Origin of the sequence: Litchfieldia stipae, from assembly GCF_014837155.1 — a bacterium.
Taxonomy (GTDB): Bacteria; Bacillota; Bacilli; order Bacillales; family Bacillaceae_L; genus Litchfieldia.
Genome location: NZ_JACYHA010000003.1, coordinates 57,672 through 115,342, shown reverse-complemented (window position 1 = coordinate 115,342; position 57,671 = coordinate 57,672). Strand labels below are relative to the sequence as shown.

General features: G+C 36.5%; 56 protein-coding genes (2 of these 56 cut by a window edge). All 56 read left to right on the top strand.

Going from position 1 to position 57,671, the window contains the following annotated elements; all coding sequences use genetic code 11:
* Positions 1-255: the 3' portion of a chemotaxis protein CheW gene (locus tag F7888_RS04695; RefSeq protein WP_191777699.1), read on the top strand. It extends 210 nt beyond the left edge of the window; only the last 255 of its 465 coding nucleotides appear in the window; the start codon falls outside the window, past its left edge; it ends in the stop codon at positions 253-255.
* Between the two features lie 4 nt (positions 256-259).
* The gene (locus tag F7888_RS04690; protein WP_191777697.1) at positions 260-901 is read left to right on the top strand and encodes a chemotaxis protein CheC; all 642 of its coding nucleotides are present in this window, start codon (positions 260-262) and stop codon (positions 899-901) included.
* Complete coding sequence (locus F7888_RS04685; protein WP_191778204.1) at positions 888-1,385, top strand: chemotaxis protein CheD; 498 nt, start codon at positions 888-890, stop codon at positions 1,383-1,385. The genes F7888_RS04690 and F7888_RS04685 overlap by 14 nt, the downstream gene beginning before the upstream one ends.
* 37 nt (positions 1,386-1,422) lie before the next feature.
* The gene (locus F7888_RS04680) at positions 1,423-2,184 is read left to right on the top strand and encodes a FliA/WhiG family RNA polymerase sigma factor (protein ID WP_191777695.1); all 762 of its coding nucleotides are present in this window, start codon (positions 1,423-1,425) and stop codon (positions 2,182-2,184) included.
* A gap of 114 nt (positions 2,185-2,298) precedes the next feature.
* On the top strand, positions 2,299-2,565 hold the full coding sequence (locus F7888_RS04675; protein ID WP_191777692.1) for a hypothetical protein: 267 nt from the start codon (positions 2,299-2,301) through the stop codon (positions 2,563-2,565).
* Between the two features lie 19 nt (positions 2,566-2,584).
* On the top strand, positions 2,585-3,136 hold the full coding sequence (locus F7888_RS04670; RefSeq protein WP_191777690.1) for a hypothetical protein: 552 nt from the start codon (positions 2,585-2,587) through the stop codon (positions 3,134-3,136).
* Between the two features lie 154 nt (positions 3,137-3,290).
* Entirely contained in the window at positions 3,291-3,989 is a 699-nt protein-coding gene (gene rpsB / locus F7888_RS04665) for a 30S ribosomal protein S2 (RefSeq protein WP_191777688.1), read from the top strand.
* A 173-nt stretch (positions 3,990-4,162) separates the two neighbouring features.
* A complete protein-coding gene (gene tsf / locus F7888_RS04660; protein ID WP_191777686.1) occupies positions 4,163-5,044 on the top strand; it encodes a translation elongation factor Ts in 882 nt (293 codons plus the stop codon).
* 98 nt (positions 5,045-5,142) lie between these two features.
* Entirely contained in the window at positions 5,143-5,865 is a 723-nt protein-coding gene (gene pyrH, locus F7888_RS04655) for a UMP kinase (protein WP_191777684.1), read from the top strand.
* Positions 5,866-5,867: 2 nt separating this feature from the next.
* Complete coding sequence (gene frr / locus F7888_RS04650; RefSeq protein WP_191777681.1) at positions 5,868-6,425, top strand: ribosome recycling factor; 558 nt, start codon at positions 5,868-5,870, stop codon at positions 6,423-6,425.
* A 148-nt stretch (positions 6,426-6,573) separates the two neighbouring features.
* Positions 6,574-7,335, top strand: coding sequence for an isoprenyl transferase (locus tag F7888_RS04645; protein ID WP_191777679.1), 762 nt, complete (start codon positions 6,574-6,576; stop codon positions 7,333-7,335).
* Positions 7,336-7,351: 16 nt separating this feature from the next.
* Positions 7,352-8,149 (top strand): phosphatidate cytidylyltransferase, encoded by a 798-nt coding sequence (locus F7888_RS04640; protein ID WP_191777677.1) that lies wholly within the window; start codon positions 7,352-7,354, stop codon positions 8,147-8,149.
* A 30-nt stretch (positions 8,150-8,179) separates the two neighbouring features.
* A complete protein-coding gene (locus F7888_RS04635; protein WP_191777675.1) occupies positions 8,180-9,346 on the top strand; it encodes a 1-deoxy-D-xylulose-5-phosphate reductoisomerase in 1,167 nt (388 codons plus the stop codon).
* Between the two features lie 121 nt (positions 9,347-9,467).
* Positions 9,468-10,727, top strand: coding sequence for an RIP metalloprotease RseP (rseP, locus tag F7888_RS04630; RefSeq protein ID WP_191777673.1), 1,260 nt, complete (start codon positions 9,468-9,470; stop codon positions 10,725-10,727).
* Positions 10,728-10,907: 180 nt separating this feature from the next.
* The gene (locus F7888_RS04625; RefSeq protein WP_191777670.1) at positions 10,908-15,221 is read left to right on the top strand and encodes a PolC-type DNA polymerase III; all 4,314 of its coding nucleotides are present in this window, start codon (positions 10,908-10,910) and stop codon (positions 15,219-15,221) included.
* A gap of 346 nt (positions 15,222-15,567) precedes the next feature.
* Positions 15,568-16,041, top strand: coding sequence for a ribosome maturation factor RimP (gene rimP, locus F7888_RS04620; protein WP_191777668.1), 474 nt, complete (start codon positions 15,568-15,570; stop codon positions 16,039-16,041).
* A 36-nt stretch (positions 16,042-16,077) separates the two neighbouring features.
* Entirely contained in the window at positions 16,078-17,205 is a 1,128-nt protein-coding gene (gene nusA / locus F7888_RS04615) for a transcription termination factor NusA (protein ID WP_191777666.1), read from the top strand.
* A 12-nt stretch (positions 17,206-17,217) separates the two neighbouring features.
* A complete protein-coding gene (gene rnpM / locus F7888_RS04610) occupies positions 17,218-17,496 on the top strand; it encodes an RNase P modulator RnpM (RefSeq protein ID WP_191777664.1) in 279 nt (92 codons plus the stop codon).
* Positions 17,493-17,798 carry a YlxQ family RNA-binding protein gene (locus tag F7888_RS04605; RefSeq protein WP_191777662.1) on the top strand — a complete coding sequence of 102 codons (306 nt, stop codon included), beginning with the start codon at positions 17,493-17,495 and terminating at the stop codon, positions 17,796-17,798. Before rnpM ends, F7888_RS04605 begins: the two co-directional genes overlap by 4 nt.
* Before the next feature lie 19 nt (positions 17,799-17,817).
* Positions 17,818-19,992 (top strand): translation initiation factor IF-2, encoded by a 2,175-nt coding sequence (gene infB / locus F7888_RS04600; RefSeq protein ID WP_191777660.1) that lies wholly within the window; start codon positions 17,818-17,820, stop codon positions 19,990-19,992.
* Positions 19,989-20,267: a DUF503 domain-containing protein gene (locus tag F7888_RS04595; protein ID WP_191777658.1), complete on the top strand. Its 279-nt coding sequence runs from the start codon at positions 19,989-19,991 to the stop codon at positions 20,265-20,267. The genes infB and F7888_RS04595 overlap by 4 nt, the downstream gene beginning before the upstream one ends.
* Positions 20,268-20,282: 15 nt before the next feature.
* Complete coding sequence (gene rbfA, locus F7888_RS04590) at positions 20,283-20,636, top strand: 30S ribosome-binding factor RbfA (protein WP_191777656.1); 354 nt, start codon at positions 20,283-20,285, stop codon at positions 20,634-20,636.
* 69 nt (positions 20,637-20,705) lie between these two features.
* The gene (gene truB, locus F7888_RS04585) at positions 20,706-21,635 is read left to right on the top strand and encodes a tRNA pseudouridine(55) synthase TruB (RefSeq protein ID WP_191777654.1); all 930 of its coding nucleotides are present in this window, start codon (positions 20,706-20,708) and stop codon (positions 21,633-21,635) included.
* Positions 21,636-21,668: 33 nt separating this feature from the next.
* Positions 21,669-22,637, top strand: a complete 969-nt coding sequence (gene ribF / locus F7888_RS04580; protein ID WP_191777652.1) for a bifunctional riboflavin kinase/FAD synthetase — start codon at positions 21,669-21,671, stop codon at positions 22,635-22,637.
* A gap of 105 nt (positions 22,638-22,742) precedes the next feature.
* Positions 22,743-23,012: a 30S ribosomal protein S15 gene (rpsO, locus tag F7888_RS04575; RefSeq protein ID WP_191777650.1), complete on the top strand. Its 270-nt coding sequence runs from the start codon at positions 22,743-22,745 to the stop codon at positions 23,010-23,012.
* A 188-nt stretch (positions 23,013-23,200) separates the two neighbouring features.
* Complete coding sequence (pnp, locus tag F7888_RS04570; RefSeq protein WP_191777648.1) at positions 23,201-25,318, top strand: polyribonucleotide nucleotidyltransferase; 2,118 nt, start codon at positions 23,201-23,203, stop codon at positions 25,316-25,318.
* A gap of 298 nt (positions 25,319-25,616) precedes the next feature.
* Entirely contained in the window at positions 25,617-26,576 is a 960-nt protein-coding gene (locus F7888_RS04565) for a polysaccharide deacetylase family protein (RefSeq protein WP_191777645.1), read from the top strand.
* 57 nt (positions 26,577-26,633) lie between these two features.
* Complete coding sequence (locus tag F7888_RS04560) at positions 26,634-27,875, top strand: M16 family metallopeptidase (RefSeq protein WP_191777643.1); 1,242 nt, start codon at positions 26,634-26,636, stop codon at positions 27,873-27,875.
* Positions 27,876-27,944: 69 nt separating this feature from the next.
* Positions 27,945-28,208 (top strand): YlmC/YmxH family sporulation protein, encoded by a 264-nt coding sequence (locus F7888_RS04555; RefSeq protein ID WP_191777641.1) that lies wholly within the window; start codon positions 27,945-27,947, stop codon positions 28,206-28,208.
* A 147-nt stretch (positions 28,209-28,355) separates the two neighbouring features.
* Positions 28,356-29,255, top strand: a complete 900-nt coding sequence (dpaA, locus tag F7888_RS04550) for a dipicolinic acid synthetase subunit A (RefSeq protein WP_191777639.1) — start codon at positions 28,356-28,358, stop codon at positions 29,253-29,255.
* Entirely contained in the window at positions 29,255-29,851 is a 597-nt protein-coding gene (locus F7888_RS04545) for a dipicolinate synthase subunit B (RefSeq protein WP_191777637.1), read from the top strand. Before dpaA ends, F7888_RS04545 begins: the two co-directional genes overlap by 1 nt.
* Positions 29,852-30,061: 210 nt before the next feature.
* On the top strand, positions 30,062-31,111 hold the full coding sequence (gene asd, locus F7888_RS04540) for an aspartate-semialdehyde dehydrogenase (RefSeq protein ID WP_191777635.1): 1,050 nt from the start codon (positions 30,062-30,064) through the stop codon (positions 31,109-31,111).
* 102 nt (positions 31,112-31,213) lie between these two features.
* On the top strand, positions 31,214-32,452 hold the full coding sequence (gene dapG, locus F7888_RS04535) for an aspartate kinase (protein WP_191777633.1): 1,239 nt from the start codon (positions 31,214-31,216) through the stop codon (positions 32,450-32,452).
* Between the two features lie 26 nt (positions 32,453-32,478).
* Entirely contained in the window at positions 32,479-33,351 is an 873-nt protein-coding gene (dapA, locus tag F7888_RS04530) for a 4-hydroxy-tetrahydrodipicolinate synthase (protein ID WP_191777631.1), read from the top strand.
* 120 nt (positions 33,352-33,471) lie between these two features.
* Positions 33,472-34,227 carry a ClpP family protease gene (locus tag F7888_RS04525; protein ID WP_191777629.1) on the top strand — a complete coding sequence of 252 codons (756 nt, stop codon included), beginning with the start codon at positions 33,472-33,474 and terminating at the stop codon, positions 34,225-34,227.
* Positions 34,224-34,442 (top strand): YlzJ-like family protein, encoded by a 219-nt coding sequence (locus F7888_RS04520; RefSeq protein ID WP_191777627.1) that lies wholly within the window; start codon positions 34,224-34,226, stop codon positions 34,440-34,442. The genes F7888_RS04525 and F7888_RS04520 overlap by 4 nt, the downstream gene beginning before the upstream one ends.
* A 130-nt stretch (positions 34,443-34,572) precedes the next feature.
* The gene (locus F7888_RS04515) at positions 34,573-36,924 is read left to right on the top strand and encodes a DNA translocase FtsK (RefSeq protein WP_191777625.1); all 2,352 of its coding nucleotides are present in this window, start codon (positions 34,573-34,575) and stop codon (positions 36,922-36,924) included.
* A gap of 219 nt (positions 36,925-37,143) precedes the next feature.
* Positions 37,144-37,869 carry a GntR family transcriptional regulator gene (locus F7888_RS04510; protein ID WP_191777623.1) on the top strand — a complete coding sequence of 242 codons (726 nt, stop codon included), beginning with the start codon at positions 37,144-37,146 and terminating at the stop codon, positions 37,867-37,869.
* A gap of 153 nt (positions 37,870-38,022) precedes the next feature.
* Complete coding sequence (locus F7888_RS04505) at positions 38,023-39,120, top strand: BMP family lipoprotein (protein WP_191777621.1); 1,098 nt, start codon at positions 38,023-38,025, stop codon at positions 39,118-39,120.
* 296 nt (positions 39,121-39,416) lie between these two features.
* Positions 39,417-40,940: an ABC transporter ATP-binding protein gene (locus F7888_RS04500; RefSeq protein WP_191777620.1), complete on the top strand. Its 1,524-nt coding sequence runs from the start codon at positions 39,417-39,419 to the stop codon at positions 40,938-40,940.
* On the top strand, positions 40,937-42,016 hold the full coding sequence (locus F7888_RS04495; protein WP_191777618.1) for an ABC transporter permease: 1,080 nt from the start codon (positions 40,937-40,939) through the stop codon (positions 42,014-42,016). Before F7888_RS04500 ends, F7888_RS04495 begins: the two co-directional genes overlap by 4 nt.
* Before the next feature lies 1 nt (position 42,017).
* Positions 42,018-42,971 (top strand): ABC transporter permease, encoded by a 954-nt coding sequence (locus F7888_RS04490; protein ID WP_191777616.1) that lies wholly within the window; start codon positions 42,018-42,020, stop codon positions 42,969-42,971.
* Between the two features lie 412 nt (positions 42,972-43,383).
* Positions 43,384-44,661: an EF-P 5-aminopentanol modification-associated protein YfmF gene (gene yfmF / locus F7888_RS04485; RefSeq protein ID WP_191777614.1), complete on the top strand. Its 1,278-nt coding sequence runs from the start codon at positions 43,384-43,386 to the stop codon at positions 44,659-44,661.
* Between the two features lies 1 nt (position 44,662).
* Entirely contained in the window at positions 44,663-45,949 is a 1,287-nt protein-coding gene (yfmH, locus tag F7888_RS04480; RefSeq protein WP_191777612.1) for an EF-P 5-aminopentanol modification-associated protein YfmH, read from the top strand.
* An 81-nt stretch (positions 45,950-46,030) separates the two neighbouring features.
* Complete coding sequence (gene ymfI, locus F7888_RS04475) at positions 46,031-46,750, top strand: elongation factor P 5-aminopentanone reductase (RefSeq protein ID WP_191777610.1); 720 nt, start codon at positions 46,031-46,033, stop codon at positions 46,748-46,750.
* A gap of 89 nt (positions 46,751-46,839) precedes the next feature.
* Complete coding sequence (locus F7888_RS04470) at positions 46,840-47,100, top strand: DUF3243 domain-containing protein (protein ID WP_191777608.1); 261 nt, start codon at positions 46,840-46,842, stop codon at positions 47,098-47,100.
* A 163-nt stretch (positions 47,101-47,263) separates the two neighbouring features.
* On the top strand, positions 47,264-48,055 hold the full coding sequence (locus tag F7888_RS04465; protein WP_191777606.1) for a DUF3388 domain-containing protein: 792 nt from the start codon (positions 47,264-47,266) through the stop codon (positions 48,053-48,055).
* Positions 48,056-48,066: 11 nt separating this feature from the next.
* The gene (locus tag F7888_RS04460) at positions 48,067-48,981 is read left to right on the top strand and encodes a helix-turn-helix domain-containing protein (RefSeq protein WP_191777604.1); all 915 of its coding nucleotides are present in this window, start codon (positions 48,067-48,069) and stop codon (positions 48,979-48,981) included.
* A 105-nt stretch (positions 48,982-49,086) separates the two neighbouring features.
* Entirely contained in the window at positions 49,087-49,665 is a 579-nt protein-coding gene (pgsA, locus tag F7888_RS04455; RefSeq protein WP_225228603.1) for a CDP-diacylglycerol--glycerol-3-phosphate 3-phosphatidyltransferase, read from the top strand.
* Between the two features lie 17 nt (positions 49,666-49,682).
* Positions 49,683-50,924 (top strand): competence/damage-inducible protein A, encoded by a 1,242-nt coding sequence (locus tag F7888_RS04450; protein WP_191777599.1) that lies wholly within the window; start codon positions 49,683-49,685, stop codon positions 50,922-50,924.
* Between the two features lie 224 nt (positions 50,925-51,148).
* Complete coding sequence (recA, locus tag F7888_RS04445) at positions 51,149-52,189, top strand: recombinase RecA (RefSeq protein WP_191777597.1); 1,041 nt, start codon at positions 51,149-51,151, stop codon at positions 52,187-52,189.
* Positions 52,190-52,564: 375 nt separating this feature from the next.
* A complete protein-coding gene (gene rny / locus F7888_RS04440) occupies positions 52,565-54,127 on the top strand; it encodes a ribonuclease Y (RefSeq protein ID WP_412095978.1) in 1,563 nt (520 codons plus the stop codon).
* An 86-nt stretch (positions 54,128-54,213) separates the two neighbouring features.
* A complete protein-coding gene (locus tag F7888_RS04435; protein ID WP_191777593.1) occupies positions 54,214-55,008 on the top strand; it encodes a TIGR00282 family metallophosphoesterase in 795 nt (264 codons plus the stop codon).
* 156 nt (positions 55,009-55,164) lie between these two features.
* The gene (gene spoVS / locus F7888_RS04430; protein ID WP_003181955.1) at positions 55,165-55,425 is read left to right on the top strand and encodes a stage V sporulation protein SpoVS; all 261 of its coding nucleotides are present in this window, start codon (positions 55,165-55,167) and stop codon (positions 55,423-55,425) included.
* A gap of 402 nt (positions 55,426-55,827) precedes the next feature.
* Positions 55,828-57,567 carry a 2-oxoacid:acceptor oxidoreductase subunit alpha gene (locus F7888_RS04425; protein ID WP_191777592.1) on the top strand — a complete coding sequence of 580 codons (1,740 nt, stop codon included), beginning with the start codon at positions 55,828-55,830 and terminating at the stop codon, positions 57,565-57,567.
* 1 nt (position 57,568) lies between these two features.
* Positions 57,569-57,671: the 5' end (the start) of a 2-oxoacid:ferredoxin oxidoreductase subunit beta gene (locus F7888_RS04420; RefSeq protein ID WP_191777591.1), read on the top strand. The gene runs 764 nt beyond the window's last position; 103 of the gene's 867 nt are visible here — the first part of the coding sequence; the start codon lies at positions 57,569-57,571; its stop codon lies off the right edge, out of view.

Genomic DNA, 57,671 nt, shown 5'->3' with positions numbered 1-57,671 from the left:
GAGCGTCCGTATTCTGACCATACTAGGATTATTATCATTACCCAGGAAGATTATGAAGTAGGTCTAATCGTAGATGCTGCTAATGATGTATTAGACTTACCAAGTGACTCTATTGAACCACAGCCAGACGTTGTTGGCGCAGTAAAGGTGGATTATATTGATGGTGTTGCAATGATTGATGATCGTTTACTTATTCTTTTGAATCTTGAACAGGTGTTAGAAGTAAATCATCAATCGGAAATGGTTATCGGGTAGAAATATGTCTTATTTCAATGGTATTAAGCCTAAACACATTGATATCTTAAAAGAAATCGGTAATATAGGTGCTGGTCATTCGGCTACAGCACTTTCTACATTATTGAATAAAAAAATTGATATGAAGGTGCCAGTTGTACGAGTACTCTCCTTCGATGAGATGATGGATTTAGTTGGAGGTCCTGATCATATTGTAGCAAGTGTATTTCTTCGAATTGAAGGAGACGCACCTGGGAGTATGTTTTTTGTCCTTTCACTTCATCAAGCTTCAAGATTTATTCAATATTTAACTGGGGAAGAGCATGTTTCCTATGAAGAACTTATATCTTCTGAACTTGGTTTATCTGCATTACAGGAATTAGGTAACATATTGTCTGGCTCATATTTGTCATCACTTTCAGACTTCACTAATTTAAATCTGTATCCTACTGTACCAGCAGTCTCAATTGACATGGTTGGTGCAATCCTTGGATATGGTCTAATTGAGTTGTCTCAAGTGAGTGATTACGCCATCATTATAGATGCTGCAATTAATGAATTTGATGATGAGGATTATGTGAAAGGCCATTTTTTCCTATTACCTGACCCAGATTCGTTTGAGAAGCTTTTTCATTCTCTAGGGGTAAATAATGATGGGACAAGTTGACCAAATTATTAAAGTGGGTATTGCAGATATGAACGTGGTTACTTCTCCCCAAACGATCAGAACTTCTGGTTTAGGCTCATGTGTTGGGGTCGTCATATTTGACTCAAGACAAGCAATAGCTGGACTTGCACATGTGATGCTTCCGGACTCTTCACTAGCAAGGACCGGGACGCTAAATCTTGCGAAATATGCTGATACAGCGATTGAGGAACTGATTAAGCAAATCGTTAGTAGAGGCGGACGAAGTTATGGCTTACAAGCAAAAATAGCCGGTGGAGCACAAATGTTCCCCAATCTATCAGGCAGTGATATGATGAGAATCGGTCCGCGAAATGTAGAAGCAGTTCTACAAGAATTAACTCGATTTAAGGTGACTCTGCTTTCATCTGATGTTGGGGGAAATCTTGGAAGAACTATTGAATTTGATCCCGTCACTACTTCTTTAACAATTCGTACTGTCAACCAAGGGGTTAAATCCATATAACTGGAACGTGTCTATGGGCATGATGAGGAGGAATACAATGTCACAGATGGTAGCAGATGATCAAGTATATTGGCAGCAATGGATTGACACACGTGACTCTCATGCGGGTGATGTCCTGATTAGAAAGTACATGCCACTTGTGGCCTACCATGTTCAACGAATCGCTGTAGGTTTGCCCAAAAGTGTAAGTGTCGATGATTTAAAGAGCTTTGGTATGATCGGATTGTATGATGCCCTTGAGAAATTTGATCCTTCCAGAGATTTGAAATTTGACACCTATGCTTCGTTCAGAGTCCGTGGAGCGATTCTTGATGGCTTAAGAAAAGAAGATTGGTTACCAAGAAGCATGCGTGATAAGGCGAAAAAAATTGAAGTAGCTGCACAAAAATTAGAGCAAAAACTAATGAGAAATATCACGACAAAAGAAATTGCTAATGAACTTGGTCTAAGTGAGCAAGATGTATTAAATACAATTAATGAGGGATTTTTCGCTAATGTTTTATCAATGGATGAACAACATTCAAATGGTGATGGTAATGAAGGAATTGAGTTTTCAATTAAGGATCATACTTCATTAACACCAGAAGAAGACTTAATGAAAAAAGAGCAAATGTCTCAACTAGTAGATGTTATTAAACAATTAAATGAGAATGAGCAAATGGTCGTAAGTTTATTTTATCATGAAGAACTTACACTAACTGAAATTGGTCAGGTTATGAACTTATCTACTTCTAGAATTTCGCAAATCCATTCAAAGGCTTTATTCAAATTAAAGCAATATCTAACCAATACCCATTAAAATATCAGCTTGGGAGAATAGACAAGAACACCGTGGAGCGGTCTTTTTTGATCTATCTCCCTATTCTTGTATGATAAAATGGCTATAGATATAATTGGAAGGGAGTGTGAGACTGTGAGTTTGAAGTTACTTGAATTACAAATAGCTCTTCCACGTACTCATGACTTTGGGAAAATAACAGAACAGCTTAATCAGAGCGGTCAGATTGTTCAGCATCAATTAGCTGAACAACAGAAAAAACAAATACATAAAGAATCAAAGCAAGTCAATAAAAAAGCAGATAGTTCTAAAGTAAGTCTTCAACTAGATGAGAGGTCAAATCAAGAAACTCAGCAAGCACACCACCCAACAAAAGGAAAAATAATAGATATTTCCGGATAAACTTTCAGGAGCGTATAATATGATTACCTTTCTATTTTTATTATGCTTTATTTTAATTGGTATTTTGTTTTTTTGCCTATTATTAATTTCACAAAAAATCAATCATTTAAAAGAGATGGAAAAGACTCAAGGGAAAATACTTAGGGACATTGAGGAAGCATTTGCAGGATTTATCATGCAAATAAAAGAAGAAAATGAACAATTAGTAAAAAAAGCTCAAGATGATCAAGAAATTCAAAATAATCAAGTTAATCAAGGAAATCAAGGAAATCAAGTTAATTCAGATAGCCCATCAGTATCAGAGAAACGCTCATTTTCACTTGTCGAGCAACAACTGACAGACGATGATTTTAAAGATTTATTGCCACTATATACAGAAATTGAGCATACTCCACAAAAACAAGCAGCAGAAAAAGAGGTAGTTGTTATACCACCACCTACATCAGAGCAGCAATTGTTAGATAAGGTGATTTCAATGAAAGAACAAGGAGCAGGTATTGAAGAGATTGCCAAAAAACTGAATCGAGGAAAGACTGAAATCGAGCTATTATTAAAATTTCGTCAAAAATAGATAATTTTTTCTTGATTGTAAAATTTAATTATGGTATATTATTTTTTGGTGTTAATACACACGCTTATTGATTTGAGTAATGGTGCTATCTAAGATAGTTTTACTCGAACATGATATAAGCGGAGGAAGAAAAACCATTAGGAGGAACAAAATAATGTCAGTAATTTCAATGAAGCAATTGCTTGAAGCTGGTGTTCACTTCGGTCATCAAACTCGCCGTTGGAACCCAAAAATGAAGCGTTACATCTTCACGGAGCGTAACGGAATTTACATCATCGATCTTCAAAAAACAGTTAAGAAGGTTGAAGAAGCTTATAACTTCGTTAAAGAACTTGGTGCTAACGGTGGTACTATGCTATTTGTTGGTACTAAAAAGCAAGCACAAGATTCTGTTAAAGAAGAAGCTGAACGTTCAGGTATGTACTATGTTAACCAACGTTGGTTAGGTGGTACATTAACTAACTTTGAAACAATCCAAAAGCGTATTAAGCGTTTAAAAGATATCGAAAGAATGCGTGAAGACGGTACTTTTGAAGTATTACCTAAGAAAGAGGTAGTACAACTTAATAAAGAGCTTGACCGTTTAGAGAAATTCCTAGGCGGAATTAAAGACATGAAGCAATTACCAGATGCTTTATTCATCATTGATCCTCGTAAAGAGCGTATTGCTGTTGCAGAAGCACATAAATTAAACATTCCGATCGTAGGTATCGTTGATACTAACTGTGATCCGGATGAAATTGATTATGTAATCCCTGCTAACGATGATGCAATTCGTGCTGTTAAACTTCTAACTGCTAAAATTGCAGATGCAATTCTAGAAGCTAAACAAGGTGAAGAAACTTCTGCTTAATGAGCGAAAGGTGATAAGAGGGATATGCCTTTTATCACCTTTTTTTAAAGAGTATGGTATGAAAGCTCGGGTAATTTTCGAAAGGTAATGTCATACTATAAATAGAATTTTAATGGATTCGTATACGAGACATTATTAATTTACATAATTGGACACTTAAGGAGGAAATAAAAATGGCAGTAACTGCACAAATGGTTAAAGAACTACGTGAAAAAACTGGTGCTGGAATGATGGATTGTAAGAAAGCACTAACTGAAACAAACGGTGATATGGAAAAAGCAATTGATTTTCTACGTGAAAAAGGGATTGCGAAGGCTGCTAAGAAATCTGATCGTATTGCAGCAGAAGGAACTACTTTCATTCAAGTTGAAGGAAACGATGCAGTACTACTTGAAGTTAACTCTGAAACTGACTTTGTTGCTAAAAATGAAGGCTTCCAAGTGTTAGTTAAAGATCTTGCTACATTCTTACTAAAGAGCAAGCCTGCAACTGTTGAAGAAGCGCTTGAGCAAAAAATGGAAAACGGTTCTACTGTTTCTGAATATATCAATGCAGCAATCGCAAAAATTGGAGAAAAATTAACTCTTCGTCGTTTTGTTGTTGCATCTAAAGGTGATAATGCAGCATTTGGTGCTTACCTTCACATGGGTGGACGCATTGGTGTTCTAACTGTATTAGAAGGAACTACTGATGAAGCAACGGCAAAAGACGTTGCTATGCACATTGCAGCAGTTAACCCTAAATACATTAGCCGTGACGAAGTTTCTGCTGAAGAAACTGAGCGTGAGCGTGAAGTGTTAACTCAACAAGCATTAAACGAAGGTAAACCAGAAAAGATCGTTGCAAAAATGGTTGAAGGTCGCTTAAGCAAATTCTTCGAAGATATTTGTTTATTAGATCAAACATTCGTTAAGAATCCTGATCTAAAGGTTCGTCAATTTGTTGAATCTAAAGGAGCTACAGTAGTTAGCTTTGTTCGTTACGGAGTAGGAGAAGGTATTGAAAAGCGTCAAGATAACTTCGCTGAAGAAGTAATGAGTCAAGTTAAGAAATAAGTAGAAGCTTCGATCAATATATAGCTTGTTATCTTATTTGATACAAAAGATAGGGAACACATCCAAGTGTTCCCTATCTTTAAAATATGGAGGTAATCATGAGCATCGCTAAATATAAACGTGTAGTTCTGAAACTTAGTGGAGAAGCACTTGCAGGAGAAGCAGGCTTTGGTATTAATCCTGCAGTCATTCAATCGGTAGCTGAACAGGTGAAAGAAATAGCTGAACTTGATGTTGAGGTTGCAGTTGTTGTTGGTGGCGGGAATATTTGGCGCGGGAAAATTGGAAGCGAAATGGGTATGGATCGTGCAAATGCAGATTATATGGGGATGCTTGCAACGGTCATGAACTCTTTAGCTTTACAGGATAGTCTTGAGAATATAGGGATTCAAACGAGAGTCCAAACGTCAATTGAAATGCGTCAAGTAGCAGAACCATACATAAGAAGAAAAGCAATTCGTCACCTTGAGAAGAAGCGAGTTGTCATTTTTGCAGCAGGAACAGGTAACCCATACTTCTCAACTGATACAACGGCTGCACTTAGAGCTGCTGAAATTGAAGCAGATGTGATTCTTATGGCGAAAAATAATGTTGATGGTGTTTACAGTGCAGACCCATCTAAGGATTCAACAGCAGTTAAGTACGAAACATTATCTTATCTAGATGTACTAAAAGAGGGGTTAGCGGTAATGGATTCAACAGCTTCTTCTTTATGTATGGATAATGATATACCGTTAATCGTATTTTCTATTATGGAAAAAGGAAATATTAAGCGTGCCATAACTGGTGAAAATATTGGAACAATTGTGAGGGGGAAATAGCAATGGCAAAAGCTACATTAAACCAAGTGAAGGATAAAATGGAAAAAGCAATCCAAGCTTTTTCACGCGAGCTTGCAAGCGTTCGTGCAGGAAGAGCAAATCCAGCTCTTCTTGATAAAGTAACAGTTGAATATTATGGAGCTCCAACTCCAGTGAATCAACTTGCTTCAATTAATGTTCCTGAAGCACGTATGCTTGTTATTCAACCATATGACAAGAGTTCACTAGGTGATATTGAAAAAGCAATTTTAAAGGCAGATTTAGGATTAAATCCATCTAATGACGGTTCAGTTATTAGAATCAGCATCCCTGCACTAACTGAAGAAAGACGTCGTGAGTTAGTGAAAATTGTGAAAAAGTATGCTGAAGATGCTAAAGTTGCAATCAGAAATGTTCGTAGAGATGGCAATGATGATTTGAAAAAATTAGAAAAGAATGGTGAAATCACTGAAGACGAACTAAGAGGTTATTCAGAAGATGTTCAAAAATTGACAGATGATTTCATCGCTAAAGTAGATCAAGTAGCAAAAGAAAAAGAAAAAGAAATCATGGAAGTCTAATCCATTTCACTGTACAATATATTGTAAAAAGACCCTCTAACGTTTACAGGGGGTTTTTTTGTTAATACTGTCTACTAGCTGATAGTGGGGACAAAAAAAATCAAACATTACTAGTTAGTTGATATTAGTGTGATGGAGGACTAGCTTTATGTTAAAACTACTAAAAAACTGGATGGTAAAGTCTAAATCCACAAATAACTTAGATATTAAGGGTGGACCAATTCCTCACCACATTGCTATTATCATGGATGGTAATGGTAGGTGGGCAAAGAAGCGTGCACTCCCTAGATCAGCTGGTCATCATGAAGGTATGAAGGTTGTCAAAAAAGTAACAAAATTGGCAAGTCAGCTTGGAGTTGGGGTCTTAACTGTTTATGCTTTTTCAACTGAAAATTGGAAAAGACCAAAAGATGAAGTGAATTATTTAATGAAGCTCCCTGAGGAGTTCCTAAATACATTTCTACCAGAATTAATTGAAGAAAATGTTCAAGTGAGAATCATGGGTGATAAAAGCCAATTACCAGAACATACGTTAAAAGCAGTTGAGAAGGCTGTGATAGAGACTCAACATAATACAGGACTTATTTTGAATTTTGCTCTTAATTATGGCAGTCGTTATGAAATTCTTCAAGCTGTTGAGAACATCATCAAGGATTATAAAAATAATGAAATTGATGGTAATATAAATGAAGAGTTATTTTCAAACTATTTAATGACTCAAGATTTAAAAGATCCTGACTTACTCATTAGAACAAGTGGTGAAATGAGACTAAGTAATTTCATGCTATGGCAATTAGCCTATTCAGAATTTTGGTTTGCTGATGTCTTATGGCCTGATTTTAATGAAGACCACCTAATTGAAGCAATAGCTGAGTATCAAAAACGAGGACGTCGATTCGGAGGAATATAAAGGTGATGATAATTTAATGAAGCAACGAATAATTACAGGAGTAGCTGCAGCAGCTGTTTTCTTACCGATTGTATATATAGGTGGATTACCGTTAACAATCTTAACTTTCCTGATGGCTACAATTGCAATTTTAGAATTACTACGAATGAAGAGTATACCAATCTTTTCATTTCCGGCCATTTTATCAACGCTATTACTATGGATCTTCCTTCTTCCAAAGGAATATTCATATATAATTGATGATTTTGGCGTATCGAAGATTGAGATGGCTTTACTTGCGATATTACTGTATTTATCATATACAGTAGTAACAAAGAATAAATTTACTTTTGATGATGTTGGTTTTGTGATATTGACGACTATCTATATCGGACTAGGCTTTTATTATTTAATTGAAACTAGATTAGATTTAGGTTTAAATTACATATTCTTTGTGTTAATTGTCGTTTGGACAACTGATTCAGGGGCATATTTTATTGGACGAGCAATTGGAAAACGCAAGTTATGGCCAGACATTAGTCCAAACAAAACAATAGAAGGTTCAATTGGTGGAATCATCGTTGCAATTATTATTGCAATTGTTTATGTGACCTTTATTCCACTAGGGTTATCTATTATCAATATCGTTATTCTTACCATTTTCTTATCGATTTTCGGCCAATTAGGGGATTTGGTAGAGTCAGCGTTAAAACGTCATTATAATGTGAAGGATTCAGGTAACATACTCCCGGGGCACGGTGGTATATTAGATCGCGTAGACAGCTGGCTATTCGCATTACCAATTCTACACTTTTTACTACTATTCATATCATAATAAAGTGGATTGCATTCAAGGAGTGAGTTTGTGAAAAAAGTTAGTTTATTAGGGGCAACAGGCTCAATTGGTCAACAGACACTAGATGTAATAAGAAACCACCAAGCAGAGTTTGAGCTTGTTGCGATGTCAGTAGGCGATAACCTTGAGAAAACAAGAGAAATAATCGCTCAATTCTCACCCAAGTTAGTATCCGTACGTACAAAAGAGGCATGTGAACTGCTTAAATCAGAATTTACAGGAAATATTAAGTTTGCCTATGGTAAGGAAGGCTTAATCGAAGTTGCAACATACAAGGATAGCTCAATCCTATTGAATGCTGTAGTCGGAAGTGTTGGGCTAGCACCGACACTAAAGGCGATTGAATCTGGGAAAACCATTGCTTTAGCAAATAAAGAAACATTAGTAACAGCTGGACATCTTGTAATGGAGGCTGCTAGAAAGCACAACGTTGAGATCTTACCCGTTGATAGTGAGCATTCTGCTATTTTTCAATGCTTACAAGGAGAGAATCCAAAAACAATCGAAAAAATTATCCTAACTGCTTCAGGTGGGAGCTTTCGAGATAAAACGAGAGAAGATTTAAAAAACGTAACAGTAGAACAAGCATTAAACCATCCGAATTGGAGTATGGGAGCAAAAATAACCATTGATTCTGCAACGATGATGAATAAAGGGCTAGAAGTAATTGAAGCTCACTGGTTATTTAATATCCCCTATGATAAGATAGATGTTCTATTACATAAGGAAAGTATTATTCATTCACTTGTGGAATTTCATGATAGTAGTGTCATTGCCCAATTAGGGACTCCTGATATGAGAGTGCCAATTCAATTTGCATTGACCTATCCAGATCGATTCAAATTACCAACATCGACAAGGCTGAACTTAGCAGAGATTGGGTTGCTACATTTTAGTAAAGTTGATTTTAATCGTTACCGTAGCTTAGACTTTGCTTTCTCTGCAGGGAAAATAGGTGGAACACTTCCGACTGTATTAAATGCAGCAAATGAAGAGGCTGTTTCTGTCTTCTTGAATGGGTCAATTCCATTCTTAACGATTGAAGAGTTAGTGGAGGAGGCATTGGAGCTTCATTCTCCAGTAATGAATCCATCACTTGACGTAATTGAACAAGTTGATCGTGAAACAAGAATCCATGTGAGAAAGTTAGTGGATAAATATTTGAATAAAGTGTAATAGCAGGCTTTCTTCTATAAAGTTTTGAAAAAAAGCGTACTAGTTTGTTAAGGATTTAAATATGGTTTAAAAGACAAACAGTTATAGTTGAAAGTTAAATAAACAAAAGGTGGTTAGACATTTGGAAACTGTTATAGCCTTTATTATTATTTTTGGAGCGCTTGTTTTTTTTCATGAATTAGGTCATTTAATCTTTGCTAAAAGAGCAGGTATTCTATGCCGTGAATTTGCCATTGGCTTTGGTCCAAAGGTATTCTCATTTAAAAGAAATGAGACAGTATACACCATTCGATTATTACCACTTGGTGGATTTGTGAGAATGGCTGGGGAAGATCCAGAAATGATTGAAGTGAAACCAGGCTATAATATTGGATTATTATTTAATTCAGCTGGTAAAGTAAATAAAATCATTATCAATAATAAAGATAAATATCCAGATGCGAGAATTATTGAAGTAGAAAGTGCTGATATTGAGCACAAAATGGTCCTTACTGGCTATGAAGTGGACAACGATGAAGTGATCCAACATTTTGAAGTCAGTGATGAAGCGTATTTTGTTGTGGATCAACAAGAAACACAAATTGCTCCGTATAATCGTCAATTTGCTTCAAAAACATTAGGTCAGCGTACATTAGCCATTGCAGCTGGACCATTTATGAACTTTGTATTAGCTTTCTTTGTTTTCATCATAATTGGGTTATTACAAGGAACTCCAATTAATGAACCGATTCTAGGTAAATTAACTGAAGACGGTGCTGCTATCCAATCGGGACTAATGGAAGGGGATCTTGTCCGTCAAATAGAAGGACAAGAGGTGCATACTTGGGAAGATATTGTTGAGATCATCAGAGCAAATCCAGAGACTGAACTAGAATTTACAGTTGAACGAAATGCAACCACACAGGAAATTGCAGTTACCCCTAAATCACAGCAAGTAGCTGAAGAAACAATTGGAATCATTGGAGTCTATGGTCCAGTAGAAAAGTCGGTTGTGGCTTCAATTAAGAGTGGATTTACTGAAACATATATGTGGACTAAGGAAATAATATTAGGTTTGGGTAAACTCATTACTGGTCAATTTTCAATTGATATGCTATCAGGACCTGTAGGGATTTACGTATCTACAGATACAGTAGCACAATCAGGTGTATATTACTTGATGAGATGGGCAGCGATCTTAAGTATTAATCTTGGAATCGTCAATTTATTACCAATTCCAGCGCTTGACGGTGGACGGTTAATGTTCTTTGCCATTGAAGCGGTTCGAGGAAAACCAATTGATCGACACAAAGAAGGAATGGTACACTTTATTGGTTTTGCATTATTAATGCTATTGATGCTAGTTGTTACATGGAATGATATCCAGAAATTCTTCCTCTAAGTGGATTGGGGAAACATTGGAAGTGAATTTTAATAAACTTCTTAGGGACAATCTTCACTTTTGAGAGTAAAATAGAGTTAGATGAAACAAAAAAGAAAAGACATAAAAATCGTAAAGGGCTAATTATTGAGAGTGTAATCTCCGTGGTTAGCCCTTCAATATGTTGAAAGGGGGAAAAATATGAGTGAACTAAAACAAGAGCAGAAACAACGATTGCAAATTCTATTGCAGCAGATCGAAATAACTGATGATGCGATGGTCAAGTACTTTGAAGGTGCAGGAATTGAAAAACTTCAAATTAATCGCGAGCAAAAATCTTGGCATTTTATTTTTCTACTACCTAAAATTATTCCATCTAATGTGTTTCAGTTATTTGCTGCACAGTTAATAAGAAAATTTTCTCATATTGCTTCAGTTACTTTTACCATTAACACGATCGATAAACAAGTTACTGAAGAATTAGTCCAGGGGTATTGGTCACTTTGTTTACAAGAAATGCAAGGAATTTCACCGTTATTATTATCTTTACTAAATAATCAAAAGCCAAGCCTGCAAGGATTAAAGCTTCAAATTTCTGCCCGAAATGATACAGAAGCAACAGCCTTAAAGCGGAAATATTCACAAACATTGACTGATATTTATCAACAATTTGGATTTCCAGCTTTTCAACTAGAAGCTACAGTTGATTCAAATCCGCAAGAGTATGAGAACTTCTTAGCTCAAAAACAACAAGAAGATCAACAAAAAGGACAACAAGCTGCTGTTGAGATGATGATGAGCGAAACGAAGAAGGATCCAGACAAAGTTCAAACAGGTCCTCTTACCATTGGTTATACAATTAAAGATGACGATGATTTTAGAGAAATTAAATCAATTAATGATGAAGAGAAGCGAGTTGCTCTTCAAGGTTACATCTTTGATGCTGAAACCAAAGAGTTAAGAAGTGGACGAACACTATTAACTTTTAAAATAACTGATTATACGGATTCTCTATTAGTGAAAATGTTCTCAAGAGATAAAGAAGATGTTAATCTTCTTCAATCTGTGAAAAAAGGTATGTGGGTAAAAGTTAGAGGTGGGATTCAAAACGATACATTTGTTCGAGATTTAGTAATGATTGCAAATGATATTAATGAAATTAAGCCAGTCGAACGTTTAGACCGTGCACCTGAGGATGAAAAGCGAGTAGAATTACATCTTCATTCACCAATGAGTCAAATGGATGCAGTCACTTCAGTAAGTAGATTAGTAGAACAAGCTAAGAAATGGGGGCACCCAGCGATCGCTCTTACTGATCATGGTGTTGTTCAATCATTCCCTGAAGCTTATTCTGCCGGAAAAAAACATGGCGTGAAAATATTATATGGTGTCGAGGCTAACTTAGTTGATGATGGAGTACCGATTGCATATAATGAACAAAATCGCCTGCTTTCTGAAGATACATTTGTTGTATTTGATGTTGAAACAACTGGACTATCAGCTGTCTATGATAAAATTATTGAGCTTGCAGCGGTAAAGATGAAAAATGGTGAAATTATCGATCGCTTTGAAGCTTTCGCAAATCCTCATCACCGTCTTTCTGCTACAACAATTGAATTAACAGGTATTACTGATGACATGGTAAGAAATGCGCCAGACATTGAAGAAGTGCTTCAGAGGTTTTCCGATTGGGCTGAGGATGCGATCCTCGTCGCTCATAATGCAAGCTTTGATATGGGATTTTTAAATGTAGGTTACAAACAGATTGGACAAGAGAAAGCATCCAATCCAGTCATTGATACACTTGAGTTGGCTCGATTTTTATATCCAGAATTTAAAAATCATCGATTAAATACCCTTTGTAAGAAATTTGACATAAATTTAACCCAGCATCACCGTGCAATTTATGATGCGGAGGCAACTGGTTATTTACTGGCCAAGCTACTAAAGGATGCCTTAGAACAAAATATAGAATATCATGATCAGCTAAATGATAATATGGGAGCTGGTAATGCGTATCAGAGATCTAGACCATCACATGTAACCTTACTTGCAAAAAATGATATTGGTTTAAAGAATTTATTTAAGCTTGTATCAATTTCTCATATGAATTATTTTTACCGAGTACCACGTATCCCAAGATCAGTATTGCAAAAACATCGTGAGGGGATTTTAGTAGGATCGGCTTGTGATAAAGGTGAAGTATTTGAAGGAATGATGCAAAAATCACCTGAAGAGGTTGAAGACATTGCTCGTTTTTATGATTATCTGGAGGTTCAACCACCTGAAAATTATCAGCATTTAATCGAATTAGAGCTTGTTAGAAATCAATCGGATTTACGTGAGATTATTGGAAATATCATTTCATTAGGTGAGAAGCTAGAATTACCAGTAGTGGCAACAGGCAATGTTCATTACTTAGATCCAAATGATTATATGTTCAGAAAGATTTTGATAGGTTCTCAAGGTGGGGCCAATCCGTTAAATCGTCATAATCTTCCACAGGTTCATTTTAGATCAACAGACGAAATGCTTGAGTGTTTCTCATTCTTAGATAAAGATGTAGCAAAGAAAATTGTTGTTACCAATACTCAGCATATCGCAAATATCATTGATGAAATTAAACCAATTAAGGATGATTTATATACACCGAAAATTGAGGGTGCAGATGATGAAGTCCGAGAATTAAGTTATCAGATGGCACGTCGAATTTATGGAGATACTCTACCAGAGATTGTTGAAAAAAGATTAGAGAAAGAATTAAAGAGTATTATTGGACATGGATTTGCTGTTATTTACTTGATCTCACATAAACTAGTTAAGAAATCCTTAGACGATGGATACCTTGTTGGTTCCCGTGGGTCGGTTGGTTCGTCATTAGTTGCAACAATGACTGAAATCACAGAGGTTAATCCTCTACCGCCACATTATGTTTGTCCTGATTGTCAGCATTCTGAGTTCTTTAATGATGGATCAGTTGGTTCAGGTTTTGATTTACCAGACAAAGAATGTGTTAATTGTGGAGCAGCCTATAAGAAAGATGGGCATGATATCCCCTTTGAAACCTTCTTAGGATTCAAGGGAGATAAAGTACCAGATATCGACTTAAACTTCTCTGGTGAATATCAGCCTCGCGCCCATAATTATACAAAGGTACTCTTTGGTGAGGACTATGTATATAGAGCGGGTACAATTGGAACGGTTGCAGAAAAAACCGCGTATGGTTATGTGAAAGGTTATGCCAATGATCATAATCTTCAACTTCGTAATGCAGAAGTAGATCGTTTAGTTTCAGGATGTACTGGTGTAAAGAGAACAACTGGGCAGCATCCAGGTGGAATTATCGTAGTTCCAGATTATATGGATATCTATGATTTTTCTCCAATTCAATTTCCTGCGGATGATTCAAGTTCTGAATGGAAAACAACACATTTTGACTTCCATTCGATTCATGATAATTTATTGAAGCTTGATATACTTGGCCACGATGATCCGACAGTAATCCGTATGTTACAGGATTTAAGTGGAATAGACCCTAAGACCATTCCTACAGATGATCCAGAAGTAATGAAAATCTTTAGTGGAACAGAGTCATTAGGTGTAACACCTGAACAAATTATGTGTAAAACAGGGACACTTGGGATTCCTGAATTTGGGACAAGGTTCGTTAGACAGATGCTAGAGGATACAAAACCGACAACATTCTCAGAGCTTGTTCAAATCTCAGGGCTGTCACATGGCACGGATGTTTGGTTAGGAAATGCGCAAGAACTTATTCATAATAAGACATGTACACTTAGTGAAGTAATCGGATGTCGTGATGATATTATGGTGTACTTAATCTATAAGGGCCTTGATCCTTCACTTGCATTCAAAATCATGGAATCAGTACGTAAGGGTAAGGGACTATCTGATGAGTTTATTGAGGAAATGAAGAAAAACGAAGTTCCAGATTGGTATATTAATTCTTGCTTGAAGATCAAATACATGTTCCCAAAAGCCCATGCGGCAGCATATGTATTGATGGCAGTTCGTATCGCTTATTTCAAAGTACATCATGCACTGTTGTATTATGCAGCTTACTTCTCTGTAAGGGCAGATGATTTTGACGTTGATGCGATGTCACGTGGATCAGCAACGATTAAATCAAGAGTCGAAGAAATTAATGCTAAAGGGCTGGATGCATCAACCAAGGAGAAAAACCTATTGACTGTATTAGAGCTTGCTTTAGAAATGTGTGAAAGAGGTTATTCTTTCCAAAAGGTTGACCTATATCGATCTGATGCTTCACAATTTATTATTGATGGAGATACATTAATACCACCATTTAATGCAATACCAGGACTTGGAACAAATGCAGCAATTAATATAGTCAAAGCAAGAGCTGAAGGTGAGTTCTTATCGAAAGAAGACTTACAGCAAAGAGGAAAGGTGTCAAAAACCATTATTGAATTCCTTGAAAATCATGGCTGCTTAGAATCACTGCCAGAAAAAAATCAGCTTTCATTGTTCTAAGTCATAAAACTAGTCTTTAATTTCTTTTTATTTGCATAAAAATATTGGTTATGATATAGTTTTTATGGAAATGATATGTATAATTGTTGGTAGAAGAGTGGGGAAACCCACTCTTTCGTTTTGATTCGGGGTCATTTGTATCGTTTGTTTAAGCTATTTATTCATACATACTTAGGTTAACTAGTAAACAACCTGACCCTGCTATCTTAAGCAGGGTGTTTTCGCCTAAAAGGGTTTTTTTCTAATCCCTTTAAGCTTATGGATTTATTCTCTAGCTTAAGTGCTAATACTATGAGTAAGATTAAGGATGTATGTCAATTAGTCCTTAAATGTAAGGAGGTATAGTATGAGTAAGAAGGTCACAGAAATTGTAGAAGAGATGGTTCAGCCTATTTTAGAACCACTCAATTTGGAATTAGTCGATATAGAGTATGCAAAAGAAGGAAAAGATTGGTTTCTTCGAGTGTTTATCGATTCTGAAACAGGAGTTGATATTGAAGACTGCGGAACGGTTAGTGAAAAGTTAAGTGAAAAGCTTGATGAAGTAGACCCTATCCCGTACAACTATTTTCTTGAAGTTTCTTCACCTGGTGCAGAACGTCCTTTGAAAAAAGATAAAGACTTCGAAAAGTCAATAGGTAAGCAAGTGTATCTAAAAACATATGAACCAATTGATGGAGAAAAAGAATTTGAAGGTGAGTTAACAGGTTTTGATGGTATGACTGTCACTATCTCAATCATGATAAAGACAAGAAAAAGAATAGTTGAAATTCCGTATGAGAAGGTTGCAAGTGCAAGATTGGCTGTAACTTTTAATTAATGAATATTGTCACCATAAAGGGGGATTAGAAATCAAATGAGTAGTGAATTATTTGATGCCTTAACACTGCTTGAAAAAGAGAAAGGAATAAGCAAAGATATTATTATTGAAGCGATTGAAGCTGCTTTAATCTCTGCTTATAAACGTAATTTTAATCAAGCACAGAATGTTAGGGTTGACTTAAACCTTGCTACAGGAACAATGCGTGTATTCGCAAGAAAAGATGTAGTGCAAGAAGTGTATGATCCAAGACTTGAAGTATCAATTGAAGAAGCACGATCAATTAATCCGAATTATCAAGTAGATGATGTCATAGAAATTGAAGTGACTCCGAAAGATTTTGGAAGAATTGCTGCACAGACGGCTAAGCAGGTTGTAACACAAAGAGTGAGAGAAGCCGAAAGAGGCGTGATTTACTCAGAGTTTATTGATCGAGAAGAAGACATTATGACAGGGATCGTTCAACGTTTAGATTCGAAATTTATCTATGTAAGTTTAGGTAAAATCGAAGCACTACTTCCTGCAAACGAACAAATGCCTAATGAAAGATATAAACCTCATGATAGAATCAAGGTTTACATAACAAAGGTAGAAAAAACAACAAAAGGTCCACAGATTTTTGTTTCTAGAACACATCCAGGATTACTTAAGAGATTATTTGAAATCGAAGTTCCTGAAATTTATGATGGAACAGTTGAAATCAAGTCAGTTGCTAGAGAAGCTGGAGATCGTTCGAAAATCTCGGTTCACTCTGATAACGAAGAAGTAGATCCTGTAGGTTCTTGTGTTGGACCAAAAGGGCAGAGAGTCCAAGCCATTGTTAATGAACTTAAGGGTGAGAAGATTGACATTGTTGAATGGTCGGAGGATCCTATTGTTTTTGTGGCAAATGCACTAAGTCCTTCTAAAGTTCTTGATGTAACAGTAAATGAAGAAGATAAAGCAACAACTGTTATTGTACCTGATTATCAACTGTCACTTGCCATTGGTAAAAGAGGACAAAATGCTAGATTAGCTGCTAAGTTAACAGGATGGAAGATAGACATTAAAAGTCAAACAGAGGCTGAGCAACTAGGTATTTATCCTAGAGAAGGTTCTTCCTTTTTTGATGAAGATTATGAAGAAGAAGAGTCATTCAATTTGAATCTTGAAGAAATTGAGTGAGAGGTGAGTTAAATGGTTGGTCAAAAGAAAATACCGTTGCGAAAATGTATTGCTAGTGGTGAAATGAGGCCTAAAAAAGAACTCGTTCGCATTGTTCGATCAAAAGAAGGCGAAGTATCAATTGATCCAACAGGGAAAAAAGCAGGACGTGGTGCATATTTAAGCCTAGACAAAGAATTAATCGAACTAGCTAAGAAGAAAAACATTCTAGCAAACCATTTAAAAGTAAAAATTGAGGATTCTTTATATGAAGAATTACTTAAGATTGTCGAACAAGAGCGTAAAGTATGAATAAAAACGAGAAATGGGTTTCGTTTTTAGGTCTTGCCAATCGAGCACGAAAAGTCATCTCAGGTGAAGAGCTCGTTATAAAGGGTATTCGAAATGAGCAAGTAAAACTTGTTCTTTTAGCTGAAGATGCATCAACCAATACTGCAAAAAAAGTAAAAGATAAAAGCAGCTATTATCATATTCCGCTGCGCACTGTAAATGACCGATATACTCTTGGGTCTGCAATTGGGAAGGATGCAAGAGTGGTTGTTGCTATTACAGATATCGGTTTTGCAAATAAATTGATGTTACTGCTCGATTAATTTATTTGGGGGTGAACATATGAGTAAAATGCGCGTTTATGAATTCGCTAAAAAACATAATATCTCTAGTAAGGACGTTATTACGAAATTAAAAGAGATGGACATCGAGGTTTCAAATCATATGGCAACGTTAGAGGATGATGTTGTGGCTAAACTAGACAATAGCTATAAACAAGGGAATAGTTCTGTTAAAACTGAAGCAAAAGCTAATGTTCAAACAGAAAAGAAAGTAACAAAAGAAGTAAAGAAAAACAATGATGGAAAAAAAGCTACTACGGATAACCAAGCCAGAAAGCCATCAAATAATAATAACTTTAACAACAATAATAACAATAACAACAGAAATAGAAATAATAAGAAAAATAAACAACAAAAGAACGGGCAAAATAATAATAATAGACAGCAACAGCAATTTTCACAGCCTAAGCCTGAGAAAAAGTTGCCTGAAAAAATCACTTTTAGTGGTTCATTAACTGTTGGTGAGTTAGCGAAGGAGCTTGGTAAAGAGCCTTCGGAAATCATTAAAAAATTATTTATGCTCGGTGTAATGGCTACAATCAATCAAGAATTGGATAAAGATTCAATTGAGTTGATTGCTGGTGAATACGGAGTAGAAGTTGAAGAAGAAATTGTATTCGAATTAACTGAATTTGAAGGCTATATGTCTGAAGATAATCCAGAAGACTTAGTTGAGCGTCCATCAGTTGTTACAATTATGGGTCACGTTGACCATGGTAAAACAACTTTGCTTGATTCAATTCGTCACACTAAGGTTACTGCTGGTGAAGCTGGTGGAATTACACAGCATATTGGTGCATACCAAATCGTTGACAATGGCAAGAAAATTACCTTCCTTGATACGCCAGGACATGCTGCGTTCACAACAATGAGAGCTCGTGGGGCACAGGTAACAGACATTACTGTACTTGTAGTTGCAGCAGATGACGGTGTAATGCCTCAAACAGTTGAAGCAATCAATCATGCGAAAGCAGCAGAAGTACCAATTATTGTTGCTGTGAATAAGATGGATAAACCATCGGCGAATCCTGACCGCGTAATGCAGGAGTTAACTGAACATGGTTTAGTTCCTGAAGCATGGGGTGGAGACACAATCTTTGTTCCACTTTCAGCATTAACAGGTGAAGGAATCGACTCATTGCTTGAAATGATTCTTCTAGTTAGTGAAGTTGAAGAATATAAGGCAAATCCAAATAGAAATGCAACAGGTACTGTTATTGAAGCACAGCTTGACAAAGGTAGAGGTTCAGTAGCAACCCTACTTGTTCAAAACGGTACATTACGAGTGGGAGATCCAATCGTAGTTGGAAATACATTTGGCCGCGTACGTGCGATGGTTAATGATTTAGGTCGTCGTGTTAAGGAAGCTGGTCCATCTACACCAGTTGAAATCACTGGTTTAAATGATGTACCACTTGCTGGTGATCACTTCATGGTATTTGACGATGAGAAGAAAGCTCGTCAAGTTGGTGAGGCACGTGCTTCTAAACAACAAGTAGAGCAACGTGGAGAAAAAGTGAAGGTAAGCCTTGATGATCTATTTGAACATATTAAACAAGGTGAAATGAAAGAGATTAATTTAATTGTTAAAGCTGACGTACAAGGATCTGTTGAAGCTTTAGCTGCATCTTTGCAAAAAATTGATGTTGAAGGTGTAAAAGTTAAAATAATTCATACAGGTGTAGGCGCAATTACTGAGTCAGACATTATTTTAGCATCTGCTTCAAATGCAATCGTTATTGGATTCAATGTTCGTCCAGATGTAAATGCGAAGCGTACTGCAGAAGCAGAAGATGTAGATATCAGATTACACCGTATTATTTATAAAGTAATTGAAGAAATCGAAGCAGCAATGAAGGGAATGCTTGATCCTGAATACCAAGAAAAAGTAATCGGGCAAGCAGAAGTACGTACGACCTTCAAAGTATCTAAAATCGGTACGATTGCTGGATCATATGTAACAGATGGAAAGATTACTCGTGATAGCGGGATTCGTATCATTAGAGACGGCGTAGTCATTTTCGAAGGTGAAATTGATACTCTAAAACGTTTCAAGGATGATGTGAAAGAAGTTGCACAAAACTACGAATGTGGTATAACAATTGCCAAATTTAATGATATTAAAGAAGGAGACGTTATAGAAGCATTCATCATGGAAGAAATTGATCGTAAGTGATTGGTGTTGTAGAATGTGAATGCATGATTTATGATGCATCCTCATTAAAGGACAAAAGAGCTGTCTTACAACGAATTCTTACACGTCTTAAACAGAGATATAATGTTTCTGTTTCTGAAATTGACTTTCAAGATACGTGGCAACGCACCAAAATTGCAATAGTTACAGTTTCAACAAGTAAGCAAGTATCTGAAAGAGAGTTGAATCATTGTTTGAAATTGATTGACTCTTTCCCAGAAATTGAGCGAGCTGTAACAGAATTTGAGTGGCTTTAAAACGAGGTGATGATAATGAGTATTCGACCTACACGTGTCGGAGAACAGATGAAGAAAGAGCTTAGTGATATCATCGGGCGTAAAATAAAAGACCCACGTATTGGATTTGTAACTGTAACTGATGTTCAGGTAACTGGAGATCTCCAGCAAGCAAAAGTATATATATCAGTACTTGGTGATCATGAACAACGAGAAAACACGTTAAAAGGCCTAGCTAAGGCTAAAGGGTTTATCCGTTCAGAAATTGGCAAGCGAATCCGTTTGCGAAAAACTCCAGAAATTCAGTTTGAATTCGATGAATCCATTGATTATGGTAATCGAATTGAAACATTACTAAGTGATTTAAATCGACAATCTAATTTAGATTAATAAAAGTGAGGCTGTCCAATAAGTGCCGGGCAGCCTTATTTTTGTATTATGAAGCATAAGGAGGATATCATGGAAGGAATTCTGTTATTAAATAAACCAAAGGGTATGACATCGCATGATTGTGTCTTCAAGGTTAGGAAATTAATAAAAATGAAGAAAGTGGGTCATACAGGTACGTTAGACCCTGATGTAACCGGAGTCTTGCCTATTTGTATAGGTCGCGCGACAAAAATTGTAGAATACATAACGGCAGCAGAAAAGACTTACGAGGGTGAAGTGACACTTGGATATTCAACCACGACTGAAGATGCTTCAGGTGAAGTTGTCAGTACTAAGAAGGTTGATCGAACTATTAGTAGAGCGGATATCGAGCAGGTACTACAATCAATGTGTGGTGAGCTTGTTCAAACTCCCCCAATGTTCTCTGCAGTTAAAGTGAACGGTAAGAGATTATATGAGTATGCAAGAGCGGGTATTGAAGTAGAGCGCCCTTCAAGGACCATCAAGATTAAAGAATTTGTATTATTAGATGACAGAGAAATCTTCGAAGGGGAACAAATTTCATTTAGATTTCGAGTAACATGTAGTAAAGGAACTTATGTTCGTACATTAGCAGTAATGATTGGTGAACAATTGGGCTATCCTTCACATATGTCAGATTTGATGAGAACTGCCTCTGGCCAATATACGATTGATCATTGTTTAAGCTTTGAAGAGATTGAAGAAATGGCGGAATCGCAGATTTTGGAGAAAAATTTACAATCAATTGAAAGTGCATTATTTCATTTGCCCAAATATAAAATTAATGATACAGTAGCAGTAAAAGTCATGAATGGAGCCGTGTTAGAGATTCCAACTGAACTACAAGGCATTCAAAATCAACCTATTTGCATCATCGACAAAAATGATAAATGTCTTGCATTATATGCTAGGCATCAAACAAAAAACCATTTAATGAAGCCTGTCAAAGTTCTTGCTATCTCTTCACAAAACCAATAACAACTTTGTTACACATGAGAAAAGGTGAAATCGATGAAAACAATAAGACTCTCATACCCCCATTTTTTAAAGCAAGAAGAACTTCCAGAAACAGCTCTTGCACTAGGCTATTTTGATGGTGTTCATCTTGGTCATCAGCAAGTGATTAAAACGGCGATAGAGTATGCAAAGAAAAATGGCTTGGAAAGTGCTGTAATGACCTTTGACCCTCATCCATCAGTCGTTCTTGGACGGGAAAAGAAGATTAATCAATATATTACTCCGATTGTAGAAAAAGAACGATTAATTGCCGAATTAGGTGTGGACAGATTTTATATTGTGGAATTCTCACAGGAATTTGCTAACCTATTGCCGCAGGAATTCGTAGATCAATATATCATTGCACTTCATGTGAAGCATATTTGTGCAGGCTTTGATTTCTCATATGGAAAAATGGGGAAAGGTACAATGGAGACAATGCCTTTTCATTCACGTAACCAATTTACTCAAACAACAGTGAACAAACAAACGGTATGTGATGGTAAGAAAATTAGTTCTACCTATATAAGAGAATTAATCGGAACTGGTGATGTAGATCAGTTACCTTCACTACTTGGAAATTATTACACCATACGTGGAGAAGTGATTGACGGGGATAAGAGAGGGAGAACGATTGGGTTTCCAACGGCAAATGTGATGCCAACCTCTGATTTTTTATTACCCACGACGGGTGTATATGCCGTTAGAATCAAGGTGAAGGCTCAATGGTATAATGGTGTATGTAACATTGGCTATAAGCCTACTTTCAATAATGAGCGACGGGTTCAATCAATTGAAGTCCATATCTTTGATTTTAATGAAATGATTTATGGTGAGAGTGTCTCCGTTCAGTGGTATAAACGAATTCGCTCAGAGAAGAAATTCGAGCAAATCGCTGATTTAATTAAACAGATTGAACAAGATAAGGCAGATGCAATCTCCTTTTTTGAAAAAAAAGAGGAACAGACTTGCTTTTTGTCTTAAAAAGATGTATTCTTATTAACGTGTTAAGAGAACCATTGCTTGGCAGGACGAGTCACCAACGTCTGCTCGGTAATCGGGGATTATATTTTAGAGGAGGTGAATAGGATGGCAATCACACAAGAGCGTAAAAATGAACTAATCAATGAGTTTAAAACTCATGAGAGCGACACTGGATCTCCAGAAGTTCAAATCGCTGTCCTTACGGAATCAATTAATAATTTGAACGATCATTTACGTACTCATAAGAAAGATCATCATTCACGTCGTGGTCTTTTAAAGATGGTTGGTAGACGTCGTAACTTACTTACTTATCTACGTAACAAAGACGTAACTCGTTATCGTGACCTTATTAATAAATTAGGTTTACGTAGATAACTTTTTAGAAAGCGGGAGAATTCCCGCTTTTTTATTAGCAATAAAATAAACCTATGATAAACAATTTTTTACATACGAAACTTGTGATGATATCATTAATTAATATAGTTCATACTAGAAATACATACTAAAAATATGAGTCAAATAAATTTCTTTATGAAATTTTTACATATGAGAGGAGTAATAACATGGAACAACAAGGTAAACAACATTTTTCCATGAACTGGGCAGGCCGTGAGCTTACAGTTGAAATTGGTCAATTGGCAAAACAGGCAAACGGTGCAGTATTAGTTCGATATGGAGAAACAGTCGTTCTTAGTACGGCTACAGCTTCAAAAGAACCTAAAAATCTAGATTTCTTCCCATTAACTGTGAATTACGAAGAAAGATTATACGCTGTAGGGAAAATTCCAGGCGGTTTCATTAAACGTGAAGGTAGACCAAGTGAGAAGGCTATCCTTGCTAGTCGTCTTATTGACAGACCAATTAGACCATTATTTGCTGATGGTTTCCGTAATGAAGTTCAAGTAATTAGTATTGTTATGAGTGTTGATCAAAATTGTTCTTCTGAAATGGCAGCAATGTTTGGTTCCTCATTGGCATTAAGTGTCTCAGATATTCCATTTGATGGTCCGATTGCAGGTGTAATCGTTGGTCGAATTGATAATGAGTTCGTTATAAACCCTTCTGTTGAACAGCTTGAGAAGAGTGATATTCACTTAGTTGTAGCTGGAACGAAGGATGCAATTAACATGGTTGAAGCTGGTGCAGAAGAAGTATCAGAGGAAACAATGCTTGAAGCTATTATGTTTGGTCACGAAGAAATCAAACGTCTAATCGCTTTCCAGGAAGAGATTGCTTCTGCGATTGGAAAAGAAAAGTTAGAAGTTCAATTATATGTCATTGATCAAGAATTAGAAAAACAAGTTCGTGAAATGGCTGAAAAAGATCTTACTACTGCCGTACAAGTGGTAGAAAAGCATGCAAGAGAAGCAGCGATTAATGAAATACGAACTGCTGTAATTGAGAAATTTGAAGCACAAGAAGCTGATGATGCTACTCTTAAGCAAGTAAAGGAAATTTTGTACAAGCTTGTGAAGGAAGAAGTACGTCGACTTATAACAGTTGAGAAGGTTCGCCCAGATGGTAGAAAGATTGATCAAATAAGACATCTTTCTTCAGAGGTTGGATTACTTCCAAGAACACATGGTTCTGGACTATTTACTCGTGGGCAAACTCAAGCCTTAAGTATTTGTACACTTGGAGCTTTAGGGGATGTTCAGATTTTAGACGGTCTTGGGATTGAGGAATCAAAACGCTTCATGCATCACTATAATTTCCCACAATTTAGTGTTGGGGAAACTGGACCAATGAGAGGACCAGGACGACGTGAGATTGGTCATGGTGCGTTAGGTGAAAGAGCGTTAGAGCCTGTTATTCCTTCTGAAAAGGACTTTCCTTATACAATCCGCTTAGTTTCTGAGGTTCTTGAATCAAATGGTTCAACCTCACAAGCAAGTATTTGTGCAAGTACTCTTGCAATGATGGATGCTGGTGTTCCAATTAAAGCACCAGTAGCTGGGATTGCAATGGGATTAGTGAAATCTGGAGAGCATTATTCAGTATTAACTGATATCCAGGGCATGGAAGATCACTTAGGTGATATGGACTTTAAAGTCGCTGGAACAGCAAAGGGAATTACTGCATTGCAAATGGATATCAAAATTGACGGATTATCTAAAGAAATTCTTGAGGAAGCATTGCAACAAGCAAAAATTGGTCGTAGCCAGATTCTTGACTCAATGCTAAGCACAATTCAAGATCCTAGAAATCAACTATCAAAATATGCACCGAAAATTGTTTCAATGAAAATTAACCCTGACAAAATTAGAGATGTTATTGGACCAAGTGGAAAACAAATCAATAAGATCATTGATGAAACAGGTGTAAAAATTGACATTGAGCAAGATGGTACAGTATTTATCTCTTCTATTGACGAAGAAATGATCGAAAAGGCTAAAAAGATCATCGAGGATATCGTCAGGGAAGTAGAAGTTGGACAAATGTATCTTGGTAAAGTAAAACGAATCGAAAAATTTGGTGCGTTCGTCGAAATCTTTAATGGAAAAGACGGCTTAGTTCATATTTCTGAATTAGCAGAAGAACGTATTGGTAAAGTCGAGGACGTTGTCTCTATTGGTGATCAATTGTTAGTGAAGGTAACAGAAATTGACAAGCAGGGTCGTGTGAACCTATCAAGAAAAGCAGTGATCAAAGAAGAAAAAGAAAAGCAACAACAGCAATAAAACGTTAAGGCCTGGTCATCCGGGCTTTTTTGGCATGGAAATTGGTTTAAAAAAGCCTGTTTTCTCAAAATATGTTGATATGAGAATTTTAGCAGCCTGAATACACGTAGACTCCCGTGGGAACAGTGGCTAGAGTGAGACCCCACAGGAGCAAAGCGACGAGGAGGCTCATCGGTCACACACAGGACGCGGAGTGTATTCTGCTGCGGCTTTAAAAACAACAATTTATACAACTGTCTTTTTAAAAGTTCTACCTTGTCCCCCACATACATAATTGTAGTATAAAGGGGGATTTCTGATGAAAAGATCATACATACACTTTATTTCGTTTTTATTTATATTTATCATTTCAGTTAGTACCATCCAAAATCCATATACGACTAATTATATAGGTGATTTAAAAGATGATAGTGTAACTGTCTCAAAGCAAGTGAATTCTTTGTATCAAGAAATCGTTGACAAAGCTAGTGAATATGAAGTCGCACCCATTGATGCTGAAATTAATAAAGTCTGGAAAGCGACTCCTGGCTATAATGGAATTCAGGTTGATGTCGATGCATCTTATAAAAAAATGAAAAAAGAGGGCAATTTTGATGAACAACATCTTGTCCTTAAACAGGTTTCACCAAAAGTTCATTTAGATGATTTGCCACCTGAAGCCATCTATCGTGGGAATCCTGATAAGCCAATGGTTTCCTTTTTAATAAATGTTGCTTGGGGAAATGAGTACATTCCTGATATGCTTGACACATTGGAAAAGCATCATGTGAAAGCAACGTTCTTTCTCGAAGGTAGATGGGTTAATGAAAATCCTGATTTAGCAAAAATGATTGTGTCTGCAGGTCATGAAGTTGGGAACCATTCATATACACATCCTAACTTAAAAACAATGCCTTCATCATCAGTTGTTGAGCAATTAGCAAAAACAAATGACGTCATTGAAGCAACTACTGGAAAGAAACCTACACTCTTCGCTCCGCCAAGTGGCAATTACCGTGATGAAGTAGTAAAAATAGCTGCAGAACAAGGGATGAAGACCATCATGTGGAGTGTAGATACGATTGATTGGCAACGTCCAACGCCAGATGTACTTGTACAAAGAGTGATGAGTAAAGTGCACCCAGGAGCTCTTATCTTAATGCACCCAACTTCATCAACCTCACAAGCTTTAGAAACACTAATCGTTTCAATAAAACAAAAAGAATATATTATTAATAATGTGTCTACATTATTAAGTGAAGAAAGAGTCATGAAATAGCATAAGTGCGGATTAATATTTTTGAAATGCGTGCAAATTAGACGGGAGGAACGCTCTTTGATCAAAAAATATACTTGTCAAAACGGTGTAAGAGTTGTATTAGAAAATATCCCAACAGTGCGGTCGGTAGCAATAGGTGTTTGGATTGGTACTGGTTCAAGAAGTGAGAATGAATCAAACAATGGGATTTCCCATTTTCTTGAGCATATGTTTTTCAAAGGGACAACAACACGTACAGCACGTGAAATTGCTGAATCCTTTGATAGCATTGGTGGACAGGTAAATGCCTTTACATCAAAGGAGTATACTTGTTACTACGCTAAGGTTCTAGACGAGCATTCTAAATTTGCGTTAGAAACATTAGCTGATATGTTTTTTAATTCTTCTTTCATTACTGAGGAGCTTAACAAAGAGAAGAATGTAGTTCTAGAAGAAATCAAGATGTATGAAGATACTCCAGATGATATTGTTCATGATTTATTAAGCAAAGCAAGCTATGAAAATCATCCTTTAGGCTATCCAATTTTGGGAACTGAAGAAACGTTAAATACGTTTAATAGTGATAGTTTGCGTGAGTATATGAATGAATTCTACACACCTGATAATGTTGTCGTATCAGTTGCTGGAAATATTGATGACAGCTTTATTAAGGAAGTTGAGAGTCTGTTTGGGGCTTATTCCTCTGACCACACTAAGAAGAAGCATACTGCTCCGTCCTTTCATACAAATAAAATTGTGAGAAAGAAAGAAACTGAGCAAGCTCATTTGTGTATAGGGTATAATGGTCTACAAATTGGGGACAAGGATATTTATAACTTAATTGTTTTAAACAATATCCTCGGTGGAAGTATGAGTAGCCGTTTATTCCAAGAGGTGAGAGAGCAAAGAGGACTTGCTTATTCAATCTTCTCTTATCATTCTTCATTTGAGGATAATGGCCTTCTTACGATATATGGTGGTACTGGTGCAAACCAGCTAGACACTTTATTTGAAACAATCATGGATACTCTAGCTCAACTGAAAAAAGAAGGAATTACTCCTAAAGAGTTAACAAACAGTAAAGAGCAAATGAAGGGTAATTTGATGTTAAGTCTAGAGAGTACGAATAGTAGAATGAGTCGAAACGGAAAGAATGAACTATTGCTTAAAAAGCACAGATCTCTCGATGAAATGATTGAATTAATCAATGCTGTCGAGGAAACGGGTGTCAATCAATTGGCAAATCAACTATTCACAGATGATTATTCTGTCGCATTAATCAGTCCAAATGAACAACTACCTAAAAAGCTTCAAAATTAACATACCTGTACGATTTTTGCTTCTAAAAAATGGACTACTCCATACAATGTTAGTAAAAGGAGTGGTTTTATGAGGCTAAGTGAATTAGGTGGAAAAGAAATTGTCGATGTCAAACGAGCAGAACGCTTAGGTGTACTTGGGCAAACAGACCTTGAGATTAATGAACACACTGGTCAAATCAATGCATTAATTATTCCATCATTAAAATGGTTTGGTCTTAAAAAACAAGGGAACGAGGTTCGTGTTCCATGGAACCATATAAAAAAAATCGGTACGGATATGATTATCATTGATATTCCAGATGAGATTTCAGTAGAACAATCAAAGAACTAGGAAGAAGCAGTCGAGCAGTGTCTCGATTGCTTTTTTTTATTCACCCATTGGTTTACGTTTACATATGATGAATGAGAAAGTGTTAGTTTGACATGGAAATATTTAAATAGAGCGCGTTAAAAGCTATAAAAGAAGAAGGTGAATTGAATGTTGACGGATATGCATGTAGCAATTATAGGTGGAGATGCACGACAATTAGAAGTGATTCGAAAGCTAATCGAATTAGATGCTAAGCTTTCATTAATAGGATTTGATCAGCTAGATCATGGTTTTACAGGAGCTTCTAAGGAACAAATTGATGAACTAGACTTTTCGACTGTCGATGCCATTATTTTACCTGTAGCTGGTACAAATATGGAAGGTATTGTTGAAACGATCTTCTCGAACGAAAAAGTGCACTTAACCGAAGAGATACTTGCAAATACACCAGAACATTGCACGATTTATTCAGGAATAAGCAATGACTATTTAAATAATATCGTCAGCTCCACAAATCGCAAATTAGTTAAATTATTTGAACGAGATGATGTGGCAATTTATAATTCAATTCCTACAGTTGAAGGAACAATTATGATCGTCATACAACATACAGACATTACCATTCATGATTCTAATGTCATGGTTTTAGGACTTGGTCGTGTTGGAATGAGTGTAGCAAGAACCTTTGCAGCACTAGGAGCCCACGTAAAGGTTGGAGCTAGAAAATCAGAACATATTGCAAGAATAAAAGAAATGGGGCTGACTCCCTTTCTTCTATCAGATTTAGACAAAGAAGTAATTGATATTGATGTATGCATAAATACAATTCCGACTCGAATTGTGACTGCATCAGTCATTTCAAAAATGCCACCACATACTTTAATTGTTGATCTCGCCTCTAAGCCTGGGGGAACAGATTTTCGATATGCTGAAAAAAGAGGAATCAAAGCTTTACTCGCACCTGGATTACCAGGGATTGTAGCACACAAAACAGCAGGACAGATTATTGCAAATGTAATGACTCAGCTCCTTTTAGAACAATTACAACAAAGAGAGGAGAATGCATAATGGATTTAAAGGGGAAACGAATTGGTTTTGGTTTAACAGGTTCTCATTGTACTTATGATGCGGTACTACCTGAAATTCAAAAGCTAGTGGATGCTGGAGCAGAAGTCAGACCGGTAGTATCTTATACAGTAAAGTCAACAAATACTAGATTTGGTAAGGGCGAGGATTGGGTAAAGAAGCTAGAAGAGGTAACTGGTCATAAGGTAATTGATTCTATTGTTGGTGCTGAACCATTAGGACCAAAGCTTCCTTTAGATTGTATGGTGATTGCTCCACTTACAGGTAATACAATGAGTAAATTCGCAAACGCAATGACAGAATCCCCTGTACTAATGGCTGCTAAGGCCACATTACGAAATTTAAAACCAGTCGTACTTGGAATCTCAACTAATGATGCACTTGGATTAAATGGAGTAAATTTAATGCGTTTGATGTCTACGAAAAATGTCTATTTCATTCCTTTCGGTCAAGATGCACCAGATTCAAAGCCTAACTCAATGGTGGCTAGAATGGAGTTATTATCTGACACTGTCTTAGCAGCAATGGACGGAAAACAATTACAACCGGTAATTATTGAGAAATTTCGTGATAGCTAATCCAGGGTTCACCTGATAAAATAAGAAGAGAAGATAATTGAAAAAATCTTCTCTTCTTTACTACGTAAATGTGTTAAAATAATAGTTATTAATTTTCATAAGAGAATTTTCTTGTGAGAGAGAAGATGTCTCTTTAGAAAACCAGCCCATTATACGACGTAACGATCAAAACTAATTCTTTTATTATGGATATAAATTGGGGGTAAAGAAATGAGTAAAACAAATGGAATACATGTAGCCGTACTTGGTGCAACAGGAGCAGTAGGCCAACAAATGATTCAAACATTAGAATCTAGAGGCTTTCCAGTTGGAAAATTGACACTGTTATCTTCTGAGCGATCAGCAGGTAAGAAGGTTACATTTAATGGTCAAGAAATTACAGTAGAAGTAGCTACTCCAGATAAATTTGAAGGTGTTGACATTGCACTATTTAGTGCAGGTGGAGATATCTCAAAAAAGATGGCTCCTGAAGCAGTTAAGCGTGGTGCTATCGTTGTAGATAATACAAGTGCTTTCCGTATGGACGAGAATGTGCCACTTGTAGTACCTGAAGTGAATGAAGAGGCACTTCATACTCATAATGGAATTATTGCCAATCCAAATTGCTCAACAATTCAAATGGTTGTTGCGTTAGAACCAGTTAGAAAATCTTACGGATTAAATAAAGTGATTGTTTCGACATATCAAGCTGTTTCTGGTGCAGGAGCTGCTGCGATTAACGAATTGAAAGAGCAAAGTAAAGCGATTCTCGAAGGCAAAGAAATCAAGCCAGAGATTCTTCCTGTTAAAGGAGATAAGAAGCATTACCAAATTGCTTTTAATGCAGTCCCACAAATTGATAAATTCCAAGATAATGGATTTACCTTTGAAGAAATGAAAATGATTAATGAAACGAAAAAAATAATGTCAATGCCTGATCTTCAAGTGGCAGCTACATGTGTACGTTTGCCAGTAGAAACAGGACATTCAGAGTCTGTTTATTTTGAAGTGAACGAAAGTGGTGTAAGCTCTGAACAAATCAAGAGCTTATTACAGGATTCACCAGGTGTGACGTTACAGGATGATCCTGCTAATCAGGTCTACCCAATGCCAGCAGACTGCGTTGGTAAAAACGATGTATTTGTAGGTAGAATCAGAAAAGACTTAGACAACGATAAAGGATTCCATATGTGGGTTGTTTCAGATAATTTACTGAAGGGCGCTGCATGGAACTCTGTTCAAATCGCTGAAAGTCTATTAAAGTTAGGGTTAGTTAAATAAGTAAGAAAAATATGAATTGATATGACGGAGATTTGGATAGAGAGTCATTCATGTCACTTTCTATCCATTAATCTATGACATCTATACGGGGTGTTTAATTAAATGAGTATAATCGTCCAAAAATTTGGAGGAACATCTGTTAAAGATGAGACATCTAGAGAATTAGCTAGAAACCATATCCAAAAAGCAATTGATGAAGGGAACAAAGTCGTTGTTGTCGTTTCAGCAATGGGCCGAGATGGTGACCCATATGCAACTGATACATTATTAAATCTAGTTGATGGGAACCAGACGACATTGAACTTAAGAGAAATTGATATGCTAATGGCATGTGGTGAATTAATTTCAAGTGTTGTTTTTTCTAATATGTTAAATAAAAATGGTATTCGTGCAACTGCTTTTAATGGAGCGCAGGCAGGATTTAGAACGAACAACGATCACACAAATGGTAAAATCATCGAAATGAAATGTGACCGACTCCTAGCAGCCATGGAAGAATATGATGTAGTTGTAGTGACTGGTTTTCAAGGAATTAATGAGTTAGGGGATATAACTACACTTGGACGCGGTGGTAGTGACACATCAGCTGCGGCAATTGGTGCAGCCATCCAAGCGAAATGGATTGATATCTTTACCGATGTAGAAGGTGTTATGACAGCAGATCCTAGAATCGTGAAGGATGCAAGACCATTAACTTCTGTAACCTATACAGAAATTTGTAACATGGCATACCAAGGGGCAAAAGTGATTCATCCTCGCGCAGTAGAGATTGCAATGCAAGCGAAAGTTCCAATTCGTATTCGCTCCACATATTCTGATTCTGTTGGTACTCTTGTAACAAGTATTAACAAAGAAGAGAATAAAGGAACAGATGTGAAGGAACGAGTGATAACAGGAATTGCACATGTTTCAAATGTATCGCAAATTAAGGTTCAAGCGAAAAAAGGACAGTATAATGTTCAGACAGAAGTCTTTAAAGCGATGGCGAAAGAAAAGATTAGTGTTGATTTCTTCAATATTACACCAACAAGTGTTGTATATACAGTTGCTGGTGATAAAACAGATAAGGCAGTTAAGATTCTAGAGGAGTTAGGATATCAGCCTTCAGTCACTCGTGAATGTGCCAAGGTATCAACTGTAGGTGCAGGTATGAACGGTGTTCCTGGAGTTACCGCTAAGATTGTAACGGCTTTATCTGAACAAGGGATTGGTATTTTACAATCGGCTGATAGCCATACAACCATTTGGGTGTTAGTTAAACAAGAAGATATGCATAAGGCAATTAACGCTCTACACACTGCTTTTCAACTATCAGAAAACCCAGCTAAAACAACCAAATAGTATTAATTGTTAGGAGTGTAAGTAGCATGATAGATTTTGGAAAAGTTTCGACTGCAATGGTTACCCCATTTGACAGTAGAGGGAATATAGACTTTGTAAAAACGACTCAATTGGTCAACTATCTTATCAATAACGGAACAGATTCATTAGTAATAGCAGGTACAACAGGTGAGTCTCCTACCCTATCATCTGAAGAAAAAATAGCACTTTTTAAACATGTGGTTCAAGTTGTGGATGGTCGTATACCAGTGATCGCTGGAACTGGGAGTAATAATACGTATGCATCAATTGAATTAACGAAAAAGGCTGCAGACACAGGGGTAGATGCAGTGATGCTTGTTGCACCTTATTATAATAAGCCATGTCAGGAAGGGCTTTATCAGCATTTCAAAAAAATTGCAGAAAGTACTTCTCTACCTGTTATGATTTATAATATTCCAGCTAGATCTGTTGTAAATATTTCAGCTGATGTCACTATTAAGTTGTCAAAAATCCCTAATGTTATAGCAGTTAAAGAAGCAAGCGGTAATTTAGATGCGATTACTGAAATTATTGCAAACACGGATGATGATTTTTCCGTTTACTGTGGGGATGATGCGTTGACAATCCCGGTTATGTCGATTGGAGGAAAAGGAATCGTGTCTGTTGCTTCTCATATTATGGGGAACGAGATGCAAGAAATGATTTCCTTATTTGAAAAAGGGCAAATCGCCGAAGCAGCAAAATATCATCAACGCTTATTACCAATTATGAAATCTTTGTTTAAGGCACCAAGTCCGACTCCTGTCAAAACAGCTTTACAGCTAAAGGGACTAGATGTAGGATCAGTAAGATTGCCATTAATACCACTAACAGAACAAGAACGTACGACTTTGTTTCATTCACTACAAAACCTTTAAGAGTTGATCAATTGATCAGCTCTTTTTTTTTGAAAACATTTGATTCTATGAGTAAGAGGGAATGTTTCAAGAGATAGTCGTTAATAATAATATGAGACTATCGCTTGAAAGGGGATACTTATGGACAACGATCAATACATAACAAATGAGCAACCTGAAGAAGGTCAAGATAAAGGAACTGAAGGAAAAGCTCCTAATCTGATTGAAAAAATTCAACAGCTAGGACAGACGAATGTACCGCAAATGTCTGGTGATTCTAAGATACATTGTTTGACAATCATTGGACAAATTGAAGGGCATATGCAACTGCCACCACAAAATAAAACTACGAAATATGAACATGTCATCCCGCAAATTGTTGCAATTGAACAAAATCCAAAAATAGAAGGGTTATTAGTGATTTTGAATACAGTAGGCGGTGATGTTGAAGCAGGCTTAGCCATATCTGAAATGTTAGCTTCATTATCAAAACCAACTGTATCGATTGTTTTAGGTGGCGGACATTCAATAGGTGTTCCAATAGCGGTGTCTTGTGATTATTCATATATTGCCGAAACGGCTACAATGACGATCCACCCTGTTCGTCTAACAGGTCTAGTGATTGGTGTGCCACAAACCTTCGAATACCTTGATAAAATGCAGGATCGAGTGGTTAATTTTGTTACAAAGAACTCAAACATTACAGAAGATCGATTTAAAGAGCTAATGTTCTCAAAGGGGAATTTAACAAGAGATATTGGAACAAATGTTGTAGGCTCAGATGCAGTGAAATATGGACTCATTAATGAAGTCGGTGGGGTTGGTCAAGCAATAAAAAAGCTGAATGAATTAATCGAGGCACGAAATCTAAGTGAAGGTGGACAGATGCTTCAATGATCTTATATTCGATTATGCCACAAGAATATATTTATCCTCCAGATGAACGTGAGTTTCAGAAGCAAAGAGTTATAGAAATGAATGGTGTTCCAATTCTTGTCAATGAATTAAATCCAGGAGAACACTATATTGTACAAGTGATGAGCAGTAATCCACAAGATTATTTAAATGAACAATTCACACCTGGAAGTAGGATTACTTTCCGAACAGAATGAACGATACCTTCTTACTTTTTTACTTTTATGTGATATAATTTAATGAAAAGACATGAGTAGCAGCCAAATCTTTGGCTGCTTTCTTCTTTAAAAGGTAATGTTTTAGCATGATGAATAAGCAGGTGATCAAGTGGCAAAACAAAAAAAACGAAATAAAAAGAAAAAAGATCAATGGAAAAGTACCTTAAAGTATGAACTTATAGGGTTAGTATTATTAGCATTAACATGTATTGGTTTATCAAGACTTGGAACAGCCGGGGAGATTCTGTATAGTTTTTATCGATTCTTTTTAGGTGAATGGGCAATATTGGGTCTTATTGGGTTATTACTCATATCGCTTTATGTTATTTGGAAGCGAGAGTGGCCAAGCCTTATAAGTAGACATTTATTTGGGATTTATCTTATAACCTGTTCCATTCTTTTATTAAGTCATGTCACCTTGTTTAGGTTGTTATCAAATGATGGAAGCTTTGTACAGCCTAGTGTCATTATTAACACGTTTGAGTTGTTTTGGGAACAACAAGCAGGGAAGACCAGTACTAATGATATTGGTGGGGGAATGATAGGAGCAATTCTTTTTGCTGGTTCTTATTTTCTATTTGATGAAGCTGGAACAAAATTGATTTCCGTTTTTTTAATTATTATTGGAGTTATTTTAGTGACAGGAAAGTCTTTATTTGAAACAACAGTAAAAATGACAACACCGATAGTAACTTTCTTCAAGGATCAATGGCTTTCTTTTGTAGAGGATATTAAATCCTGGAAAGAAAATATAAACAGGAAGCTTGCTGATAAGAAAGAAAAGAAAGTAACGAAAAACCCTACTACTGCTAAGAAAGAAGCTCAGGCAAAGGTAGATAAGAAAGAGGAATTTGAGGAAGTCATTTTGGCCGAGACGGAAGAAGAGGAAGCACCACCACCGATTATTTCTAACTTTGCAGATAGAGCTTATCTAAGTGAAGCAAACAATCAACCTGTGGAAACAAAAGAAGTACATACTGAAGAGGAATCGACAGAGAAAATTCTACCTATCACATTTACAGAGGTTGAAAATACTTCATATGAACTACCTCCAATTGAGCTTTTGAGTGCACCAATGAAGAATGATCAAAGCGGAGAGCATGAAAATATCTATGCTAATGCTAGGAAATTGGAAAAGACATTTCAAAGCTTTGGCGTAAAGGCTAAGGTAACGAAGGTTCATTTAGGACCAGCAGTTACGAAATATGAGGTGTATCCAGATGTTGGGGTTAAGGTTAGTAAAATTGTGAATTTAAGTGATGATCTTGCTCTAGCATTAGCTGCTAAGGATATTCGAATCGAGGCGCCAATCCCTGGTAAATCAGCGATTGGGATTGAAGTTCCGAATATGGAAGTAGCAATGGTTTCATTAAGAGAGGTTCTAGATGTTAAAGAGAACGACAGACCAGATTCAAAATTACTGATTGGACTTGGACGAGATATTTCGGGTGAGGCTGTATTAGCAGAGTTAAACAAGATGCCACATTTACTTGTAGCTGGTGCAACTGGAAGCGGGAAGAGTGTATGTATTAATGGGATTATTATTAGTGTACTCATGAGAGCGAAGCCGCATGAGGTTAAGATGATGATGATTGACCCTAAAATGGTTGAATTGAATATGTATAATGGGATACCTCATCTACTTGCTCCTGTTGTAACAGATCCAAAGAAGGCTTCACAAGCATTGAAAAAAGTGGTAAATGAAATGGAACGAAGATATGAGTTGTTTTCTCATAGTGGAACAAGAAACATTGAAGGCTATAATGATTATATAAAACGGCATAATGAAGAAGAGGAAGCGAAACAACCGGCATTACCTTATATAGTTGTGATTGTGGACGAGCTTGCAGATTTAATGATGGTAGCCTCTTCTGATGTGGAGGATTCCATTACCCGATTAGCGCAAATGGCAAGAGCAGCCGGGATTCATTTAATCATAGCTACTCAAAGACCTTCTGTAGATGTTATAACAGGAGTCATTAAGGCTAATATCCCTTCAAGGATTGCATTCAGTGTTTCCTCACAAACCGATTCTAGAACAATATTAGACATGGGTGGTGCGGAGAAATTACTAGGAAGAGGGGACATGCTATTCCTTCCTGTAGGAGCTTCAAAGCCAGTTCGTGTTCAAGGGGCATTTCTATCTGATAACGAGGTCGAAGAGGTTGTTGACTTTGTTATTGCTCAGCAGAAGGCACAATATCAGGAAGAGATGATTCCAGAGGAGATCACGGAGGTAACTGAGGAAGTAGAGGATGAATTGTATAACGAAGCTGTTGAATTAATACTTGAGATGCAAACAGCATCTGTCTCGATGTTACAACGACGCTTTAGAATTGGTTATACAAGAGCTGCTAGATTAATTGATGCGATGGAAGCAAGAGGAGTTGTTGGTCCTTACGAAGGTAGTAAACCAAGAACAGTCCTTATGTCATCACAAAATGAAGATGTTGGAACGTAAGAAATAGGAATTTCCTATTTCTTTTTTAGTAGGTCGAAAGTATCGGAATTTTCAGATGTAAGAAAATCTGACATAATCCTACTTTTTTCAAAAAAATATTCGACATTTTTCGAAATTCTTATTTATTTATAAGAAAAAAAATGATATGCTAATTTCAATAATAATTTGTCTAACATCAGAGGTCTGATGTCTTTTACAATATTACGGAGGAGCAGCAAAATGTCCATAAAGTTAGACAATAGGCACTTATATCTACAAGTAATTGATCGAATTAAAAATGACATCGACAATGGTATATATAAAGAAAAAGAAAAGCTTCCTTCTGAATTTGACCTTGCAAGAAATCTTGGGGTTAGCCGTGCAACCTTAAGGGAAGCATTAAGAATCCTTGAAGAAGAGAATATTGTTGTCAGAAGACATGGAGTAGGAACATTTGTTAACGCTAAACCATTGTTTACATCTGGGATTGAGCAACTAAATAGTGTAACAGATATGATTCAACAGGCAGGAATGTCGCCAGGAACCATTTTTCTTTCGTCCAATGTAAATAGTGCGACAGAAGATGATATCAAACGATTTTCTTGTGAAAAACAAGATGAAATCATCATGATGGAACGAGTGAGAACGGCAAATGGTGAGCCGGTCATTTATTGTATTGATAAGATTGTTAGTCATATATTACCTTCAAGCTTCTCGCATGAGGAAGAATCACTACTTGATTATCTAAACAAAAGAGCTGGCCGAGATATAACCTATGCCATTACACATATTGAGCCATTAGGCTATCACGAAAAAATTTCACCGATTTTGGACTGTGAACCAGAAACGGCATTACTAGTTTTAAAACAAATGCATTACGATCAAGACGATCATCCCATTTTGTATTCGCTAAATTATTTTAAAGCTGATAAATTTGATTTTCACGTTGTGAGAAAGAGAATATAATATTTTCTTGTTTTTTGAACAAATTATTAAAGGAGGTGAGGTAACAAAGAGATAATCTATCTGATTGATTTTCTGTAGTAAGAAAGTTAATCGACTTATTAGCGGGTATAATTTTTATACTAAAAAATTACATATAAGGGATGGGTGTTATTAATGAAAAAGAGTTTACTCTTCGTACTAGTAATTGCACTAGTATCTATGTTAGCTGCTTGTGGCGGTGGAGATGCCGATAACAATGCTGGCGGATCTGAAGGATCTAAAGATGGCCTTAAGGTAGGTATGGTTACTGATGCAGGAACTATTGATGATAAGTCATTCAACCAAGGAACTTGGGAAGGAATTCTTCAAGCAAAAGAAGACTTAAAGATTCAAGAAAAGTACCTAAAGCCTGCTGGAACTACTGAAGCTGATTATTTGAAAGAAATTGGTAACCTTTACGATGCTGATTACAAGTTCATCGTTACACCAGGATTCAAATTTGAAACAGCTGTGTTCCAAGCGCAAGACAGATATGAAGATGCAAAATTCGTAATCATTGATGGTTATCCTCACTCAGGTGATTTCGTATCAGCTGTTAAAGACAACACAGTGTCAATTTTCTTTGCAGAGCATGAATCAGGATTCTTAGCTGCTGTAGCAACTGCTCTTCAATTAAAAGAAGGTGAAGTTGGATTTATCGGTGGTATGGAAATTCCAGCTGTACAAAAATTCAACTGGGGCTTCCAACAAGGTATTGCCTATGCAAATGAAAACCTAGATACAAATATCACTATTAATGCAGAAAATGTTATTTACCAAGGTACATTTGATGATGTAGCTGCAGGTGGACAAATTGCTGCACAAATGTTTGATCGTGGTGTAGACGCTATCTTCACTGCTGCTGGTGGAGTTGGAGTTGGAGCGATTAACGAAGCAAAAACTCGTGTACAAGCAGGACAAGATGTATGGATCATTGGTGTTGACACTGACCAATATGCAGATGGTATCTATGAAGGTGAAAAATCAGTTATCTTAACTTCTGCAATGAAGAAATTAGATGCTGTTGCTTATGATATGATCAAGCGTGAATTAGATGGAGACTTCCCTGGTGGCGAAACATTAACTTTCGATGCAACAAATGATGGAGTAGGTATTCCAGAAGAAAATCCAAACTTAAGCGAAGAGACTGTAACAAAAGTTGCAGAAATCTATGAGCAAATCAAAGCTGGAGATATTGAGATTTCTCAAGAACAAGGCGATTTATTAAAGTAAACGGGTATAACGAAGAGACGGTTTCTCCGTCTCTTCTCTATGTCAAAAAATAAGTAATTCAGTTTGTTCGTAATGGCTTGTTATTAGTGCCAGGCCCATACTCGGAAGTTTTTGAACTAGGACCTAGTGAACTTCCGAGTATGGGCGTGAGAGGACAAAGAATGAAAACAATCTGTTCCACGTCCATTAGTCATAATTGTTGAATAGATAAAAGGGGATAAACCGATATTATATTAATATAGGTGCTAATGAGAATACTAAGTTAATTAGAACTTTATATAAAGGTGAGTGCTACTATGGAGTATGTTGTTGAAATGCTAAATATTCGAAAAGAATTTCCAGGTATCGTAGCGAATGATAATATTTCACTTTCCTTAAGAAAAGGAGAAATACATGCATTATTAGGTGAAAATGGTGCAGGGAAATCTACATTAATGGGAATTTTGTTCGGAATGTATCAACCAGAACGAGGCGTAGTGAAAGTAAATGGACAGGAAGTACGTATTTCCAATCCAAATGTGGCAAATCGTTTAGGGATTGGGATGGTACATCAGCATTTTAAATTAGTTGACAATTTTACAGTCACTGAAAATATTATATTAGGCAGTGAACCACGGAAGGGTCTAGTTCTTGATATTGATAAAGCGGCTATGAGAATTGAGGAATTGTCGAAGCATTATGGTTTGAATGTTGACCCTCATGCGAAAATTGAAGATATCTCTGTAGGTATGCAGCAAAGAGTAGAGATTATTAAAATGCTATACCGTGAAGCGGAGGTTCTAATATTAGATGAGCCAACTGCTGTTCTAACACCAAATGAAATTGACGAGTTAATGAAAATTATGAAAAACCTTATTAATGAGGGGAAATCGATTATCATTATTACTCATAAATTAAAGGAAATTAAGGCAGTTGCAGATCGTTGTACGGTAATTAGACGTGGAAAGTCGATTGGTACGGTTGATGTGAAGGATGCAAGTGAGGCAAGTCTTGCTGAAATGATGGTAGGGCGTAACGTATCCTTTAAAGTAGATAAACAAGAAAGTAAGCCAGGTGACGTTGTTCTTGAAATTGATTCTATTTCTGTGAAAAATAACAGAAAATTATTAGGTTTAAAGGAATTTTCTCTTCAAGTAAAAGCAGGAGAAATAGTTGGTATTGCTGGAGTTGAAGGGAACGGACAATCCGAGCTTGTTGAAGCAATTACTGGTCTAAGGAAAATAGAATCCGGAAAGGTTTTCATCAATGGTGAGGATATTTCAAACTTACCTATTCGTGAGCGTATTGAAAAGGGAATAGGTCATATTCCAGAAGATCGCCAAAAACGTGGATTGGTGTTAGATTACTCCTTACAATCTAACATGGTTTTAGAAATTTATAATAAACCTCCTTTCTCAAAGTATGGTTTATTAAATCAATCAGCAATACGTCAATATACTAATAAAATCTTAGAAAACTTTGATGTTCGTTCTGGTGAAGGTGCAGTTTCAATTGCAAGAACATTATCTGGTGGTAATCAGCAAAAAGCAATTATCGGTCGAGAGCTTGAGTTAAATCCGAATTTGCTTATTGCTGTCCAGCCAACTCGTGGTTTGGATGTTGGATCTATTGAGTATATACATAAGAGATTGATTGAGCATCGTGATAATGGCAAAGCTGTACTTCTTGTTTCATTAGAGTTGGACGAGGTTTTACAACTATCTGATCGTATTGCCATTGTCAATAATGGTGAACTTGTTGGAACGGTTCTTGCTTCTGAGACAGATGAGAATGAAGTAGGACTAATGATGGCGGGCGTAAGTAAGGAGAGAAATAAATGAGAAATCTGATTGTATCATTATTAGCTGTTCTCTTTGGATTAATAGCTGGTGCAATATTAATGTTTATTATAGGGAGTAATCCAATTGAAGGATATACATACCTATTCCAGGGTGGTTTGAAAAACATTGAACGTGTTGGGAATACATTGGCAACAGCAACCCCTATTATCTTTTCTGGATTGTCAGTTGCTTTTGCATTCAGAACGGGATTATTTAATATAGGTACACCGGGACAGATGTTAATGGGTGGACTATTTGCTACAGCAATTGGTCTAACACTTGATGTTTCAAGACCATTATTACTAATCATTATGATAATTGCTGGATTTGTTGGTGGTGCAATTTGGGCGTTTGTTCCAGGCTTATTAAAGGCGAAATTTAATGTTCATGAGGTTGTAGCGACCATTATGATGAACTGGATTGCCTATTGGACGATTTACTATGTTGTTCCGGGTTATTTTAAAGGAGAATTTCTTGAGACTGAATCAAGAAAGCTTCCAGAATCAGCAACATTAAGATCACCATTCTTATCTGAGATGTTTGGTGGTTCGTATATTAACTTAGGATTATTTATTGCAGTCGTCGTAGTGATCATCGTTGCATTTATTATTAATAAAACCACATTAGGCTATGAACTTAAGGCTGTTGGTTTCAACCGTCATGCAGCAGAATATGCAGGTATGCGTGTAAATCGAAATATTGTATTATCCATGTTAATCTCTGGTGGATTAGCAGGACTTGGCGGTCTAGCATTATATACAGGTAATGCTTCAACCATCCAAATTGGAATTATGCCAACTCAAGGTTTCGACGGAATTGCAGTCGCATTACTAGGAGCAAACAATCCATTTGGTGTATTTTTTGCAGCGATTTTCTTTGGACTTCTTTATTCAGGAACAGGCTTCATGAATGCGATGACAGAAATACCACCAGAAATTGCGAATACAATTATTGCAATTATCATCTATTTTGCAGCAACGAGTGTTTTAATTGAAAGATTAATGAACAAATTCTTGAAAAATAGGAATAATAAAAAAGACATGAATGGTCCAGTTACTAAGAAGGGGGAATCTTAATATGTGGACGGTTATACAACAAATTTTTCCTTATGCGATTATCTTCACAATCCCTCTTCTGATTACTGCATTAGGTGGACTATTCAGTGAACGAAGTGGTATTGTAAATATTGGACTAGAAGGATTAATGATCATGGGTGCATTTTCTGGTGCTCTTACGATTTTTTATCTTCAAGATATCTTACCGAATCACTCATTAGCTCTTTGGTTAGGGTTATTGATGTCAATGGTTGCAGGTGTGTTATTTTCTTTATTACATGCTTTTGCAAGTATTAATTTAAGTGCAAACCAAATTATCAGTGGTACCGCAATTAATATGATTGCTAGTGCCTTAACAGTATTCTTATCAAGAAATATTACTGGTAGTGGAAATATCCGTATTACAAGTGGTTTTGCACCATGGGATGTACCAGGGCTATCTTCGATTCCAATTATAGGAGATTTATTCTTTACTAGAACATATCCGACTACTTGGTTTATTCTAGGAGTCCTTCTATTGTGTACATTTATTCTTTATAAAACTCGGTTTGGACTTCGTTTGAGATCATGTGGTGAATTTCCACAGGCAGCAGAAGCAGCGGGAGTGAATGTTAGAAAGATCCGTTACAGTGGAGTTATGATTTCTGGTGCATTTGCTGGACTTGGTGGAGGACTTATCATTGTCACTTATTCTGGTGAATTTACAGGATCTGTATCAGGGTTAGGTTTCTTAGCACTTGCTTCATTAATCTTTGGACAATGGCGTCCTTTTGGGATTCTTGCAGCGACTTTCTTCTTTGGTCTAGCAACAACACTTGCTAACGTTTCTCAAGTCATACCACAATTGGCGGTATTCCCACCAATTATTCTGAAGATATTCCCATATGTCGTGACGCTGATTGCGTTAGTCATATTCTCTAAATCCTCTCAAGCTCCAAAAGCAGCTGGGGAGACATTTGATTCAGGTAAAAGATAAATTATTTTATAGATGGTCATGATTATGCCTTTTAAAGACATAATCATGATCTTTTTTGTTATTTCCTCAAGGTTTACTAGCAGCCTGAATACACGGAGACTCCAGTGGTCTAGTGAGCAAAGTGAGACCCCACAGGAGCTTGCGACGAGGAGGCTCACGGGTTACGCCACAGGACGCGGAGTGTATTCGGGCTCCGGATTTAAAACAAACCTTTTCTAAATAAGGGTGTCTAAAACTTGATAATATTGGTAAAGCAAGGTTATATTGTTGATAATCGTGAAATAAGTTAACTTATGCATTTAGCGTTATAAAGTGTGGTTTCAAGATTATCTGGTTAAACTAGGTCAGACAGGTTATCTTCATTTACATCAACAGTTGTACATTACTTTTGAAAGTTAAGGAGGAGCGAGGTATGAAACTACTTAGTGAGACAGAGCATGAACTTGCGGGTATTACCCTTCATACAATTGATACTGATAAATATAAAACCAATACAATTGTGTTAAAGCTTAAAGCACCACTTGAAGAGGCTACTTTAACAGAACGTGCCTTATTACCATATGTTTTGCAGAAAAGAACAAAAAGCTATCCTACAACAATTGAACTACGAGGGTATTTAGATGAATTATACGGGGCAACTTTAAATGTCGATTTAATGAAAAAAGGTGAGTATCATGTCATCACTATTAGAATGGATATTGCCAATGAAACATTCCTAGAGGATAAAACACCATTATTACTTAAAGCAATTGAACTTCTTTCAGAAATGGTCATGTCTCCAGTAACTGAAAACGATGGTTTTAGCCCATCTACCCTTGATAATGAAAAAAGAAACTTAAAGCAGCGAATTCAAGCTGTTTATGATGACAAGATGAGATATTCTAATCTAAGATTAGTACAAGAAATGTGTAAGGATGAACCGTATGCACTCCATGTAAATGGAAGGATTGAAGACATAGAGAAAATCACACCAGCTTCATTGTATCAATATTATCAGAAGGTATTAGCTGAAGATGAAATTGATTTATACATTGTGGGGAAATTCGATGAAAATTCAGTTGTTGAATATGTCTCGAAAAATTTTGTTTTAAAAGAAAGAGAGCCTAAGAAGGTCGACAAAATATCCCCAGTTATATCTGAAGTGAATAAAGTCATTGAAAAACAAGATGTGAAGCAAGGGAAGCTTAATATTGGTTTTAGAACGAACATCACCTATAGTGACCCTGATTATTTAGCCCTTCAAGTATTTAATGGAATTTATGGTGGTTTCTCTCATTCAAAATTATTTCTTAATGTTCGTGAGAAAGAAAGCCTTGCTTATTACGCAGCCTCTAGAGTTGAGAGTCATAAAGGCTTACTAATGGTTATGTCAGGTATCGAATTTAATAACTTTGATAAAGCCGTTACGATTATTAATGAACAAATGGAAGCAATGAAAAATGGTGAATTCACAGAAGATGTTATTTCCCAAACAAAAGCTGTGATTAACAATCAATTACTTGAAACGATTGATACTCCTAGTGGGATGATTGATATTTTATATCATAACGTTGTAGCTGATAAGAAAAGAGATCTCACTGAATGGTTAGAAGGTCTTAAACAAGTCACAAAAGATGAAATTATCCAGGTTGCTGAAAAAATAAAGCTCGACACCATCTATTTCCTTACTGGAATGGAGGCTGACAATTAAAATGGAAAAAATCACATTTGAACAATTACAAGAGGAACTATATTACGAAAAGCTACCAAACGGCTTAGATGTGTATGTTTTGCCTAAAAAGGGATTTAACAAAACATATGCCACCTTTACAACTAAATATGGTTCTGTCGATAATCAGTTTATTCCAGCAGGAAAAACTGAGTTAACGAAGGTACCAGACGGAATTGCCCATTTTTTGGAGCATAAGTTGTTTGAAAAAGAAGATGGCGATGTGTTTCAGGATTTCAGTAAACAAGGTGCATCTGCAAATGCATTTACCTCATTCACAAGGACTGCTTATTTATTTTCTAGTACGTCAAATGTGGAACAGAATCTAGAGACATTGATTGATTTCGTTCAAAGTCCTTATTTTACTGAGAAAACGGTTGAAAAAGAGAAGGGAATCATCGGACAGGAAATTACAATGTATGATGACAATCCCGATTGGAGACTTTACTTTGGTGTGATTCAAAATATGTATAAAAATCACCCCGTCAAAATTGATATCGCTGGTACAATTGATTCAATTGCTAAAATTACTAAAGATATGCTCTATGAATGTTATGAGACTTTTTATCATCCAAGTAATATGCTGTTATTCATTGTAGGATCGGTTGAAGCCGACAAGATTTTAGATTTTGTACGAGAAAATCAGGCGAAAAAGGATTATAAGGAACAGGCAGAGATTGTCCGGAAATTTGAGGAAGAGCCAGCAGAGGTAGCTGAGAAGAAGCAGGTTCTTGAGATGAATGTACAGTCTTCCAAATGCCTAGTAGGGGTTAAGGCGCAAAATCCTACAAGATCAGGGATGGACCTTTTAAAGCATGAGCTTTCAATCAACCTCATTCTGGATATCCTTTTTGGAAAAAGTTCTGAGGTGTATGAAGGTCTATATGATGATGGTCTCATTGATGATACATTCTCTTATGATTATACTGAAGAAGCGGGATTTGGTTTTGTTATTTTAGGTGGTGATACTCCAGAGCCAGATGCGTTGTCCTCTCGGATAAAGGATGTACTTTTAAACGCAAGAGACTCAAACTTCACTGTTGAACAGTTAGAACGTGCTAAAAAGAAGAAAATTGGCGCATTCTTACGTGCGATTAACTCTCCAGAGTTTATTGCTAATCAGTTTACTAGATATGCTTTTAACGATATGGATCTGTTTGAAGTGGTACCTGTACTTGAGAAACTAACGATTGAAGATATTCAAGAAGTAGCGAAACAAACATTTGATGAGAAATTCTTTACAGAATGTCATGTTGTCCCAAAAGGGTGAAATTTAAATGAATTGTGATTGGCCTGCTCGCAAAAATCGAGGAGGTCAATTATTTTGAGCTTAAGATAGGAAGGTTACATTATGGAAAAGTACGCACTAATTACCGGAGCAAGTGGTGGGATAGGAATGAGTATTGCCAAAATTCTATATGAGCAAGGATATTCATTATATCTTCATTATAGCAAGAATGACTACGAATTAAGGGAGTTTGTAGCTCGTACTAACAATAAAAACATACATATTGTCCAAGCTGATTTGTCTAAACCTGGTGGGGTTAGTGATTTATTAGAACAAATCACACATCCAATTACTACAATTATTAATAATGCGGGGAATAGCTATTTTGGTCTTGTTACTGACATGACTGAAGCAGAAGTAAATGAAATGATCACTCTACATACTACAAGCCCTTTTATGTTGATAAAAAGTTTATTACCAAACATGGTTTCAAACAAACAAGGCAACATAATTATGATTACATCGATTTGGGGTCTTATAGGAGCCTCCTGTGAAGTACTCTATTCTATGGTTAAAGGAAGTCAGAATTCTTTTGTAAAGGCATTAGCAAAAGAAGTCTCTCTAAGTGGTATACGTGTGAATGCGATTGCGCCTGGAGCGATTGATACCCAAATGTTAAATTTATTTACAGAAGACGATAAAACTGCCTTAAAGGAAGAAATTCCAATGGGGAGGTTAGGAAAACCAGAAGAGATTGCTGAAGTAGTTGGCTTTCTTTGCTCTGATAAAGCTTCCTATATGACAGGCCAGGTTTTATCTGTTAATGGTGGTTGGCACTGTTAGTAATTAGTTATAAAATCATGTAAGAAAAAGTATAAATCCTTTGGAGTTTGGCAAACTAATTCTGTATTATCCTAAAAGGAGGGTCACTTATGTCTGTTTTAGATAACTTTGAACAATGGAAGGATTTTTTAGGTGATCGTTTGCACCAAGCTCAGCAAGAGGGAATGGATCAGAATGTTATTACTGATTTAGCTTATCAGCTAGGTGAGTATCTTTCTACTCAAGTAGAGCCAAAAAATGCTCAAGAAAAGGTACTTGCAGATTTATGGCACGTAGCTTCTGAGGAAGAGCAGCATGCGATCGCTAATATGATGGTGAAATTAGTTAAAGACGAAGGCACAGGCATGTAAGAGAGGATTTCCTCGGAGAGAGAGGCTATTCCTCTCTTTTTTTAGTTTAAATTCTTCTTCTCCCTTTCATTAACTATTAAAATGTTTTATTATAGAAATAGCGATTAAATATATGAAGGTTTTTGATCATTTTAGTCGAAATTTGCTAGGGGGATGGTTTATTATGAGCAAAAAAGAATGGTATTTAGAATATGAAATACATAAAAACCGTCCAGGCTTACTTGGTGATATTTCGTCTTTATTAGGGATGTTATCAATAAATATTGTAACGATTAATGGTGTGAATGATCGTAGACGTGGTTTATTATTACTATGTGATAACAATGAACAAATTGAGAGACTTGAATCAATTTTACATACAATGGATAACATAACTGTTACCAAGATTAGGGAGCCTAAAGTTAGAGATCGACTAGCGGTACGTCATGGACGGTATATCCAAAGAGATGCAGATGATAAAAAAACATTTAGATTTGTTCGTGATGAATTAGGATTGCTTGTTGATTTCATGGCTGAAATATATAAACAAGAAGGCCATAAGTTAATTGGAATTCGAGGGATGCCAAGAGTTGGGAAGACAGAATCAGTTGTAGCTGCTAGTGTTTGTGCAAATAAGCGCTGGTTATTTGTTTCATCAACCCTTTTAAAACAAACCATTAGAAGTCAGTTGATTGAGGATGAGTATAATGCTGACAATCTTTTCATTATTGATGGGATTGTTTCCACAAAACGTGCATCTGAGAAGCATTGGCAATTGGTTAGAGAAATCATGAGATTACCCGCTGTAAAAGTAGTTGAGCACCCAGATGTTTTTGTAAGGAATTCAGAATACACGTTAGAAGATTTTGATTATATTATTGAGTTACGTAATAATCCTGATGAAGAAATCACTTATGAATTAGTAGACGATCAACAACTCTTCTCGGGATCAGATTTTTCCGGTTTCGACTTTTAAAGTATTGGTAGGTGTTATATTTGACAGAACTAGGCAACCGTTTAAAAGAAACGAGAGAATTAAAAAAGCTTAGTCTTGATGACTTGCAAAGAATGACGAAAATACAAAAAAGATACTTGGTAGGGATTGAAGAAGGCAATTATTCAGTCATGCCAGGGAAATTTTATGTTCGAGCCTTTATTAAGCAATACGCTGAAGCAGTAGAATTAGATCCTGAAGAACTATTTGAGGAATTTAAGGATGAAATACCTAGTACCACGAATGAACAGCTTCCAGAGCAATTATCGAGAGTTCGAAGTAAAAGGCAAATATCTGCAAAAGGCTCAAAAATTCTTGATATGGTCCCAGTCTTAATACTCGTTGTATTTATTATAGGTGGGTTATTCACAGCTTGGTGGCTATTACAAAGGAAAGATGTGGCTGAGGCTCCAGAGGAGACGATCATAGAAAATAGCCAGAGCTCTGAATACCAAGAAACAAATGAAATTCCGCCAGCGGATACTCCTGATGAGACAGAGTCTGGTCAAGAAGAGCCTGTTGAAGATGGTGCTGAAACTGAAGATGAGGTGGAAGAGGAAGAACCAGAACCAGCATTTACGCTTTCATTAGTTGAATCATCTGGAAATAATGTAACGTACAAATTAGAGAATACTGATACATTCAACGTTGAAGTTTCTGCTAGTACGGGTGGAGAGACATGGCTAGATATTAAGAACCAATTAGGGAAATCCTTTTACTATGCCATGTTACGAGATGGTAATACTGAAACTTTTGATTTCTCGAATGAGTCACAGATTAACTTTAATGTTGGAAGAACGTTAGATACAACTATTTTAATTAATGGACAGCCTTTTGAATACCCAGTAGAACCAAGCGAGCAGGTAAGTCAAAGATTTACGATTATCTATGAGCCTACACAAGAATAGAAAAGAAGAAAAAAGTCATGGCTAATAATGGCTTTTTTTCTTTTATACGTGTATTATCACTATATAAATAAACAAAAAGACAAGTATTTCTCGGAGGTTGTAAAATTGAATTTACCAAATAAAATAACAGTTGCAAGAATCTTATTAATTCCTATTTTTATCATTGTTATGCTTGATTTATTTAAATGGGGGGATGTAAGTATTGCTTCAATGAATATACCTATCGCACATTTAATTGGTGCATTGATTTTTATATTTGCCTCTGCAACAGATTGGGTAGATGGTTATATTGCACGCAAACATAATCTTGTAACGAATCTTGGCAAATTCTTAGATCCATTAGCTGACAAACTTTTAGTTTCAGCTGCACTAATCGTACTAGTTGAATTAGGATCTGTTCCTGCATGGATGGTTATCATTATAATTACAAGAGAATTTGCAGTAACTGGTTTACGCTTACTAATTGCTGAGCGAGGCGAGGTTTCAGCGGCGAAAATGCTTGGCAAAATCAAAATGTGGGCACAAGTTGTTGCAATTTCTGCTTTATTATTACATAATTTCCCTTTTGAATTAATCAATTTCCCTTTTGATATGATTGCTCTGTGGATTGCGGTGATATTTACAATCGTATCAGGCTGGGATTATTTTGCAAAAAATAAAGATGTATTTGTGGATCAGAAATAGAAAATGGGGGAACAGATGTGAATGCAGAGATCATTGCGGTAGGCTCTGAGCTACTACTTGGACAAATTGTAAATAGTAATGCGCAATTTCTTTCAAAGCAGCTTGCGGAAATTGGGGTAAATGTATATTACCACACAGTTGTTGGCGATAATCCTAGTCGTTTAGCTGAAACGATTGAAGTGGCTAGGAAACGCTCGAATTTGATTGTTTTCACAGGTGGATTGGGGCCGACGAAAGATGATCTGACAAAAGAAACGATTGCTAAATTACTAGGTCGAAATCTAGTAAGTGATTCCTATGCTCTTGAGGGAATTGAGCAGTATTTCAAACAGACCAATCGAATAATGACAGAAAATAATAAAAAACAAGCATTGGTCATAGAAGGTTCATCTGTGCTCCAAAATGATCATGGGATGGCGCCTGGAATGGGAATTCAAATTCAGAACATTACTTATATGCTATTACCGGGTCCACCAAAAGAAATGCAGCCGATGTTTATTTCGTATGGAAAAGAATATTTATTAAAGCAGCTAGGAGAAGTAGATCATATTGAATCCCGTGTTCTTCGGTTCTTTGGGATTGGAGAATCCCAATTAGAAACCGAGATTGAGGACTTAATTGATGCCCAAACCAATCCAACAATTGCGCCACTCGCAGCTGACGGTGAGGTTACGTTAAGATTGACTGCAAAGCATCGGTCAATTGAAATGACAAAGGTTCTTCTTGACGAGGTGGAAGAAAAAATCACTTCACGTGTTGGTGAGTTTATGTATGGTTATGGTACTACTTCATTAGTCTCTGAAGTGATGAAGAAGCTAATCAATCATAAATTGACTGTCTCTAGTGCTGAAAGCTTAACTGGAGGGTTATTTGCCCAAGAGTTAACGAATGAGCAAGGTTCATCACAAGTTTTTGCAAGTGCGATTGTTTGCTATTCAAATGAAGTGAAGCAGAATGTCCTTCAAGTAAGTCCAGACATACTTTCTTCTGATGGTGCAATAAGTGAAAAAACTGCAAGAACTTTGGCTGAAAATGTTAGAGATTTACTTGGTACTGATATCGGTATTAGTTTTACAGGTGTCGCAGGGCCTGATGAGAGCGAAGGAAAACCAGTAGGCACTGTTTATATTGGTTTAGCTTTTAAGCAGAAGCCAACAAAAGTCTATTCGTTGAAATTAGCAGGCACTCGAAATGGGATTCGCATGCGTACAGTTAAATACGGATTCCATTATATTCTACAAGTACTCAATGAAACATAATGAGACTGTCCCTTATAATATGAGGGACAGCTTTCTTTATTTAAAAGTAAAATTAAGTTTTCACGGCTAATAGATGTTAAGAATTTGACTTTTTTACTATAAAACTTGCGATTCACCCATAAAATGGTGTGAAAAAAATCGAATGAATGTTCGACTTTTTACTTGGCAAATGAGACGAAACAAGGTATAGTATTAATAGTTTCAAAGAAAAGGGAGGAAATAATGTGAGCGACCGTCAAGCAGCCTTAGAAATGGCGTTAAAACAAATAGAAAAGCAATTTGGTAAAGGATCAATCATGAAGCTTGGAGAACAAACTGATCGTAAAATCTCTACATCTCCAAGTGGTTCATTAGCATTAGATGTTGCATTAGGAGTAGGTGGATACCCAAGAGGACGAATTGTTGAGATCTATGGTCCAGAAAGTTCTGGTAAGACAACAGTAGCTCTACATGCAATAGCTGAAGTACAACAAAATGGCGGACAAGCAGCATTTATAGATGCGGAGCATGCGCTTGACCCAGTTTATGCACAAAAGCTGGGAGTTAACATTGATGAGTTGTTACTATCTCAGCCAGATACAGGAGAACAAGCACTTGAAATTGCTGAAGCATTAGTTCGTAGTGGTGCAGTAGATATTCTTGTCATTGACTCTGTAGCTGCATTAGTACCTAAAGCAGAAATTGAAGGTGAGATGGGTGACTCTCACGTAGGGTTACAAGCTAGATTAATGTCTCAAGCACTTCGTAAGCTTTCAGGTGCAATTAACAAATCTAAGACAATTGCAATCTTTATCAACCAAATTCGTGAAAAAGTTGGAGTTATGTTCGGTAACCCTGAAACAACACCTGGTGGTCGTGCATTGAAATTCTACTCTTCCGTACGTTTAGAAGTACGTCGTGCTGAGCAACTTAAGCAAGGAAATGATATCGTTGGTAATAAGACGAAGGTGAAGGTTGTTAAAAACAAGGTAGCTCCTCCATTTAGAGTAGCTGAAGTTGATATTATGTACGGAGAAGGTATTTCAAGAGAAGGTGAAATCATAGATATCGGTTCTGAACTCGACATTGTGCAAAAGAGTGGCTCATGGTACTCATACAATGAAGAGCGTTTAGGACAAGGTCGTGAAAATGCCAAGCAATTCTTAAAAGAAAATCCGGTTCTACGAAAAGAAATTCAAGAACAAATCCGTAAACATTACGGACTTGATCAAGATTTCAATGAACCAGTTGATGAAGGTCAAGACGAACTTAATTTATTAGATTAATATCATCTTGGTATTTAAAGAGACATTTCAGATGTCTCTTTTTTCTTAGGTTTTCTGTTGAAAATCAGTCCCTAACTCAACTTATTTCCAAATAAAAGTAACTGTAGATGTGACAGGCCTTGACAATAAATTTTCACACATTTACAATTAATATGTATATTTTACATTTTGTTAGAATTAAAACGTAAAGAAAACTCGGTAATTTTTCTCCCTAATAAGAAGGTTGTACCGAAACCGATTGATGTTTAGAAGGGCTTTTACATCTTCTATAACACTAAACAAGCCTTTGTGCTGTATGTTGAAACTGATGTAACAATGTACATGCCGACATTTTGATCTAGCAAGAAAAAGTTCATAGCAAGAGGAGGTGACATGATGGAAATCATTATTGGAATCAGCTCCGCTTTGCTTGGCCTAATCGTCGGTGCAGTTGTTGGCTTTTATGTTCGTAAATCCATTGCAGAAACAAAAATTGCTGGTGCCAAAGGTGCAGCAGAACAAATTATTGATGATGCTAACCGTGAAGCAGATTCTTTGAAGAAGGAAGCATTGTTAGAAGCAAAGGATGAAATTCACAAATTTCGTACTGAAGCAGAACGTGACATTCGTGATCGAAGAAGCGAACTTCAAAAACAAGAGAATCGTTTAATGCAAAAAGAAGAGAATCTTGATCGAAAAGATGAAACTCTAGACAAACGTGAAACCATGTTGGAAAAGAGAGAGAATTCTCTTAACGAAAGACAACAGCATATTGAAGAGATGGAAAGCAAAGTGGAAGAGATAGTACGCAAGCAACAGGCTGAATTAGAGCGTATTTCTAACCTTACTCGAGAACAAGCAAGACAAATCATTATCGAGCGTGTAGAAAACGAGCTTGCTCATGATGTTGCTTACTTAGTAAAGGATGCTGAGAGTCGTGCAAAGGAAGAAGCCGATAAAAAGGCGAAGGAAATACTTTCACTTGCGATACAACGATGTGCGGCAGATCATGTCGCAGAAACAACGGTTTCTGTTGTTAACTTACCTAATGATGAGATGAAAGGTCGAATTATAGGAAGAGAAGGTCGGAATATTCGAACGCTCGAAACGTTAACAGGAATCGATTTAATTATCGATGATACACCAGAAGCTGTAATCCTCTCAGGATTTGATCCAATACGACGAGAAACGGCTAGAATTGCTTTAGACAAGCTTGTACAAGATGGACGTATCCATCCTGCACGTATTGAAGAAATGGTTGAAAAATCAAGACGTGAAGTTGATGAATACATTCGTGAAGTGGGAGAACAGACAACCTTTGAGGTTGGTGTTCATGGTCTCCATCCAGATTTAATTAAGATATTAGGTCGATTGAAGTTCAGAACAAGTTATGGACAAAACGTACTTAAACACTCAACTGAGGTTTCTTTCTTAGCAGGTTTAATGGCTGCAGAATTAGGTGAAGATGTTACATTAGCTCGTCGAGCTGGTCTTCTCCATGATATCGGAAAAGCAATTGACCATGAAGTTGAAGGAAGTCACGTTGAAATTGGGGTTGAGCTTGCTACGAAATACAAAGAGCACCCAGTTGTCATTAACAGTATTGCTTCACATCATGGAGATGCTGAACCTACGTCAATCATTGCTGTCCTTGTCGCTGCAGCAGATGCCTTATCTGCGGCAAGACCAGGTGCTAGAAGTGAAACGTTAGAAAATTACATCCGTCGCTTAGAGAAGCTTGAAGAGATTTCTGAGTCGTATGAAGGCGTGGAAAAATCTTTTGCTATTCAAGCAGGACGTGAAGTGAGAATATTGGTTAAGCCTGATACGATTGATGATCTAGAAGCACATCGATTAGCTCGTGATATCAGAAAGCGAATTGAAGAAGAGCTTGATTATCCTGGACATATAAAGGTAACAGTGATTCGTGAAACAAGAGCTGTTGAATATGCAAAATAAAGAGCGGTCTTATGACCGCTTTTTGTTTTGCTTATTTATCGAAAGTATGTAAAACTAAAGCAAGAGAACGGATAAAGGAGATTGTTATGAAGATTTTATTTATTGGAGATGTTGTTGGGTCTCCGGGACGCGATATGATTACTGAATACTTACCAAGGCTTAAATCAAAGTATCAGCCACATTTTACGATTATCAATGGAGAAAATGCAGCCAGTGGCAAAGGGATAACTGAAAAAATATATAGACAATTTCTTGAAAGTGGAGCGCAAGCAGTTACACTTGGTAACCATGCATGGGATAAAAAAGAAATATTTGAATTTATAGATGATGCAAAATATATGGTAAGGCCAGCAAATTTCCCTGAAGAAACCCCAGGACAAGGAATTGTGTATTGTAAGCTTAATGGACTTGAAGTAGCGATTATAAATTTACAGGGTAGAACGTTTTTACCCCCAATTGATTGCCCGTTTAAAAAAGCTGATGATTTAATAGAGCAAGCAAGAAAAAGAACACCAATTATTTTTGTCGATTTTCATGCTGAAGCAACAAGTGAAAAGCAGGCAATGGGTTGGTATCTAAATGGAAGGGTATCTGCTGTTGTAGGAACGCACACACACGTCCAGACAGCTGATAATAGGGTTCTCGATAAGGGAACTGCCTATATTACTGATGTGGGCATGACAGGGCCTTATGATGGCATTCTAGGGGTCAGTCGTGAAGCTGTACTAAAAAGATTCATTACTGCACTTCCAGTACGCTTTGATGTAGTTGAAGGACGAACACAGTTAAGTGGCGTTATTATTGATATAGATAATAAAACAGGGCATGCAACTGCAATTAATCGTATTATGATCAATGATGATCATCCTTTCTTTGATTAGTTGTATGCAGGATTTTGAATTTTTAGAAAAATATTTGGAACAAGCAGGAATACCAGCAAGAACTAGTGAATATAGTATGAGTGGAATCATTAAACTTTTTAGGGTTCTGATCAATAAACTCACTATATACTGTAGAAAACAAGGAGGATATTAGGAATGGAAATATTAAAAGTTTCAGCAAAATCTAATCCTAACTCTGTAGCTGGTGCACTTGCTGGTGTGTTACGTGAAAGAGGAGCCGCGGAAATTCAAGCAATTGGAGCGGGTGCATTGAATCAAGCAGTAAAAGCAGTAGCTATTGCTAGAGGGTTTGTAGCACCGAGTGGAGTCGACCTAATTTGTATTCCTGCTTTTACGGATATTCAAATCGATGGTGAAGAAAGAACTGCTATTAAGCTTATTGTTGAACCTCGTTAGAAACTAACTTTTCATTTTAGCGGTTGTCGATTCTTGGTAACTATATAAGTACCTAACTGTCATTTAGTAGACAAGAGGTACTTTTTTTTTTGCGAAAAAATCATTTTCTATATCGTTTGATTTTATATTAGTTATAAAAATCAAAAAAAACAAAAAATATTCATCAAAAAGTCATAAAATGATGGATAAGGGTTGCTTTTTTTGACTATTAGGTCTAGAATTGAAAGCGTTTAGTACATATTCAGGTAAATCAATTTGAGGATCATTCAATGCAAATTGATGTGTAAGTATACACACCAGTTTACTCAGATTAATTTCTAGAGATTTAGTTGAAAAAGTGCTACACTTAATACGTAAAAACTATAAACCATACAATGAACGTATTCCAAAGGGGTGTAAGTCATGATCAATCAACTTTCATGGAAAGTTGGAGGACAACAAGGGGAAGGAATTGAAAGTACAGGGGAGATTTTTTCCATTGCATTAAATCGGTTAGGCTACTATTTATACGGTTACCGTCATTTCTCATCACGTATTAAAGGCGGACATACGAATAATAAGATTCGCGTAAGTACAACACAGGTTCGTTCTATTTCAGACGATCTTGATATTTTAGTAGCGTTTGACCAAGAAACCATCGATGTAAACGCACATGAGTTACGTGATGGTGGTGTGATTATTGCAGACGCTAAGTTTAATCCAACGATTCCAGAAGATTCGAAATCAACCTTGTATGCGGTTCCATTTACAGAAATTGCTAGTGAACTGGGTACGTCTTTGATGAAGAACATGGTTGCAGTAGGTGCTTCCAGTGCGTTATTAGATTTGGATATTAATGTTTATTTAGAAGTAGTTCAAGAAATTTTTGGTCGTAAAGGTCAACAGATTGTTGATAAGAATATGGAAGCTATTAAAAGTGGTGCAGACTATTTGAAGGATCAGTTAGGTGATTCTATTCAAACGATGCAGCTCGAAAAAGCAGATGGAAAGAAACGTATGTTCATGATTGGAAATGATGCGATTGCAATGGGAGCACTTGCTGGAGGAGCACGCTTTATGCCAGCATACCCTATTACGCCAGCTTCAGAAATCATGGAATATTTAATTAAGAAATTACCTGAATTTGGTGGTACTGTTATTCAAACTGAGGATGAAATTGCTGCATGTACAATGGCAATTGGAGCGAACTTTGCTGGAGTTAGAACATTAACTGCATCAGCAGGCCCAGGACTTTCTCTAATGATGGAAGCGATAGGTCTGTCAGGTATTACAGAGACTCCACTAGTTATTGTTGATACCCAACGTGGTGGTCCAAGTACTGGATTACCAACAAAGCAAGAACAATCGGATTTAATGGCAATGATTTATGGTACTCATGGTGAAATTCCAAAAGTGGTAATGGCGCCAAGTACAGTTCAAGAAGCATTCTATGATGCAGTTGAAGCATTTAATATTGCAGAAGAATTCCAATGTCCAGTTATTCTATTAACAGATTTACAGCTTTCTCTAGGTAAGCAAACAGTAGAACCACTTGATTTCAATAAGATTGAAATTCGTAGAGGTAAATTAGATCTAAACCCTGAATTACCTGAGCGTCCAAATAAAGAATACTTTAAGCGTTTTGAAGTAACAGAAGATGGCGTTTCACCACGTATTGTGCCAGGTACGAAAAATGGAATATACCATGTTACTGGTGTTGAGCATGATGAAACAGGGAAGCCTTCTGAAAGTGCATTAAACAGAAATGCACAAATGGATAAACGTCTAAGAAAGCTTGATAATATTAAATTTGATACACCAGTTCATAAGAACGCTACTCATGAAGAGGCTGATGTATTAATTGTTGGGTTTAACTCAACTCGTGGAACAATTGAAGAAGCAATGACAAGATTAGAGAATGATGGTATTAAAGCTAATCACGCTCATATCCGTCTATTACACCCATTCCCAACTAACGAGCTACTACCTTTAATTGAGTCAGCTAAGAAAGTTGTGGTTGTTGAAAACAACGCTACGGGTCAGCTCGCTAACATTATGAAAATGAATGTAGGTAACGCCGAGAAGATTACCAATCTCTTAAAATACGATGGTAATCCATTCTTACCTCATGAAATTCACACAAAATGTAAGGAGTTGTTCTAAGATGGCGACATTTAAAGACTTTCGTAATAATGTAAAACCAAACTGGTGTCCAGGCTGTGGTGATTTCTCTGTTCAAGCAGCGATTCAACGTGCGACTGCGAATG

Bases quoted from the DNA above. Each gene is read 5' to 3' on its own strand.
- F7888_RS04690 (WP_191777697.1), top strand. From the start codon at position 260: ATGTCTTATTTCAATGGTATTAAGCCTAAACACATTGATATCTTAAAA.
- F7888_RS04685 (WP_191778204.1), top strand. From the start codon at position 888: ATGGGACAAGTTGACCAAATTATTAAAGTGGGTATTGCAGATATGAAC.
- F7888_RS04680 (WP_191777695.1), top strand. From the start codon at position 1,423: ATGTCACAGATGGTAGCAGATGATCAAGTATATTGGCAGCAATGGATT.
- F7888_RS04670 (WP_191777690.1), top strand. From the start codon at position 2,585: ATGATTACCTTTCTATTTTTATTATGCTTTATTTTAATTGGTATTTTG.
- rpsB (WP_191777688.1), top strand. From the start codon at position 3,291: ATGTCAGTAATTTCAATGAAGCAATTGCTTGAAGCTGGTGTTCACTTC.
- tsf (WP_191777686.1), top strand. From the start codon at position 4,163: ATGGCAGTAACTGCACAAATGGTTAAAGAACTACGTGAAAAAACTGGT.
- pyrH (WP_191777684.1), top strand. From the start codon at position 5,143: ATGAGCATCGCTAAATATAAACGTGTAGTTCTGAAACTTAGTGGAGAA.
- frr (WP_191777681.1), top strand. From the start codon at position 5,868: ATGGCAAAAGCTACATTAAACCAAGTGAAGGATAAAATGGAAAAAGCA.
- F7888_RS04645 (WP_191777679.1), top strand. From the start codon at position 6,574: ATGTTAAAACTACTAAAAAACTGGATGGTAAAGTCTAAATCCACAAAT.
- F7888_RS04640 (WP_191777677.1), top strand. From the start codon at position 7,352: ATGAAGCAACGAATAATTACAGGAGTAGCTGCAGCAGCTGTTTTCTTA.
- F7888_RS04625 (WP_191777670.1), top strand. From the start codon at position 10,908: ATGAGTGAACTAAAACAAGAGCAGAAACAACGATTGCAAATTCTATTG.
- rimP (WP_191777668.1), top strand. From the start codon at position 15,568: ATGAGTAAGAAGGTCACAGAAATTGTAGAAGAGATGGTTCAGCCTATT.
- nusA (WP_191777666.1), top strand. From the start codon at position 16,078: ATGAGTAGTGAATTATTTGATGCCTTAACACTGCTTGAAAAAGAGAAA.
- rnpM (WP_191777664.1), top strand. From the start codon at position 17,218: ATGGTTGGTCAAAAGAAAATACCGTTGCGAAAATGTATTGCTAGTGGT.
- F7888_RS04605 (WP_191777662.1), top strand. From the start codon at position 17,493: ATGAATAAAAACGAGAAATGGGTTTCGTTTTTAGGTCTTGCCAATCGA.
- infB (WP_191777660.1), top strand. From the start codon at position 17,818: ATGAGTAAAATGCGCGTTTATGAATTCGCTAAAAAACATAATATCTCT.
- rbfA (WP_191777656.1), top strand. From the start codon at position 20,283: ATGAGTATTCGACCTACACGTGTCGGAGAACAGATGAAGAAAGAGCTT.
- truB (WP_191777654.1), top strand. From the start codon at position 20,706: ATGGAAGGAATTCTGTTATTAAATAAACCAAAGGGTATGACATCGCAT.
- ribF (WP_191777652.1), top strand. From the start codon at position 21,669: ATGAAAACAATAAGACTCTCATACCCCCATTTTTTAAAGCAAGAAGAA.
- rpsO (WP_191777650.1), top strand. From the start codon at position 22,743: ATGGCAATCACACAAGAGCGTAAAAATGAACTAATCAATGAGTTTAAA.
- pnp (WP_191777648.1), top strand. From the start codon at position 23,201: ATGGAACAACAAGGTAAACAACATTTTTCCATGAACTGGGCAGGCCGT.
- F7888_RS04565 (WP_191777645.1), top strand. From the start codon at position 25,617: ATGAAAAGATCATACATACACTTTATTTCGTTTTTATTTATATTTATC.
- F7888_RS04555 (WP_191777641.1), top strand. From the start codon at position 27,945: ATGAGGCTAAGTGAATTAGGTGGAAAAGAAATTGTCGATGTCAAACGA.
- dpaA (WP_191777639.1), top strand. From the start codon at position 28,356: ATGTTGACGGATATGCATGTAGCAATTATAGGTGGAGATGCACGACAA.
- F7888_RS04545 (WP_191777637.1), top strand. From the start codon at position 29,255: ATGGATTTAAAGGGGAAACGAATTGGTTTTGGTTTAACAGGTTCTCAT.
- asd (WP_191777635.1), top strand. From the start codon at position 30,062: ATGAGTAAAACAAATGGAATACATGTAGCCGTACTTGGTGCAACAGGA.
- dapG (WP_191777633.1), top strand. From the start codon at position 31,214: ATGAGTATAATCGTCCAAAAATTTGGAGGAACATCTGTTAAAGATGAG.
- dapA (WP_191777631.1), top strand. From the start codon at position 32,479: ATGATAGATTTTGGAAAAGTTTCGACTGCAATGGTTACCCCATTTGAC.
- F7888_RS04525 (WP_191777629.1), top strand. From the start codon at position 33,472: ATGGACAACGATCAATACATAACAAATGAGCAACCTGAAGAAGGTCAA.
- F7888_RS04520 (WP_191777627.1), top strand. From the start codon at position 34,224: ATGATCTTATATTCGATTATGCCACAAGAATATATTTATCCTCCAGAT.
- F7888_RS04510 (WP_191777623.1), top strand. From the start codon at position 37,144: ATGTCCATAAAGTTAGACAATAGGCACTTATATCTACAAGTAATTGAT.
- F7888_RS04505 (WP_191777621.1), top strand. From the start codon at position 38,023: ATGAAAAAGAGTTTACTCTTCGTACTAGTAATTGCACTAGTATCTATG.
- F7888_RS04500 (WP_191777620.1), top strand. From the start codon at position 39,417: ATGGAGTATGTTGTTGAAATGCTAAATATTCGAAAAGAATTTCCAGGT.
- F7888_RS04495 (WP_191777618.1), top strand. From the start codon at position 40,937: ATGAGAAATCTGATTGTATCATTATTAGCTGTTCTCTTTGGATTAATA.
- F7888_RS04490 (WP_191777616.1), top strand. From the start codon at position 42,018: ATGTGGACGGTTATACAACAAATTTTTCCTTATGCGATTATCTTCACA.
- yfmF (WP_191777614.1), top strand. From the start codon at position 43,384: ATGAAACTACTTAGTGAGACAGAGCATGAACTTGCGGGTATTACCCTT.
- yfmH (WP_191777612.1), top strand. From the start codon at position 44,663: ATGGAAAAAATCACATTTGAACAATTACAAGAGGAACTATATTACGAA.
- ymfI (WP_191777610.1), top strand. From the start codon at position 46,031: ATGGAAAAGTACGCACTAATTACCGGAGCAAGTGGTGGGATAGGAATG.
- F7888_RS04470 (WP_191777608.1), top strand. From the start codon at position 46,840: ATGTCTGTTTTAGATAACTTTGAACAATGGAAGGATTTTTTAGGTGAT.
- F7888_RS04465 (WP_191777606.1), top strand. From the start codon at position 47,264: ATGAGCAAAAAAGAATGGTATTTAGAATATGAAATACATAAAAACCGT.
- rny (WP_412095978.1), top strand. From the start codon at position 52,565: ATGGAAATCATTATTGGAATCAGCTCCGCTTTGCTTGGCCTAATCGTC.
- F7888_RS04435 (WP_191777593.1), top strand. From the start codon at position 54,214: ATGAAGATTTTATTTATTGGAGATGTTGTTGGGTCTCCGGGACGCGAT.
- spoVS (WP_003181955.1), top strand. From the start codon at position 55,165: ATGGAAATATTAAAAGTTTCAGCAAAATCTAATCCTAACTCTGTAGCT.
- F7888_RS04425 (WP_191777592.1), top strand. From the start codon at position 55,828: ATGATCAATCAACTTTCATGGAAAGTTGGAGGACAACAAGGGGAAGGA.